Annotated in this window: 50 protein-coding genes and 4 tRNA genes (1 of these 54 only partly in view); 20 read left to right on the top strand and 34 right to left on the bottom strand. The window is 55.8% G+C overall.

Going from position 1 to position 57,099, the window contains the following annotated elements; genetic code table 11:
• On the top strand, nt 1-1,256 hold the 3' portion of the coding sequence (gene dauA, locus ACN0RV_RS10055) for a C4-dicarboxylic acid transporter DauA (protein ID WP_417347475.1). 478 nt of this gene lie to the left of the window's left edge; only the last 1,256 of its 1,734 coding nucleotides appear in the window; the start codon falls outside the window, past its left edge; its stop codon occupies nt 1,254-1,256.
• On the opposite strand, the gene ACN0RV_RS10050 is transcribed toward dauA, so the two are convergent.
• The 8 genes from ACN0RV_RS10050 to ACN0RV_RS10015 all read right to left on the bottom strand — a co-directional run bounded on the left by ACN0RV_RS10050 (nt 1,234) and on the right by ACN0RV_RS10015 (nt 8,998).
• Nucleotides 1,234-2,076 (bottom strand): WYL domain-containing protein, encoded by an 843-nt coding sequence (locus ACN0RV_RS10050; RefSeq protein WP_417347474.1) that lies wholly within the window; start codon nt 2,074-2,076, stop codon nt 1,234-1,236. The genes dauA and ACN0RV_RS10050 overlap by 23 nt on opposite strands.
• Nucleotides 2,077-2,133: 57 nt before the next feature.
• Entirely contained in the window at nt 2,134-2,871 is a 738-nt protein-coding gene (locus ACN0RV_RS10045; protein WP_417347473.1) for a 5-oxoprolinase subunit PxpA, read from the bottom strand.
• Nucleotides 2,855-3,775, bottom strand: a complete 921-nt coding sequence (locus ACN0RV_RS10040; protein WP_417347472.1) for a biotin-dependent carboxyltransferase family protein — start codon at nt 3,773-3,775, stop codon at nt 2,855-2,857. The genes ACN0RV_RS10045 and ACN0RV_RS10040 overlap by 17 nt, the downstream gene beginning before the upstream one ends.
• Nucleotides 3,772-4,416, bottom strand: coding sequence for a 5-oxoprolinase subunit PxpB (gene pxpB, locus ACN0RV_RS10035; protein ID WP_417347471.1), 645 nt, complete (start codon nt 4,414-4,416; stop codon nt 3,772-3,774). The genes ACN0RV_RS10040 and pxpB overlap by 4 nt, the downstream gene beginning before the upstream one ends.
• 49 nt (nt 4,417-4,465) lie before the next feature.
• Nucleotides 4,466-6,544, bottom strand: coding sequence for a UvrD-helicase domain-containing protein (locus ACN0RV_RS10030; RefSeq protein WP_417347470.1), 2,079 nt, complete (start codon nt 6,542-6,544; stop codon nt 4,466-4,468).
• 77 nt (nt 6,545-6,621) lie between these two features.
• Nucleotides 6,622-8,724 carry a 5-histidylcysteine sulfoxide synthase gene (ovoA, locus tag ACN0RV_RS10025; RefSeq protein WP_417347469.1) on the bottom strand — a complete coding sequence of 701 codons (2,103 nt, stop codon included), beginning with the start codon at nt 8,722-8,724 and terminating at the stop codon, nt 6,622-6,624.
• Nucleotides 8,725-8,839: 115 nt separating this feature from the next.
• A tRNA-Val gene (locus ACN0RV_RS10020) sits at nt 8,840-8,916 on the bottom strand.
• A gap of 5 nt (nt 8,917-8,921) precedes the next feature.
• Nucleotides 8,922-8,998, bottom strand: a tRNA-Val gene (locus ACN0RV_RS10015).
• Between the two features lie 180 nt (nt 8,999-9,178).
• On the opposite strand from ACN0RV_RS10015, the gene ACN0RV_RS10010 reads away from it, so the two are divergent.
• Nucleotides 9,179-10,174 carry a 2-hydroxyacid dehydrogenase gene (locus tag ACN0RV_RS10010; protein ID WP_417347468.1) on the top strand — a complete coding sequence of 332 codons (996 nt, stop codon included), beginning with the start codon at nt 9,179-9,181 and terminating at the stop codon, nt 10,172-10,174.
• Between the two features lie 55 nt (nt 10,175-10,229).
• Here the strand turns inward: ACN0RV_RS10010 and ACN0RV_RS10005 are convergent, their stop codons facing one another.
• The 4 genes from ACN0RV_RS10005 to ACN0RV_RS09990 form a co-directional block, all read right to left on the bottom strand.
• Nucleotides 10,230-11,474 carry a multiheme c-type cytochrome gene (locus ACN0RV_RS10005; RefSeq protein ID WP_417347467.1) on the bottom strand — a complete coding sequence of 415 codons (1,245 nt, stop codon included), beginning with the start codon at nt 11,472-11,474 and terminating at the stop codon, nt 10,230-10,232.
• Nucleotides 11,475-11,557: 83 nt separating this feature from the next.
• Nucleotides 11,558-12,103, bottom strand: a complete 546-nt coding sequence (locus tag ACN0RV_RS10000) for a prepilin-type N-terminal cleavage/methylation domain-containing protein (RefSeq protein ID WP_417347466.1) — start codon at nt 12,101-12,103, stop codon at nt 11,558-11,560.
• A 146-nt stretch (nt 12,104-12,249) separates the two neighbouring features.
• Nucleotides 12,250-12,669 carry an Hsp20/alpha crystallin family protein gene (locus tag ACN0RV_RS09995; protein WP_417347465.1) on the bottom strand — a complete coding sequence of 140 codons (420 nt, stop codon included), beginning with the start codon at nt 12,667-12,669 and terminating at the stop codon, nt 12,250-12,252.
• A gap of 126 nt (nt 12,670-12,795) precedes the next feature.
• Nucleotides 12,796-14,232, bottom strand: coding sequence for a PLP-dependent aminotransferase family protein (locus ACN0RV_RS09990; RefSeq protein ID WP_417347464.1), 1,437 nt, complete (start codon nt 14,230-14,232; stop codon nt 12,796-12,798).
• Nucleotides 14,233-14,321: 89 nt separating this feature from the next.
• Between ACN0RV_RS09990 and ccoG the strand changes: the two genes are divergently transcribed.
• Nucleotides 14,322-15,680, top strand: coding sequence for a cytochrome c oxidase accessory protein CcoG (gene ccoG / locus ACN0RV_RS09985; protein WP_417347463.1), 1,359 nt, complete (start codon nt 14,322-14,324; stop codon nt 15,678-15,680).
• Nucleotides 15,681-15,802: 122 nt separating this feature from the next.
• Here the strand turns inward: ccoG and ACN0RV_RS09980 are convergent.
• From ACN0RV_RS09980 to ACN0RV_RS09970, 3 genes are all read right to left on the bottom strand, one after another.
• Nucleotides 15,803-15,879 (bottom strand) — tRNA-Val (locus tag ACN0RV_RS09980).
• A 13-nt stretch (nt 15,880-15,892) separates the two neighbouring features.
• Nucleotides 15,893-15,969 (bottom strand) — tRNA-Val (locus tag ACN0RV_RS09975).
• 113 nt (nt 15,970-16,082) lie between these two features.
• Nucleotides 16,083-17,447, bottom strand: a complete 1,365-nt coding sequence (locus ACN0RV_RS09970; RefSeq protein ID WP_417347462.1) for an MATE family efflux transporter — start codon at nt 17,445-17,447, stop codon at nt 16,083-16,085.
• A gap of 43 nt (nt 17,448-17,490) precedes the next feature.
• Here ACN0RV_RS09970 and ACN0RV_RS09965 point away from each other — a divergent pair, with 43 nt between their 5' ends.
• Nucleotides 17,491-18,108: a riboflavin synthase subunit alpha gene (locus ACN0RV_RS09965; protein ID WP_417347461.1), complete on the top strand. Its 618-nt coding sequence runs from the start codon at nt 17,491-17,493 to the stop codon at nt 18,106-18,108.
• Between the two features lie 241 nt (nt 18,109-18,349).
• On the opposite strand, the gene ACN0RV_RS09960 is transcribed toward ACN0RV_RS09965, so the two are convergent.
• Nucleotides 18,350-18,556: a CPXCG motif-containing cysteine-rich protein gene (locus ACN0RV_RS09960; RefSeq protein ID WP_417347460.1), complete on the bottom strand. Its 207-nt coding sequence runs from the start codon at nt 18,554-18,556 to the stop codon at nt 18,350-18,352.
• 286 nt (nt 18,557-18,842) lie between these two features.
• Here ACN0RV_RS09960 and thrS point away from each other — a divergent pair, with 286 nt between their 5' ends.
• The 4 genes from thrS to rplT all read left to right on the top strand — a co-directional run bounded on the left by thrS (nt 18,843) and on the right by rplT (nt 21,989).
• Nucleotides 18,843-20,777, top strand: coding sequence for a threonine--tRNA ligase (gene thrS, locus ACN0RV_RS09955; protein ID WP_417347459.1), 1,935 nt, complete (start codon nt 18,843-18,845; stop codon nt 20,775-20,777).
• A gap of 3 nt (nt 20,778-20,780) precedes the next feature.
• Entirely contained in the window at nt 20,781-21,323 is a 543-nt protein-coding gene (infC, locus tag ACN0RV_RS09950) for a translation initiation factor IF-3 (RefSeq protein ID WP_084643823.1), read from the top strand.
• Between the two features lie 91 nt (nt 21,324-21,414).
• Nucleotides 21,415-21,612, top strand: coding sequence for a 50S ribosomal protein L35 (gene rpmI, locus ACN0RV_RS09945; RefSeq protein WP_028108505.1), 198 nt, complete (start codon nt 21,415-21,417; stop codon nt 21,610-21,612).
• A gap of 17 nt (nt 21,613-21,629) precedes the next feature.
• Entirely contained in the window at nt 21,630-21,989 is a 360-nt protein-coding gene (gene rplT, locus ACN0RV_RS09940; RefSeq protein WP_028108504.1) for a 50S ribosomal protein L20, read from the top strand.
• A gap of 114 nt (nt 21,990-22,103) precedes the next feature.
• On the opposite strand, the gene ACN0RV_RS09935 is transcribed toward rplT, so the two are convergent.
• Nucleotides 22,104-22,445 carry a hypothetical protein gene (locus ACN0RV_RS09935; RefSeq protein ID WP_417347458.1) on the bottom strand — a complete coding sequence of 114 codons (342 nt, stop codon included), beginning with the start codon at nt 22,443-22,445 and terminating at the stop codon, nt 22,104-22,106.
• 278 nt (nt 22,446-22,723) lie between these two features.
• Here ACN0RV_RS09935 and ACN0RV_RS09930 point away from each other — a divergent pair, with 278 nt between their 5' ends.
• Complete coding sequence (locus ACN0RV_RS09930; protein ID WP_417347457.1) at nt 22,724-23,479, top strand: Nif3-like dinuclear metal center hexameric protein; 756 nt, start codon at nt 22,724-22,726, stop codon at nt 23,477-23,479.
• A gap of 60 nt (nt 23,480-23,539) precedes the next feature.
• Here ACN0RV_RS09930 and ttcA read toward each other — a convergent pair whose 3' ends face one another.
• From ttcA to ccoN, 12 genes are all read right to left on the bottom strand, one after another.
• The gene (gene ttcA / locus ACN0RV_RS09925) at nt 23,540-24,466 is read right to left on the bottom strand and encodes a tRNA 2-thiocytidine(32) synthetase TtcA (RefSeq protein WP_417347456.1); all 927 of its coding nucleotides are present in this window, start codon (nt 24,464-24,466) and stop codon (nt 23,540-23,542) included.
• A 193-nt stretch (nt 24,467-24,659) separates the two neighbouring features.
• A complete protein-coding gene (gene uspE / locus ACN0RV_RS09920; protein ID WP_417347455.1) occupies nt 24,660-25,586 on the bottom strand; it encodes a universal stress protein UspE in 927 nt (308 codons plus the stop codon).
• Nucleotides 25,587-25,761: 175 nt separating this feature from the next.
• Nucleotides 25,762-26,688 (bottom strand): universal stress protein UspE, encoded by a 927-nt coding sequence (gene uspE / locus ACN0RV_RS09915; RefSeq protein WP_417347454.1) that lies wholly within the window; start codon nt 26,686-26,688, stop codon nt 25,762-25,764.
• Nucleotides 26,689-26,791: 103 nt separating this feature from the next.
• A complete protein-coding gene (gene etrA, locus ACN0RV_RS09910; RefSeq protein ID WP_028108498.1) occupies nt 26,792-27,538 on the bottom strand; it encodes an electron transport transcriptional regulator EtrA in 747 nt (248 codons plus the stop codon).
• Between the two features lie 59 nt (nt 27,539-27,597).
• On the bottom strand, nt 27,598-28,287 hold the full coding sequence (locus ACN0RV_RS09905; protein ID WP_417347453.1) for a sulfite exporter TauE/SafE family protein: 690 nt from the start codon (nt 28,285-28,287) through the stop codon (nt 27,598-27,600).
• Nucleotides 28,280-28,438: a cbb3-type cytochrome oxidase assembly protein CcoS gene (ccoS, locus tag ACN0RV_RS09900; protein ID WP_286342834.1), complete on the bottom strand. Its 159-nt coding sequence runs from the start codon at nt 28,436-28,438 to the stop codon at nt 28,280-28,282. The genes ACN0RV_RS09905 and ccoS overlap by 8 nt, the downstream gene beginning before the upstream one ends.
• Entirely contained in the window at nt 28,435-30,801 is a 2,367-nt protein-coding gene (locus tag ACN0RV_RS09895; protein WP_417347452.1) for a heavy metal translocating P-type ATPase, read from the bottom strand. Before ACN0RV_RS09895 ends, ccoS begins: the two co-directional genes overlap by 4 nt.
• Before the next feature lie 12 nt (nt 30,802-30,813).
• Entirely contained in the window at nt 30,814-31,290 is a 477-nt protein-coding gene (locus ACN0RV_RS09890) for a FixH family protein (protein WP_417347451.1), read from the bottom strand.
• Between the two features lie 119 nt (nt 31,291-31,409).
• Nucleotides 31,410-32,369 (bottom strand): cytochrome-c oxidase, cbb3-type subunit III, encoded by a 960-nt coding sequence (gene ccoP / locus ACN0RV_RS09885; protein WP_417347450.1) that lies wholly within the window; start codon nt 32,367-32,369, stop codon nt 31,410-31,412.
• A 6-nt stretch (nt 32,370-32,375) separates the two neighbouring features.
• Nucleotides 32,376-32,537, bottom strand: a complete 162-nt coding sequence (locus ACN0RV_RS09880; protein WP_028108493.1) for a CcoQ/FixQ family Cbb3-type cytochrome c oxidase assembly chaperone — start codon at nt 32,535-32,537, stop codon at nt 32,376-32,378.
• 11 nt (nt 32,538-32,548) lie between these two features.
• Nucleotides 32,549-33,160: a cytochrome-c oxidase, cbb3-type subunit II gene (gene ccoO / locus ACN0RV_RS09875; protein ID WP_417347449.1), complete on the bottom strand. Its 612-nt coding sequence runs from the start codon at nt 33,158-33,160 to the stop codon at nt 32,549-32,551.
• Nucleotides 33,161-33,171: 11 nt separating this feature from the next.
• Entirely contained in the window at nt 33,172-34,629 is a 1,458-nt protein-coding gene (gene ccoN, locus ACN0RV_RS09870) for a cytochrome-c oxidase, cbb3-type subunit I (protein ID WP_417347448.1), read from the bottom strand.
• 246 nt (nt 34,630-34,875) lie between these two features.
• Between ccoN and ACN0RV_RS09865 the strand changes: the two genes are divergently transcribed.
• Nucleotides 34,876-35,289 (top strand): hypothetical protein, encoded by a 414-nt coding sequence (locus tag ACN0RV_RS09865; protein ID WP_417347447.1) that lies wholly within the window; start codon nt 34,876-34,878, stop codon nt 35,287-35,289.
• 71 nt (nt 35,290-35,360) lie between these two features.
• Here ACN0RV_RS09865 and ACN0RV_RS09860 read toward each other — a convergent pair whose 3' ends face one another.
• On the bottom strand, nt 35,361-35,963 hold the full coding sequence (locus tag ACN0RV_RS09860) for a hypothetical protein (RefSeq protein WP_417347446.1): 603 nt from the start codon (nt 35,961-35,963) through the stop codon (nt 35,361-35,363).
• A gap of 1,136 nt (nt 35,964-37,099) precedes the next feature.
• On the opposite strand from ACN0RV_RS09860, the gene ACN0RV_RS09855 reads away from it, so the two are divergent.
• Together ACN0RV_RS09855 and ACN0RV_RS09850 are read left to right on the top strand one after the other, a co-directional pair.
• A complete protein-coding gene (locus tag ACN0RV_RS09855) occupies nt 37,100-38,926 on the top strand; it encodes a methyl-accepting chemotaxis protein (protein ID WP_417347445.1) in 1,827 nt (608 codons plus the stop codon).
• A 441-nt stretch (nt 38,927-39,367) separates the two neighbouring features.
• Nucleotides 39,368-41,239 carry a methyl-accepting chemotaxis protein gene (locus tag ACN0RV_RS09850; RefSeq protein ID WP_417347444.1) on the top strand — a complete coding sequence of 624 codons (1,872 nt, stop codon included), beginning with the start codon at nt 39,368-39,370 and terminating at the stop codon, nt 41,237-41,239.
• Nucleotides 41,240-41,291: 52 nt separating this feature from the next.
• On the opposite strand, the gene ACN0RV_RS09845 is transcribed toward ACN0RV_RS09850, so the two are convergent.
• Together ACN0RV_RS09845 and ACN0RV_RS09840 are read right to left on the bottom strand one after the other, a co-directional pair.
• Nucleotides 41,292-42,233 (bottom strand): phosphotransferase, encoded by a 942-nt coding sequence (locus ACN0RV_RS09845; protein WP_417347443.1) that lies wholly within the window; start codon nt 42,231-42,233, stop codon nt 41,292-41,294.
• 54 nt (nt 42,234-42,287) lie between these two features.
• The gene (locus tag ACN0RV_RS09840; protein WP_028108485.1) at nt 42,288-43,010 is read right to left on the bottom strand and encodes a YebC/PmpR family DNA-binding transcriptional regulator; all 723 of its coding nucleotides are present in this window, start codon (nt 43,008-43,010) and stop codon (nt 42,288-42,290) included.
• A 347-nt stretch (nt 43,011-43,357) separates the two neighbouring features.
• On the opposite strand from ACN0RV_RS09840, the gene trpB reads away from it, so the two are divergent.
• Nucleotides 43,358-44,560, top strand: coding sequence for a tryptophan synthase subunit beta (gene trpB / locus ACN0RV_RS09835; protein WP_417347442.1), 1,203 nt, complete (start codon nt 43,358-43,360; stop codon nt 44,558-44,560).
• Between the two features lie 59 nt (nt 44,561-44,619).
• On the opposite strand, the gene ACN0RV_RS09830 is transcribed toward trpB, so the two are convergent.
• The gene (locus ACN0RV_RS09830; protein WP_417347441.1) at nt 44,620-47,085 is read right to left on the bottom strand and encodes a cation:proton antiporter; all 2,466 of its coding nucleotides are present in this window, start codon (nt 47,083-47,085) and stop codon (nt 44,620-44,622) included.
• Between the two features lie 164 nt (nt 47,086-47,249).
• Between ACN0RV_RS09830 and ACN0RV_RS09825 the strand changes: the two genes are divergently transcribed.
• Nucleotides 47,250-48,059 carry a hypothetical protein gene (locus tag ACN0RV_RS09825; protein WP_417347440.1) on the top strand — a complete coding sequence of 270 codons (810 nt, stop codon included), beginning with the start codon at nt 47,250-47,252 and terminating at the stop codon, nt 48,057-48,059.
• Nucleotides 48,060-48,083: 24 nt separating this feature from the next.
• Here the strand turns inward: ACN0RV_RS09825 and ACN0RV_RS09820 are convergent, their stop codons facing one another.
• Nucleotides 48,084-48,716 (bottom strand): trimeric intracellular cation channel family protein, encoded by a 633-nt coding sequence (locus ACN0RV_RS09820; RefSeq protein ID WP_417347439.1) that lies wholly within the window; start codon nt 48,714-48,716, stop codon nt 48,084-48,086.
• A 205-nt stretch (nt 48,717-48,921) separates the two neighbouring features.
• Here ACN0RV_RS09820 and ACN0RV_RS09815 point away from each other — a divergent pair, with 205 nt between their 5' ends.
• From ACN0RV_RS09815 to ACN0RV_RS09790, 6 genes are all read left to right on the top strand, one after another.
• Nucleotides 48,922-50,124 carry a cation:proton antiporter gene (locus ACN0RV_RS09815; protein ID WP_417347438.1) on the top strand — a complete coding sequence of 401 codons (1,203 nt, stop codon included), beginning with the start codon at nt 48,922-48,924 and terminating at the stop codon, nt 50,122-50,124.
• 57 nt (nt 50,125-50,181) lie between these two features.
• Nucleotides 50,182-52,230, top strand: coding sequence for an OPT family oligopeptide transporter (locus ACN0RV_RS09810; protein WP_417347437.1), 2,049 nt, complete (start codon nt 50,182-50,184; stop codon nt 52,228-52,230).
• 872 nt (nt 52,231-53,102) lie between these two features.
• Nucleotides 53,103-53,807 (top strand): DNA-methyltransferase, encoded by a 705-nt coding sequence (locus ACN0RV_RS09805; protein ID WP_417347436.1) that lies wholly within the window; start codon nt 53,103-53,105, stop codon nt 53,805-53,807.
• A gap of 368 nt (nt 53,808-54,175) precedes the next feature.
• Nucleotides 54,176-54,991 carry a GIY-YIG nuclease family protein gene (locus ACN0RV_RS09800; RefSeq protein ID WP_417347435.1) on the top strand — a complete coding sequence of 272 codons (816 nt, stop codon included), beginning with the start codon at nt 54,176-54,178 and terminating at the stop codon, nt 54,989-54,991.
• A 103-nt stretch (nt 54,992-55,094) separates the two neighbouring features.
• Nucleotides 55,095-55,766 (top strand): TIGR02391 family protein, encoded by a 672-nt coding sequence (locus ACN0RV_RS09795; RefSeq protein ID WP_417347434.1) that lies wholly within the window; start codon nt 55,095-55,097, stop codon nt 55,764-55,766.
• A 460-nt stretch (nt 55,767-56,226) separates the two neighbouring features.
• Nucleotides 56,227-56,916, top strand: coding sequence for a zinc metallopeptidase (locus ACN0RV_RS09790; protein WP_417347433.1), 690 nt, complete (start codon nt 56,227-56,229; stop codon nt 56,914-56,916).
• The last annotated feature ends 183 nt before the right edge of the window (nt 56,917-57,099 follow it).

Below are 57,099 nucleotides of genomic sequence, written 5' to 3'. Positions count from 1 at the left end.
GTGCGCCAGGGGATCTGCCCGGTGCGTTGTCACAAGGGGCGTGGCTGCTGAGTGCCGTGGCTGAGACCCACTGGCCCACCGCCTTGCTGGGCTTGGGAACGCTGGGGCTGCTGTTGCTGTGGCCCAGGCTCGGCCTGCGCTTTCCGCCGCACCTGCCAGTGCTGGCTTTGGCGGCTGTGGTGGCATGGTGGCTGCAGCAGCAGGGGATAGCGGTTGATACTCTGGGCAGCCGTTTTCAATACACCCTGGCTGAAGGAGGTGTGGGGCAGGGGATCCCTCCCTATCTGCCGAGCCTGATCTGGCCCTGGCAACAGCCTGGAGCGGATGGTAACCCCATAGGCCTCAGCTGGACACTGCTGGGGGATCTGCTGCCTTCGGCTTTTGCCATCGCCATGTTAGGCGCCATTGAGTCTCTGCTGTGTGCCATGGTGGTGGACGGCATGACTGCAACCCGCCACAGCGCTAACAGTGAACTGCTGGGCCAGGGGCTGGGTAATTTGGTGGCACCCCTGTTCGGGGGCATTCCCGCCACCGCCGCCATCGCCCGCTCTGCGGCCAATGTCAAAAGTGGTGCGGTGAGCCCCATATCCGCGGTGGTGCACTCCTTGGTGGTGCTGGCGTCTGTGGTATTGCTGGCCGATCTGCTGGCCTGGATCCCCATGGCGGCCATGGCGGCTCTGCTGCTGACCGTTGCCTGGAACATGAGTGAGGCCCCCAAGGCGCTGCGTCTGCTCAGGCGCGCCCCCCTGGGTGATCAGCTGGTGTTGTTGCTTTGCCTGGTGATGACCGTTGCTTTTGACATGGTTATCGCCATCGCCGCGGGTATGGTCATGGCCAGTCTGCTGTTTATGGGCGAGTTGGCCAGGATGACCAAACTCAAGGATCTGGATGGCCACAGCCGACTGCTGCCCGAAGCGGTACCGGACGGGTGGCGGGTACTCAAGGTGAATGGCCCACTGTTTTTCGCTGCCGCTGACCGTATCTTTGCTGAGATAGCCGTGGAAACCGCCGGTGCTCAGGGGGTGATCCTCTATATGAGCAGCGTACCGGTATTGGATGCGGGCGGCTTGTCTGCCTTAGAGCGTTGGCTGGAGGTGTGCGAACAGCTCGGCACCAAGGTGGTGATCAGTGACCTTCAGTTTCAGCCGCTGAAAACCCTGAGCCGGGCAGGGGTCGAGCCCATACCCGGCAGGCTCACCTTTGTGCCTGAGTTGACCGCCGCACTGGAGCTCGCTAACAGCGGGCAGTGTCGCTGACCACCAACAGCTGACTGGCGGGGTCAAACCCCTGGATTGGGGTGGAGATCTGCAATCGACGCAGGTGGTAATCCATCAAGGCCCTGCGACAGGTCAGGGTGAGCTGGTCACCGTCCATGCCGTAGTCGATGGCGATCACTTCCCTCTGAGCGTCGCTGAACTGGGGATTGGGTATCAGAGTGACCTTGACCCACTGGTTCCAGTGACTGTCCTGTTCCTGGGTGTGATCGCTGGGATAGAGCAGTTTGGGCAGCCCCCGGATTCGGCTCAGCACCAGATCCAGGTAGCGTTCCTGCTGTTCACAGTACCCCCTCAGGTGCCAGCGATAGCCGTCATGAACCAGGGTGTGGGGGACAAACACCCGTTCGCTGATCGCACCAGTGGCGATGGAGGCGTACATCAGCTTAACCCTGGTCGCACTGCGGGCCGCGGTCAGCAGTTGGCGCACGACCCCGGGGTCTACCTGACGTTGAGGGGGGACCACCAGCTCGGTGTCGGCACTGCGGATCTCCAGCAGCTCGAACCCGCTCTGTTCCAGCTGTTTCTGTTGCATCAGCAGCTGCAGATATTCAGCGAAATCTCCCTGGCTGAACCTGGGCTTGAAGTAGGGGCTTGGTTTGTACCCCTTTAGCCTGGTGTCGTACTTCAACGCGGTAGGCGCCAGACTCAGGTAATGATTGATGTCTCTGCTGGCTTGCTGACGGCCTATGCCAAAGGTCTGGCACAGATGGCGGGTGGTCAATCTTCCCTCCCAGAGGGCGACGATCTCGATATGTCGAAATCTCAGCTGCTGATCCCACTTGATGTTGCTTCTGTCCATTCCAATCTGCCGGGCTAGAGTCGATGATGTGACTATAAAGGCGACAGATGGACGAAATCAATATTGTGGCAGAGAAAAACCTAGTTCTGTCAGGTGATTGTGCACAAACCGGGCTCGTTCCAGGGCGTTTGGGCTGTCGCCGTGAAGGCAGAGGCTGTCCACCTGTATGCTGTGCTCGCTGCCGTCCTGGCCCACGACTCTCTGTTCCAGTGCCAGTCCGGTAAGCTGGTCCCTGACCGCGTCTGTTCCTTCAAGAAGGGCATTAGGATCGCTCCTTGGCACCAGGGCACCTCCGTGAAGGTAGCGTCGGTCGAGAAACCCCTCTCTGATGACGGCCAGCTCAACCTCTGTAGCCAGAGACAGCATGGGAGACCCTGCCAACCCCATCAGGGCAGCATGGGGCACCACGCTCTTGATCGCCTGACAGATCAGTGTCGCCAGGGCGCGGTCATTGACCGCCTGGTTATAGAGCGCCCCGTGGGGCTTGACGTACGCCAGTTCAGCGTCCCGCTGTCGGCAGATGGCATCGAGCCGGGCCAACTGCTCGCAGAGATTGTCCAGCAGCAACTCGGGCTCCATCGCCAGAGCCTTTCGACCGAAGTTGTCAGGGTCCGGATAGCCGGGGTGGGCGCCGATGCGCACGCCACGGGCCAGGCAGGCCTCAACTGTCCGCTCCATGATGGCCTTGCTGCCCGCGTGTCCGCCACAGGCGATACTGGCTGAACTGACCCATTGCAGAAGCTGCTGGTCAAAGGGAAACCCCTCTCCGATGTCGACGTTAAGATCCAGTTCCATAGAGGCCTCGCTTGATCTGGTAGCGGTAACCCTGGTAGCGCCGCTGAGCCAGCTGTGCTTGATCCAGGGTGCAGGGGCACAGAGTGATTTCGCTGCCTGGTGGCGCCTGGGCCAGGTCATCCAGGTCTGGTTGCAGCAGATAGCCAAGGACAGGGTAGCCCCCTGTGGTTTGACAGCCGCGGGTCAGCACTATGGGCTGGCCGTCCGGCGGCAGTTGAATGGCGCCGGGAAACACCGGTTTGGTGATGGCTTCCTGGGCACAGTGGTATGGCTGGTTGCCGTTCAGTCTTATTCCCATACGACTGACGGAGCGAGACACCACCAGGTGCATTGAGGGTGCCTGGTCTTCCCGGGCTGGCAGATACCTGAGCCGGGTATTGTGGGGATGCTGGGCTATCCCCTCAACCCTTGGAAGGGGGGCAGCCTGGTCCCCTAGTGGCAAGCGCTCCCCCCGTTGCAGCGGCCTGGTGGGCAGTTTGGTGCGATCCAGGTCCGGATCGGTGCTGCAGCTGTTCATCAGGGGGGGCAGGTCGACCCCTCCGCGCAGCGCCAGGTAGCCATAGACGCCCTCGCCAGTGGGCGACAGCACCAGGGTGTCTCCATTCTCGAAGGGGTAGCGCCACCCCGCAAACAATCGGTACTCCTCCCCCTTGCGGAGCAGCCGTCCGCGGTGAGCCATACCGCAATAGGCAAAATAGCCCGCCCGTTCGAAGCTCAGGGTCAGACTGCCCGGACCGATTTCCAGCGCTGCCAGGGGGGATGGATTACCACAGAGCCAGTTGGCGGACTCATAAGCCAACTGATCCATGGCGCCTTGCCAGCTGACACCCAGGTGGCGGTGCCCTAAACGACCCAGGTCCTGCAGAGTCACCGGACCGGCCAGGGCGTCTATCACTATGCTCATGATTCTCCTACGGGGTGGAAGCGCACCAGATCGCCAGGTTGAAGCAAGCTGGGCGAGCTTGAGTAGGGATCAAACAGGGTAAGGTCACAGCGACCGATGAGGTGCCATCCCCCCGGGGATTCACTCGGGTAGAGTGCGCTTTGACCGCCGGCGATCGCCAGGCTGCCTGCCGGCACCCGCACTCTCGGCGTGTCTCTTCTGGGCAGATGCAGGGCTTGCGGCAGGCCTTCAAGGTAGGCAAAGCCAGGGAGGAATCCAAGCCAGGCAACTGTATAGCGAGCGCTGCTGTGTAGGGCGACCACCTGATCGCAGCTGAGCCCGCAGCTGTCGGCGACCTGCTGCAGATCGTCCCCATCATAGTGAACGGGGAGGGTGTGCAGGCGGGGTTTAGGCCTGGAGTGGGTGGATTGTTGCCAATGGGATTGCAGTTTGGTTCGCAACTGGGCGAGATCGACGTCCAGGGCCAGCCACAGGCTGACAGTGTTGCCTGCGTAGAGGGCATCGAGGACACCGGGCCACAGTCGGGCGGCATTGGCCAGAGAGGCCAGCTGGGCCCCTTTAACCGGAGATGTCGGTGTGCACTCGATAAGCTGCTCACCGGCCTGCAACAGATGCAACTGGGGTAGGGAGTCTGGGGCCATCACCGCTCCAACTGAGGAAACTCTCTTACCTTTAAACTAACAGTGCGCGTCAGGTGTGTCCATGAGGTTGCTTGTTGGTCACGGCGCTTAGAAGGTGCTGAATCTCTTTGGCAAAAGGGCTGGGGTTAGCTCTATTGACGCTCAGGTAAACCTGCTCGCTGGCCCGCGTCATCGCCCGGTACAGCAGTCTTCTCTCCTCGGCAAAGGGGAACTGGTCCCTTGTTGGCAGCATGGCATCCAGGGCGGGATGGGGTTTGCTGTCCCGGGGAAAGGTATCTTTGGCTAAACCCAGTATCACCACACACTGGCAACTCAGGTGTTTGCAACAGGCCAGGGTGGACCTGAGTAAGGGCGTATCCGGCACCAACTCCTGCAAGGCGGTCAACTCCTCTTGGCTGGGCAACTGATCATTATCGGGAGCCACCAGGGCCAGAGACCAGCCAGGCTTGGCGCGTCTGGCCACACTTCGAACCACCGCGGAGAGAGGCAACCTGTCATCCACCATGGAGACACTGGAGTAGGGCTGAATGATTAAGCTGGTGACCCGTTTGCTGAGCTGAGCCGGATTTCGGCTGATGAACGCGGTGCCCAACAGGTTCAGATTACTGTTGAGGGTGAAACTCATATCCAGAACCGTTCTGCTGTGGGGGCCGAAATGGGTCCCAAACTCCAGCAGCTGGTTCAGTTCCGCGCCCTGACGTCGTCCGCAGCTCTGCCAGTCGTCCCCAAGAGCAAACAGGGAGTCCGATTTGGGCCTCATCGCCTGCAGCAGCTGAGCGTGGGCTAGGGAGATCTGTTGCAGATCATCCACCATCAGGTGTTTCCAGTGAAGCTGGGTGTTCGGACGTTTTAGCAGCCTGACCGCATCGACCAGCAACTGGTCGCGGTCGCTCTCGCCCCCGAGGCGCAGGGTTCGGTGATACGCCTCCATCAGGGTCGTCAGCAGAGGCTGCCAGTGCACCAGGTCAGGGTGTTGCAGACTCCAGAGTCTGACTTTATGACGCCGGTAGGCGGGCAACAGCTCACACAGCAGATTAAGCAGTCGGGTAAAGGCGCCCAGGCTTTGCCAGTACAGAAGCCGTTTCTCCGGCTCCAAACCGGCCAGCACCAGCTGTCGATACCTTTGTACTGCGGGTTTGCCGCCACTGAGGGCCGCATCTTTCATCAGCAGGCTGATGATCAGCTCCCGGCCCTCTGGACGGGATAACAGTTCGGTGACCTGCTGTTTCAGCCAGCTCCTGAGTTGATCCGGCTCTGAGGATAGGGGGCTGAGCTTGGGGACGGTTTGAGTTCGGCGATGGACAAGGCGCAGGGCCAGAGCCTGGAAGTGAAGGACGGTAATGCGCTCGGCGCCTTTTCCCAGGTGCTTGGTCAACAGGCGTTTCAGGCGCTCAACATCCGCAGCATCGTGCGCCAGCACCAGCATCTCTTCCGGGGCGGCCAGGCCACTGGCTGCCAGGTAGGCGATGCGTCCTGCCAACACGGTACTCTTACCCGTGCCAGCCGCGCCCAGAACCAGGTTCACGTCATCGTGGGTGACGCAGGCCAGTCTCTGGGCGTTGGTCAGAGGGGCCGCGGCCAGGGTGTCAAATAATTGCCTGTGGCGTTTAAGTTGCTGTTGCAGCTGATGTTGCCGCAACCTGGCCAGGGTTTGTGGCGAGTCTTCAGACAGGCTGCGAATCAGTTTAAGACTTTTGCGATGCTCTGGAGGCAGGTCCGAGGGGGCCAGATTTCCCAAGCCTGCTTGGATTCCTCTCCTGGAGAGGGTCACCAATCGTTGCCAGCGACCATGGGACAAGTATTTTTGTCGCAACTCTTCCGAGGCAACCCGGGCAATGGCACTGAGTTGGCCTCGTTGCCAGCCTAACCAGTGAGCTCTGGCCTGCTCCGCCCATGGGGGCGCCCCCTCTTTGGGTAACCATCTCAGGGTGTGCGGAGGCTCTGAAGGCAGCGTCAGCTTGGTGAACAGCCAACCGGGCTCTTCAAAGGGCGGGGCGCCCAGGTCGGACCAGAGAAGCAGGAAACTGCGGCGTCCCTCCTTAACCTCAACGCCTTTGGGAGTCAGATTAAGGCTCAAGTGTTGGGTGGCCAGGAGCCTCCCTGTGTGGGAGCGTTGCAGCAGCGTCATCAAGGTACAGCAAAAATCTTGGAGGGCGGGGATTACACACTAAAAGTGGTTGTGGGTGCAATCCCCAATTGGACCTTTTACTCCTTTTTACGCCACAGGGTCATTTCGGAGATCGTATGTTGGTGTTTTCTCAAGGTTTCCCGAATGACGAAAGGCACCTGATGAGTCTCTATCAGGGCGAAAGTGCTGCCGAGGCGCTCCTTCAGGGCGTCCAGGGTGGAGTAACTCTCTCCATCTTTTTTAAAGCCGCCAAACCAGTTTTCCCTGGGGGTAAACTCCTCCAGCCAGGTATAGGGAGACACCAGCACCAGCAGTCCACCCGGGTTAAGTCGATCGCCGATCAGATCCAGGAAACGCGAGGGCTCAGTCAGCCGATCCAACAGATTGGACGCCAACACCAGATCGTAGCCGCTGAACTGGGGCTTGAGGTTACAGGCATCGCCCTGAACGAAATTGAGGCTGAGGCTTTGTCCTTCGAGGTCGAGGCCCGCCAGTGTCACCGTCCTGTATTCCACCAGCTCCCCCTCTACCGGCACCGCAAAACGCTTTTCGCCTTGCTGGAGCAGTTCGTAGGCGTGCTGAATGAAACGGGCGGAGAAATCGATGCCATCGACGTGGTCAAAATGTCGTGCCAGCTCAAAGGCGGCACGTCCCACCGAACAACCGATGTCCAATGCCTTTTGGGTGTGATCTAGGTGGGGGCGAAGCAGGCTGACCAGTTGCTTGGGGAAGTTCTTTACGCCGAAATACTCGGCACCATAGTGAAACTCCAGATACTGGCTGACCAGGGCGTCTGTTTCATAGGTATTGGTGTATCGGGTGTCCGCCAGTTTCTGGTGTGACACCAGGTATCGAAAGCCGGCATGCTGGTAGAAGTGGCGCCGGAATGCGTATCTGGAGTCTGCCAGGGCTTCGTTGCCGGTGGAGATCCACGAGCCGCCTTTCATCAGGTTGTGCTTGCCATCGAAGGTCGGGGTGGAGAAGTCGTCATACAGGGGGTGAACACTGAAGCCGGAGAAACCGTTGATTGGGGTTTCCGTCCACTGCCATACGTTACCCACCACATCGTTTACCCCCTGATGATCGAATTGGTCCACCGGGCAGGAGGAGGCCCAGTGCGCCAACATCAGATTGCCGGGCACTTCGTGCCAATGGGGGTTGTTATCCTCAACCCGACGGCGAAGCAACTGCCATTCGGATTCCGTTGGCAGTCTTACCGGACTCTGGGTGGCGGCGGCTTTCCAATTGCAGAAGGCCTTTGCTTCCAACTGGTTTACCTCCACCGGCCAGTTCAGCGGCAGCGGGATCTCTTCGGTGAGGTTACGCTGGTACCAGCGATCCCCATCTCGGCGCCAGAATCTGGGGTGCATGGCCCTGGTGTAAGCCAGCCAGGCCTGGCCCTCATCGCTCCAGAATTTCGCGCGACTGTATCCGTCAGCATCAACAAACTCCTTAAACTCCTGGTTGGACACCAGGTATTGGGAGACCTGAAAGTGGTCGACCTGGTGCTGGAAAACGCCGAACTCATTGTCCCAGCCATAGGTATCCCGGCTGTCATCGCGCCCCAGCGTCACCAGGTCGCCATCAATCTCCACCAACTGGTTGGCAGGAGCCGGGCCGCTGTGGGGGCATCCGGGCCAGTCCGGGTGGTTTCTGACCTCCTCCAGGGGTAACTGGCGGATGATCACCGAAGAGGTTTCCAAATGGATGCGTTCATGCTCTATCCCCATCAAAATCACCCAGGCGGGCTGGTCCTGGGTAATGGGCAGGGACAGCGGCATGGTATCGATCACCTGGTTGACCCGGGCAAACACCGAATCCCGGTAGTCCCGAACCTGGTCCACTGAGGGCCAGTGGTAGTTGGCTTCGTCCAGATCGTCCCAGGACATCTCATCCACGCCCACGGCAAACATGGACTCAAACTCCGGGTTGATGCGCGAGTCAATGATCCCGGCCAGCTTGAGCTTGTTGATGAAAAAGGTGGCGGTATGGCCAAAGTAGAAGATCAGCGGATGACGCAGGGGCTCGGCTTTCAGGTAGTAGGCCTGGTCGTCAGCTATCACTTCGAACAGCTTTTCGTAGAGGCGCCAGGTGTTGGCAAAATACTCTTTTAACTGCTGTCTTTTGAGCTTGCTGTCGTTGCCTGAAAGGGAGAGAGTCTGCGCATTCCTTTGAATCATTTGGCCATCCTTTGAATAAACGGAGTTGAGCACAGTGTAGACAACAGAGGATGACACCCCTGTGTCACCAGGGGATATACGCAAAAGCCCGCCAAAGAGGCGGGCTTTTTTTATGTGGTGCGTCTGAGTGGACTCGAACCACCGACTTCCACCATGTCAAGGTGACACTCTAACCAACTGAGTTACAGACGCAGGATTGGTACACCTGAGTGGACTCGAACCACCGACCCCCACCATGTCAAGGTGGTGCTCTAACCAACTGAGCTACAGGTGTATAAGTCAAATACTGACCAGGCAGCACTGAACGGGTCGTAATACTAAAGAGAGCAGGGTAGCATGGCAAGCAAAATTCCCGCTGAAAGGGCTGACCGGCTATTCCCTGCCCAAAAAGGAGTGGCGTGTCCGGTTCATAACCCAACTAAGCTGTATTTATGTTTCTGCGAGGAGAATCACCATGACCAAAGCACGGATCGCCGTGTTCAGCAGCAAGTCCTACGATCGCCATTCCATGGACGCTGCGAATGAGAAGTATGGCTTTGAGCTGGATTACTACAAGACTCAGCTGACCGCTTCTACTGCCAAGCTGGTGGAGGGTTACGATGCCATCTCCTGTTTCGTCAACGACATCGTGGATACCTCCGTACTGGAGCAGTTGGACAAATCCGGCATCAAGATGATCGCCCTGCGTTGCGCCGGATTCAACAACGTTGATCTGGAAGAAGCCAAGCGCCGGGGTTTCGTGGTGAGCCGGGTACCCGGCTACTCTCCTGAGTCCGTGGCCGAACATGCGGTGGCCATGATGCTGTGCCTGAACCGCAAGTTGCATAAGGCATACTCCCGTATTCGTGAACACAACTTTAACCTGGAAGGGTTGCTGGGCTTCAACCTGGGCAGCAAGACCGTTGGTGTCATCGGTACCGGTAAGATTGGCCTGGCCACCATGAAAGCCCTGAGTGGGTTCGGTTGTAAGCTGTTGTGCCACGACCCCTATGTGAACCCGGAAGCGGAAAAGCTGGGCACCTATGTGGATCTGGACACCCTCTACGCCCAAAGCGACATCATCACGCTGCACTGTCCTCTGACCGAGGACAGCCACCACCTGATCAACCGCGATGCCTTCAACAAGATGAAGGAGGGCGTCATGCTGATCAACACCTCCCGGGGCGCCCTGGTGAACGCGTCTGATGCCATCGAATCCCTGAAAAGCGGTCGTCTCGGTTACCTGGGGCTGGACGTATATGAACTGGAAGGGGACCTCTTCTTCCGGGATCTGTCCGGACAGGTTATCCACGATGATGTCTTCGGTTTGCTGCTGAGCTACCCCAATGTGCTGGTGACTGGCCACCAGGGGTACTTCACCGACCTGGCCCTGAGCCAGATTGCCGACACCACCCTGGGCAACATCAAGGCCTACCAGAAGGGTGAAAAGACCGGTAACGAGATCTACTGATCTTCGTTTGAGACCCGATTAGAAAAGGCGCCTTGCGGCGCCTTTTTCATCTTGGTCAGCGTTTAGCCTGTGCCGTATGGGCGCGGCGCATCTCTTCCGCCTTCTCTTTGATCTCCTGCAGATCTCGAACCATCTCGCTCCAGCCATACCACAGGGCGTAATCGGGATTGGCGTGGAACGCCCCCTGGAAGGCACGCATCCTGTGTTTCAGGTGCATCTCAAACAGGGTCTGCTCGATGCTGCTCGGCGCATCATGGAAGGTCAGCAGATCCGGGAAGGGGTAGGCGTAACTCTCTGGCTTTTTCAGCACGCCATCCTTGTAGAGTGCGGCAATCTCCCTTATCGCTTCTGCCATCAGGTGGTCCAGATCCCGGATGAGGTTGTCCGCTTTCTCCAGTTCGGCCTTGGCAAAGTTCTCCGAGTGGCAGTCACTGCAGACCTGGATCATCTTGTTGCGTTCGGCATCAAAGGACGCCTTGTCCAGTCGAGCCACATCGGCCGCCTTGATCACCTCCAGCCTGGCGGTGGGGTTGCCCTCCATATCCAGTACGCCCAGTGCCTGAAGCAGGGTTACCTGATCCGCCTTCCACTGTGGGTCTTCGGAGAGCGGCAAGCGCACGGCCAAAAAGCCCCAGGCGGTTCTCACTTCGTGGTTGCCGTCCACCATATGGCAGGTTTGACAGGTGGGCGCCTTGGCGGTCTTGGGCAAGGTGCCGTTCTGTGCAAGCAGATACCGGACACCGTGCTTGGAGGAGGACCACATCTCCCACTGGGGGTGATCGAACCCCATGTGACAGGTCTGGCAGGCCTGGGGCTCCCTGGCCTCTTTCACTGAGAAGCTGTGCCTGGTGTGGCAGGCGTCACAGGAGGCGTGGCCAAACTTACTGCCTGCCTGCTTCAGGGCCTCAATCTCTTCGTCACTCTTGAGTCCCAATTTGTGACAGCCGGTGCAGCCCTTCATCCCCTCATTCAGGGCCATGGGCAGGGCGTGGGTGGTGGGCATTGCCTGCACCGCGGCCCAGGAGAGGGCGTGTTTGCCCTTGGAGAACTCTTCCAGACGTTCGCTGTGGCAGGCGCCACAGGTCTCTGCGGTAATGGTCACCAGATTGTCTACATCGTCGGCACTCTTATGATCGCCGTCGTGACAGGTATCGCAACCGATGTCATTGGCGTGATGCTTACTGGACTTCCAGTCCTCGACGATGGCGGGAGAGATCTTGGTGTGACAGGACTCACAGGTCTCCTCGGAGAAGGCGAGGGGAGCGGCAAGCAAGAGTGGAACCAAAAACAGGGCGCGCATGGCAGTCTCCTTGAGCCGGGCAAACTCCATAGAGCTTAGCCCAGCCCCTGAAAACTGTGGGGTTATTTAAAGGGATATATCTCTTAGCCGTTGGAGTAGCGACTCATGCGAAAACTGGTTTCACCTGTGCTCAGGGTGTAGGTCAGGGTGGGCAGGTCGACACCGGCTTCATTCTTCTCCCCCACATAGATGTAATAACACAGGCCTGGACCGTACCAGTACTTGATAGGCTTGGAGGTGTCACCGTCAAAAGAGCCGTTCAATGCTGGACGGCTGCTGAGGTCGCTATCCAGAAGCGATTCCCAAAGTTCTCCGCAGTTCGCGCCACTCAACGTCCCATTAAAGTTGGTACCCGCCGGGTAGCCCTGCTCATTACTGTCCACCTTGCCGTCACCAAAGGTGCTCAGGTCAGTGACTGCCCCCTGTTGTCCGTGGGAAAGCCAGGCGCTGTGATACAGCTTGATGCCGGAACGAAAGGCACCGAACGCGCCTTGATAGACACCGCTGTGGGCCTCTGAGGAGAGCGACAGGAAACGGGGCAGTGCCACGACGGCAAGGGTAGCCAACAGCACCAGTACGACCACGAGCTCAATCAGGGTGAATCCCCTGTAACGATTAGCAATCATCATAGAATTTCCGTATTAGAATCATTGCTCTAACAATATCGCAGGCGAGTATATCAGCAGTTTGAGAGGAGACAAAATAGAGAGGGCCGCAAAAGCGACCCTTTTTGGGTACAGGTCTTCACGACCTGTTATGACAGCGTCGAATCGGCTCAATGGATCTCAACCCGGTCCTGCACAGGCGCCTTGGGCTCGACCTTAGGCAGCGTCAGCTTAAGGACACCGTTGTCGAAATGGGCATGGATCTGTTCGGCATTGAGGCTGTCGCCAACTTCAATGTTGCGTACAAATACCCCTTCATGGCGCTCTTTACGGATAAAGTGCTTCTCTTTGGTTTCGCTCGCTTCGCTTCTACGAGCCTCGATGCGCAGCACACCGTTGGCCAGGGTAATAGAGAGATCCTCCTTGTTTACACCAGGAAGGTCGGCACTCAGCAGGTACTTGTCCTCCTCTTCGACGATGTCAATTCTGGGCAGTCCCATGGAAACAGCGGAATGCTCCTCATCCTGGGAGCGTCTGCGGTCCATCAGAGGCCAGAAATCGAACAATGAATCACGGGGAAACAGGTTCACAATGTCCTCCTTTCACTCCTTGGGACACCAGAGCGTATCGTCACCGGTGCCCCTGCTATTCCTCATTTAAATTTTACTCCCCGGGGGCGATCTGGTGCACGGAATGTGCGCTTTAAGTGATCTGGATCAACCGCGGCGCCCTCCGGCCACCAGGGTTTTGGCCAGGGTTGAAATCGCCTGGCGGCGAAACCCGGTCACCGGCTGGGAGAAGCTCAGTCGCAGGCAGTGATCAAACCTATTTGTGGTGGAAAACAACGAACCGGGGGTGATGACAATCTTTTGCTGCAGCAGAGGGCGGTAAGCGGTCTTGGTGTCTATGCCCGGAGGAAGCTGTAACCACAATGCCAGGCCGCCTTCGGGTTTGGTGGTGGTGTAATCTCCCTGCCAACTGAGCTGCAAGCTTTCCAGCAACTGATCACGATTGCGGGCCAGTTTTTGCCTCATGGCCATCAGGTGACGTTTGTAATGGCCTTCTGCCAGGTAGCTGGTTAACCCTTCCTGGACCGCCTGGCTGCCAGATAGCTGGTTGATCAACTTTAGTTGGACTATGCGGCTGTGAAGCTGTCCACCGCTGATCCACCCCAACCTCAGATCCCGTGACAGCGATTTGGAGAAGGAACCACACAGAATCACCTTACCCTGGGTGTCGAATCGCTTTAACGGCTCGGCCTGAAGATGAAATCCCAGATCGCCATAGATGTCATCTTCGATGATGGTCAGAGGGTACCTTTGGGTCAGGGCCACCAGCCGCTTCTGTTCCTCTGAGGGCAGGGCTGCCCCGGTCGGGGTGGCATAACTGGGCGTGACCACACACACCTTGACCTGCCAGCGTTTGATGGCTGCCTCCAGATCCTCTGCCTGGATACCAATTTCGGGGCTGGCCGGCAACTCCACCACCCGCAGCCCCAGTTGCTGCAAAAGCTGTAACACCCCGTAAAAAGCCGGGCTCTCGACCGCCACGGTATCCCCGGGCTGACAGCAGGCCATTAACGCGAGAAACAGGCTGTTCTGACACCCGGAGGTCAGGGCGATCTGTTCCACCCCCAGTGCGCAGTTTCTGCTTCGGTAGCGGGCCGCCAGTTGCTCCCTCAAGGCCGGCAGCCCTTCGGGATCGCCATAGTAGGCTGCCTTACGGGAGGGTTGTTGACGTAGGGCCCGGCTCAGATGTCGATTTAGCAGCAACAGATGCTGGTCCGGCGCCTCAACCGGCGCCCAGGGGCAAAGATCGAATGCGGCGCTGCGGGCCATGATCTCCTGGAACAGCAGGGGCACATTCACTTCACTGGGTGCGGCTTCAGCCGGTTTGGCCGCCGGCTTGGGGCCGGGCTTTCTCAGCGCCACAAAATAGCCGGAGCGTGATCGCGCTTCGATAAGACCGGCCGCCTCCAGGGTATGGAGCGCCTTCTGTACGGAGATCTTTGCCAGACCATGTTGCTGGCTCAGACTGCGGATGGAGGGAAGGCGCTCTCCGGGTTGCCACAGCCCCTGTTGGATCTGCTGGTTGAGGAAAGACGCCAGTTGTTGGTAGCGAAATTGGGCCATGGAGACGACTCGAAAAAACATCTGTACCTATTTTAAAATATATTTTTGTATCTACCAATGACAGATGCGCTCTTTAAACTGAGTCCGCGTTTCGCCATTGGAGAGAGACAGTGTCTTCAGCCAGCCAGGACCCCAACCTGATATTCACAACAGCCACATCGGGGAAAATCTACATACGAGAGCAGTTTGGCCGATTTCAAAGGGTCAGACGTCGCCTGAACCTGATGCTGGTCGGTGTGTTCTTGCTGTTGCCTTTGTTGCCTTACCAGGGGCGTCAGGCCATTTTGATCGACCTGAACAGGCAACGTTTCGATCTGTTTGGTGTATCGCTGTTTCCTCAAGACCTGCTGATCGTCGCCTTTCTGTTTATCCTGGCGGCCTTCCTGCTGTTTCTGGTGACCAAACTCTATGGCCGGGTGTGGTGTGGTTACGCCTGTCCTCAAACCGTCTGGACATTGATGTTCAACTGGATAGAGAGGCGCATCGAGGGCAGCCACAACCACAGCCGTTCTCTGGACAAAAGCAGCTGGGGCCTGGTCAAGGCAGTCAAAAAGTCTGCCAAGCACCTCGCCTGGCTATTGCTGTCGCTGATGACCGCCCTGGGCTTTATGGGTTACTTCGTGCCAGTCAATCAACTCTATGTTGGCTTCTTCACCTGGGAGAACTCCGCCCTGGTTCAGGCCTGGGTGCTGTTTTTCACTTTCTGTACTTACATCAATGCAGGCTGGCTCCGGGAACAGGTCTGCCAGCATATCTGTCCCTATGCCAGGTTTCAGTCGGTGATGTTTGACGACACCACCACTCTGGTCAGCTATGACGCAGCGCGTGGTGAGGGCAGGGGGCCACGAAAGCGGGGCAGCAAGCCCTCCGGGATGGGCGATTGTGTGGACTGCAGCCTCTGTATTCAGGTGTGCCCTGTCGGCATCGACATCCGTCAGGGGCTTCAATACGAATGCATCAACTGTGGTCTGTGTGTGGATGCTTGCGACCAGACCATGGACAGGTTTGGCTACGCGCGTGGGCTCATCGATTATGTATCGAAGAAACGCAGGACGTTGGGGGTGGCCGGTTACCTGGGGTATTCCGTCGCCACCCTGGTTACCCTGATGGTGATCCTGGCCTGGGGCAACAACCGCACCAGCTTCGAGGTCAATGTGCTCAGAGATCGTCAAGCGCTTTACCGAATTAACGACGAGGGCTGGGTGGAAAACACCTACAGATTCAAGATGCTCAACAAGTCTCAGGAGTCGCGCACCTACGCGGTGATCGTCCAGGGTTTCTATGGACTGAGCATAGCCGGGGACGCGCACTTTACTCTGGCGCCTGGTGAGCATCAGACCCAGGTGCTCACCGTGGCGCTGACCCAGGAAGCGGATCAGTGGGAGACCCCGATACGCTTTGTGGTGGTGGACGTAGAGACAGGAGAGCACCTGTTCCGACCCTCAACCTTTTATGCTGAGCGAGGGTAGGGCCGGCCAGTTCCTATCCTTGGTAAAATTTTCAGCAGGGCCACTCATTGTGAGTGGTCTTTTTTATTGGCAGATTCAAGACACAAAAAAGCCCGCTCTGAATGAGCGGGCTTTTTGCGATATGGTGCGTCCGAGTAGACTCGAACTACCGACCCCCACCATGTCAAGGTGGTGCTCTAACCAACTGAGCTACGGACGCATAATCTAAAATGTGGTGCGTCTGAGTGGACTCGAACCACCGACTTCCACCATGTCAAGGTGACACTCTAACCAACTGAGTTACAGACGCATATCGCTGTGCGATGCGCTAAATACTAGGGCTTGCGAGAAGCGATGACAAGGCCCGGTTGCAGTTAACGCGTTTGTTTGGCTAAAGATTGCCCTTGCCGGGGCGCTTTTTGATCAGCCTGCTGACTCTTGAGCCAGTGCCAGCCGTCTCTGAACCCCTTTGAGTCGAATCTTTAACATCAGGGCCGCGGCGGACAGACCGGCGATAAATCCGATCCAGAAGCCGGCGGCGCCCATGGCCGGCACCAGCCAGTCGGTCAGCCCCAACACGATTCCGGTGGTGAGGCCGATACCCCAGTAGGACACCAGGGAGATCCACAGTAGCGCCGTGGTGTCCTTATAGCCCCTCAGGGTCGCGGCAGTTACTACCTGTACCGTATCGGACAACTGATAGATGGCACAGAGCAGCATCAACTGCCCGGCCAGGATCAGTACCTCAGAGTCCGTGGTGTAGAGCAATGCAATCTGTTCCCGGAACAGCACCGTGGCCAGGGCGGTGATCACCGCGATGCCCAACCCCATCATCAGACCAATGCGTGCCACCATGGCCGCGATGTCAAACTCCTTTCGACCCAGGTAGTAGCCCACCCGGATGGTCAGAGCCATGCCTAAGGCAAGGGGCAGCATGAAGATAAGCCCGGAGAAGTTGGCCGCGACCTGGTGTCCGGCAACGATTACCGGTCCCAGGGGCGCGATGGCTACGGCCACCACAGCAAACAGGGTCACCTCGAAAAACAGCGCCAGGGCGATGGGCAGGCCTAGTTTAACCACGGCACCCTGCAGAGACAGGTTAACCCTCTTCCAGCCCTGAAACAGTTGGTACTCACTAAAACGTTTGGTGACCAGCAGATAGAGAGCCATGGCCAGGAACATGCCCCAGAACACCAGGGCAGTGGCGACGCCACAGCCGGCACCACCCATGGCGGGCATACCAAAGTGGCCATAGATAAAGATGTAGTTGGCTGGAATGTTGATGGCCAGCCCCACAAATCCGATGACCATTGAGGGCAGGGTCCAGGACAGTCCCTCGGTGAAATTCCTTAGCACCTGGAACAGCAAAAACGGCGGTGCCCCCCACAAAACGACGGTCAGGTAGCCCCGACTGAGTTCAAACAGCTGCGGATCCAGGTCCATTTGTGCCAAAATCCACTCCGCCTGGGTAAAAATGGCCATGGCCAGTAGGCCACAAACCACCGCCAGGTAGATCCCCTGATGAATCAGCGGCCGTATTTTACGTTCTTGCCGGGCACCATGATGATGGGACACCATAGGGGTCAGGGCCATCAGGATGCCAGCGAAGAACAGGATGGTCGGTAACCAGATGCTGGTACCGACGGCAACGGCGGCCATGTCTGTGGCGCTGACCCGGCCGGCCATCACCGTATCGATGAATCCCATCATGGTCTGGGCGACCTGGGCGGCGAGAACCGGCAGGGCCAGGCGAATTAGGCTTTTGGCCTGATAGAGGCGACTGTGCATATAGGGCGTAAGGTCCGATACTACGAAAAATTGTTGGAGTTGTATGTTTACTGGAATTGTTCAAACCACGGCGAAGGTAGCGTCCATTACTGAAAGGGACAAACTGCGAACTTTTGAGGTGGCGATTCCGCCCCAGTACCGGGAGAATCTGCAGGTTGGTGCCAGCGTGGCCCATAACGGGGTGTGCCTGACCGTGACAGAACTGGCTGATGATAGAGTCTTTTTCGATGTAATGGAAGAGACCCTTAAGGTCACCAATCTCGGGGATCTTCAAGCCGGCGATATGGTTAACCTGGAGCGCTCCCTGGTGTTCGGTAAAGAGGTGGGAGGGCACGTTGTCTCCGGCCATGTTCACACCCAGGCAAGCATCACCAGAATCGAGCGCACAGACACCAACTGCGTCATGAGCCTGGCAGTGGAGCCGTGCTGGATGAAGTACATCCTGCACAAGGGGTTTGTGGCCATCGATGGCTGCAGCCTGACCGTAGGCGCCACTCGGGAAGACGGCTTTGATATTCATCTGATTCCGGAAACCCTGAACATCACCACCCTGGGAGAGCGCAAAGAGGGCGATCGCCTTAATATCGAGATCGATAGCCAGACCCAGGCGATTGTCGACACCGTTGAGCGCGTCCTGGCGCAAAAGGGGCTTACTGAATAGGGACTGTTGGGCTTTTGTGGAGAGAGTTTGGCCGTGAATAACGGCATCCAATCAAGAAGTTCGAGCGATGGCATAGTGGTTCTACGTCAAGATCGTACGACGCCGAGTGGTTGCCGTTAGGCCGGCCCCGAAGGGCATCCCTTAACACCTGGATAAAATGCGATTAGGATCATCCTTTAGACGCACAATTGATCTTTAGGGCAACTTTTCCGCAAAACTATCCACCAAGGGTCAACAGTCTCTAATAGAACTGCTCGTCATCGCTGTCCACATAGAGCTTTAACTGCTGCTTCTGCTCATCAATGGCGAGATGCAGGTGGATGGCGTTGCAGCAGGCCTGACAATCCTCGTAATAGTCCTGCTCTCCGCCGCTGGCATCCACTGCCACGGCGGTATCGTTGCCACAATGGGGGCAGCGAATACTCTGATAGAAGGCATCGGTTCTCATAACGACGCTCCTCATTTAATGGCCTGTTTTAAGTGTAAGTTAGCATCCTCTCTTTTACCTTGAACGCCAGCTGATCAAATAGCAGGTTATTGAACTCTATTTCATTTGTAATGGGGGCTGCGCCTTTCTATACTACTGCCTTCGCCGGTTGGACCGAGCGCCGTTCCAAGCACTGTTTGCCCTGTAAGGCGAATACCTTGCTGAATGGTACTGGTCTGAAAACCGACCCCTTATCAATTCTATGCATGTGATCTTTTGTGTGGATCACCACTGTGGAGAGTCTTAAATGCCAGTTATTACCCTGCCAGACGGTAGCAAACGCGAATTCGACAACCCCGTATCCGTAATGGACGTAGCCAGTGACATTGGTCCTGGCCTGGCCAAGGCGTGCATCGCCGGCCGCATTAACGGGGAACGTGTCGATGCCTGCGAGATCATGGACCAGGACAGCGAACTGTCCATCATCACCGTGAGGGATGAAGATGGTCTGGAGATCATTCGCCACTCCTGTGCCCACTTGCTGGGTCACGCCCTGAAGCAATTGTGGCCCGACGCCAAAATGGCCATCGGTCCCACCATTGACAACGGCTTCTACTATGACATCGACCTGGAGCACAAGCTGACCCAGGAGGATATCGATGCCTTGGAGAAGCGCATGCTTCAGTTGGCTAAAACCAATTACGATGTGGTGAAAAAGCGCGTCAGCTGGCAGGAAGCCCGGGATACTTTTGACGCCCGAGGTGAAACCTACAAGGTTGAGATCCTGGACGAAAACGTCAGCCGTGACGACCAGCCCGGTCTCTACCACCACGAAGAGTACGTGGACATGTGCCGCGGCCCTCACGTGCCAAACATGAAGTTCTGCCACCACTTCAAACTGATGAACGTGGCTGGCGCCTACTGGCGTGGTGACTCCGACAACAAGATGCTGCAGCGCATCTACGGTACTGCCTGGGGCGACAAGAAGCAGCTTAAGGCTCACCTGGTTCGTCTGGAAGAGGCTGCCAAGCGCGATCACCGTAAGATCGGTAAAGCCCTGGACCTGTTCCACTGGCAGGAAGAAGCACCTGGTATGGTGTTCTGGCACAACGACGGCTGGACCATCTACAAGGAGCTGGAAGGCTTTATGCGCACCCAGCTGGACAAGTACGGCTACGAAGAGGTGCGTACTCCTCTGGTGATGGATAAGGTGATGTGGGAGCGTTCCGGTCACTGGGACAAGTACTCCGAGATGATCTTCGCCACCGAGTCCGAAAAGCGCACCTACGCGGTGAAGCCGATGAACTGTCCTGGCCACCTGCAGATCTTCAAGCAGGGCCTGAAATCCTACCGTGATCTGCCATACCGTATGGCGGAGTTTGGTCTGGTGCACCGCAATGAGCCGTCCGGTTCTCTGCACGGGCTGATGCGTGTGCGCTCCTTCACCCAGGATGACGCTCACGTATTCTGTACCGATGAGCAGATCCTCGATGAGGTGACCGCCTGCATCCAGATGGTGTACGATACCTACAAGACGTTCGGCTTCGAAGAGATCGACGTAAAGCTCTCCACCCGTCCTGAGCAGCGCATCGGCTCAGATGATCTGTGGGACAAGGCAGAGAAATCTTTGGCCGAGGCTCTGGAAGCCAATGGTCTAAGCTATGAACTGCAGCCGGGTGAGGGCGCTTTCTACGGGCCGAAGATTGAATTCACCCTGCATGATTGTCTGGACCGTGCTTGGCAGTGCGGCACCATTCAGCTGGACTTCTCCATGCCTCAGCCCGAGCGCCTGGACGTCAGCTACGTGAGTGAAGACAACAGCCGTAAAGTACCGGTGATGATTCACCGGGCCATTTTGGGCTCCCTGGAGCGCTTTATTGGCATCTTGATTGAAGAATACGCCGGCAAACTGCCGACCTGGCTGGCGCCAGTACAGGCGGTGGTGATGAATATCACCGATAAACAAGCCGATTACGTGGAAAAAACTGTCCAAGCGCTCAAAAACTCAGGAATTCGTGCAAAGGCGGACTTGAGAAACGAGAAGATTGGCTTTAAAATCCGCGAACATACTTTAAAGCGCACCCCGTATCTGCTTGTCGTTGGTGACAAAGAGGTCGAAAACGGCGAGGTGGCGGTGCGTACGCGCGATGGCGTTGATTTGGGTAGCATCAAAGTCGAAAAGATGATTGAGCAGATCCAGAACGAAATCAACGACCGTAGTCTGAAATTGCTGGAGGAATAAGCTATAAAAGGCGGAAAAAAGCAAGGTCCGGCCAAGGACCAAACTCGCATCAACGGTGAGATTCGTGCTCGCGAAGTTCGACTGATTGATGCTGACGGTGAGCAAGCGGGTATCGTTTCCGGCCGTGAAGCGGCAGAGCGTGCCCAGGAAGCTGGAATGGATCTGGTTGAGATCAGTCCAAACGCTGAGCCACCGGTTTGCCGGATCATGGACTACGGTAAGTTCCTTTACGAACAGGCTAAGAACCAGAAGGAACAGCGTAAGAAGACCAAGCGGATTCAGGTTAAGGAAGTTAAATTCCGTCCTGGAACCGATGAAGGCGACTATCAGGTAAAACTACGCAACCTGACTCGCTTCTTGGAAGACGGAGACAAAGCGAAAATTACGCTGCGTTTCCGAGGTCGCGAAATGGCCCACCAGGATCTGGGACTGAAACTGCTGAATCGTATTAAGGACGATCTGGCGGAGCTGGCCCAGGTGGAGGCTTTCCCTAAAGTGGAAGGTCGCCAGGCGGTGATGGTCCTCGCGCCTAAGAAGAAACAGTAAGGCTTCCAAGTAACAACTCAGCCCAGTCGCTGACTGGGCTGTTTTTGTTCGCCTTGCAGTTCTATTTTTTATTTACAATGCGGAGTTTAGAATGCCTAAGCTGAAAACCAATAAAGGTGCTGCTAAGCGTTTCAAGAAAACTGCCTCCGGCGGTTTCAAGCGCAAGCAGTCTCACCTGCGTCACATCCTGACCAAGAAGTCCACCAAGCGCAAGCGTCACCTGCGCTCCAAGCAAATGGTTGCTAAGTCTGACGTGGCTCAGATCCGCACCATGCTGCCGTACGCCTAATTGGGAGGGATTAAAACATGGCTCGTGTAAAACGCGGTGTGACCGCTCGTGCTCGTCACAAGAAAGTACTCAAGCAGGCTAAAGGCTACTACGGTGCCCGTAGCCGTGTCTATCGTGTAGCAGTTCAAGCTGTTACCAAGGCTGGTCAATACGCTTATCGTGACCGTCGCCAGAAAAAGCGTCAGTTCCGTCAGCTGTGGATCGCCCGTATCAACGCTGCTGCTCGTCAGAACGGCATGTCTTACAGCCGTTTCATCAACGGTCTGAAGAAAGCTTCTGTTGAGATCGATCGTAAGATCCTGGCCGACATCGCTGTATTCGACAAGGTAGTATTTACTGCCCTGGTAGAAAAAGCGAAAGAGGCTCTGGCCAAGTAAGTTTTTCTTACCTGGACAGGAAAAGGGACCCTAGGGTCCCTTTTTTAATGCCTGTAATACCTAAATTACAGGCAATAAAAAAGCCGGCTAATGCCGGCTTTTTTATATTCTTTATCAGCGGTGACCGCGGGGCAGGGTGCTGCCCTGAGCCAGCTTTTGAGCCCACAATTGCTTGGGGGTCATGCCGCCGTTTCCGCTTACTTTGGCCGCCTTCTTTGGAGCGGCTTTTTTAGCAGGCGCGCTCTTCTTAGGCTCGGCTTTAGGGGCTGCGTCTACGGACTCAGCGCCGCCAGTCAGCTCTTTAACCATATCGGCCAGATCACCCAGACGCAGAGACTTGCCGCCATCTACCTTGAACCAGCTGCCTTTCTGCTCGATCTCAGGGGTCTTACCGTGTTTCGCCAGGTACGCATCATTAAGCTGCTGCAGTACCTCTTCCTTATTCAGTTTGGACATATTGTTTTAAAACCTTTGTCTTTTCGCCGACTCGGGCTGATATTTCAGCCTGTCTTTATACCGATTCCGGGGCAATTTGTCTAATAATTGCCACAAAAAATCGATGGATTTGCGATTTGCCCCATTAAAACCCCGCTTTTGACCGACGAGGACCTTTGTTGGCAATTGGCGATTTAGATAGGACTAGTTTGGGGTTTGAGAAGTGAGTTAAATATTGGAAAACGAAGTAGAGAAGCAAGTACACTTATCTAATTCCTCAGCCTATGAATTGAAGAAAGATGAAACGAGTTGAGTTTATTGAAGTGCTGGATCAACTGCTGACCCCTTGGAAGTTCAAGGACTATGCCCCCAACGGGCTGCAGGTTGAGGGGCGCGAAGAGGTGTCCCATATCGTCACCGCGGTTACCGCTGGTCAGGCCGCCATCGATGCCGCCATCGAACTGGGCGCGGATACCCTGTTGGTCCACCACGGTTATTTCTGGAAGGGAGAGAGCCAGGTGATCACCGGCATGAAGCGCAACCGGATCAAGGCGCTTCTGGATAATGACATCAACCTGGTTGGCTATCACCTTCCCCTGGATGCCCACCCGACGCTCGGTAATAACGCACAGTTGGCAAAGGCCTTGGGCCTGGAGCTCGCTGGCCCCATGGAGTTGAGTAATGAACTTTCCATCCCTGTCTGGGGCAAGTTTGAGCCGCCGGTGTCTGAAGCGGAGCTGTGCGAAAGAATTGCGAAGGCGCTGGGCCGTGTTCCTCTGTGCATCAGTGGCCATGACAGGTCCATTTCGACCCTTGGAATCTGCACTGGCGGGGCGCCGGATTACATCGACCTGGCGGCCAGTCTGAACCTCGACGGCTATCTCTCCGGTGAAGTGGCGGAGCGCACTTACTACAGTGCCAAGGAGCAGGGTGTCAGCTACTTTGCCGCCGGTCACCACGCCACCGAGCGGGGCGGGGTTCAGGCGCTGGGACAGCACTTGGCCGATAATCATGGCCTCAAAGTGACCTTTGTCGACTGCGACAATCCGGTCTGAGTCAGCAAAGAGAAAGGGCGCCAATTGGCGCCCTTTTTTACACCTGCTTTGCCTGGCCTGTTACGGCTGGTGCACCTGAACCACGTCGATGCGGCTGGCCTGATCCAGGTCGATGTGGCCGCTGTTGTCCGCATCAAAGAAATCGAAGGCGGGCAGATCCGACTCGGCCACTTCGCCGCTAGGGGCCGCATTGGGATCGGCCTTGAGCTCGGTAAAGTTGAACAGCTCCCGATCCACCAACTGGGAGGGCGCCACATTCTGCATCGCGGTAAAGATGGTCTCGATGCGGCCGGGGAACTGCTTGTCCCAGACGTTGAGCATCTCTTTCACCTGCTTTCGCTTCAGGTTTTCCTGAGAGCCGCACAGATTGCAGGGGATGATAGGGAAGGATTTCAGTTCGGCGTACTCACTGATGTCTTTCTCCCGGGCATAGGCCAGGGGACGAATAACCACGTTGGCGCCGTCGTCAGACAGCAGCTTCGGTGGCATTGACTTGAGCTTTCCGCCAAAAAACATATTGAGGAACAGGGTCTCAATCATGTCATCCCTGTGGTGACCCAGGGCGATCTTGGTGGCGCCGATTCGCTGGGCAAAGCCATACAGGGTGCCCCGGCGCAGCCTGGAACAGAGTGAACAGGTAGTCTTGCCTTCAGGGATCTTGTCCTTGACGATGGAGTAGGTGTCTTTCTCCAGGATGTGATAGGCCACACCCAGACTGTCCAGATAGGCGGGCAGCACATCTTCCGGGAAGCCAGGCTGCTTCTGATCCAGGTTGACCGCCACCAGTTTGAAATCGACGGGGGCGCGGTGTTGCAGGTTCAGCAGAATGTCCAGCATGGTATAGCTGTCCTTACCACCGGAGAGACACACCATCACCACATCGCCATCTTCGATCATACGGTAATCTTCAATGGCACTGCCCACCTCACGACGAAGGCGCTTCTGCAGTTTGTTCAGACGGGTTTTCTGCTTCTGGGTAAGTTCCACTCCATACCTCAATATGCTGTCAATTTGGGGCTGGCATTATCCCCGTTAGGGGAGGGCGGGTAAAGGCTCTGCCATAAAAAAACGCGGCTTAAGCCGCGTCTTTTCTAGCCTCGGGACAGGTATACCTCCGAAGGCAGCATCTTTGTTGCTCTATCGGTGTCCCTTTATCCTGCTCGGATGCATATACCCCGGTTTAATCCGCCAGCGGGCAGACAAAACTCTTGGGTTTAAAGGCCACCAGGTCACAGTTGAGGCTGTCGATAACATGCTCCGCCGTGTTGCCTATCAAGGCCGCAGACAGGCCGCTGCGGCCAACGGTGCCCAGCATCACCAACTCGGCGTCCAGCTCCTTGGCCAACTCGGGAATCACATCTTCGGGCAGCCCTTCCAATACGTGGCAACGCTTATGATCGATGCCGTGACGATCAGCCAGCGCCTCTATCCGCTGGGAATGGTGCTGCTTGATGGATTGGTTGTAGGCGTGAGCATCGAAGTCCGGCAGTTCGATGGCGATGTTGACCGGAGTGCCAGGGTAACCGTTGACCAGGTGTACCCTTGCGTCGATCACAGTGGCCAGTTTCACCGCGTTGGAGACGATGCGATCGTTGAGCTCCTGATGCTCCTCATCGTCTGCTGCCACATTGACCGCGGCCAGGATGTTGCCGTCTGCCGGCCAGTCATGCTCTTTGACCAACAGAACCGGAACCGGAGCCTTACGCAACAAGTGCCAATCGGTGGGGGTAAAGATCACCGACTTAAGCTTGTCATGGGCGTGGGTGCTCTTGATGATGTAGGCGATATCATTGTTGAGCACATGGTTGATGATGCTTTCGAAAGGACGGTTGTGCCACACCACATCAAAATTTACATCCAGCCCGTCGGCAACCAGAGGCTCGGCTAACTGCTCCAGCCATTTTCGACGCTGTGTCACCACACCATTTCTCATGGCATCCCTCTCCTCCTGAGACAACATGGAAGTCATCTCATAGGAGAAATCGAAGATGCTGAGGAAGAGGGTTAATCGGGCTCCGGCACAGCGGGCGAGGTGGGCGGCCCTTTCCAGCGCAGGTTGGTCATCCCTGCTGGGGTCGATGACAACTAGAAATCGTTCGCTGCTCATAAAGCTCTCCTAACTTTGTGTCCCTCACCTACATCGTTGCATGGAAGGGTGGGTCATTCCTTTGTTTCAGATCAACGGAGCCCTTTGTGGCTCTCTCCTGAATCTAGAGTATCACTTCCAAATGATTTTCAAAGGTTTATTCCGATAGAAAAAGGGGGCACTCGCCCCCTCAGTGTCAGGCAAGAGGGGAATTAAAGGACCCGGGCTTCAGGGCGAGCAGGTCACAGCCGATGTTGTAGATAACATGTTCTGCGGTACTGCCCAGAAGGGTAGCGGTGATCCCCTGTTCTCCTATGGTACCCAGCACCACCAGTTCGGCATCGATATCCTGGGACACGGCGACAATTACGTCCTCAGGATCGCCCTGGCGTGCATGGCACTGATCCGCGGGGATGCCGTATTTGCTTCCCAGCTCTTCCAGGTGTTCCTGATGCTGTTTGCTTACCGAGATGTTGAACCCCAGGTTGTTGAACTCAGGCTGCTCAATGAACAGGTTGTCCGGCAAGCCGGGGTAGCCATTGACCAGATGCACCTTGGCATCAATGAGCTCGGCCAGGTTGTTGCAGTTCTGGATGATGCGGTCATTGAGCTCTTGATGAACCTTGTCTTCGGCATCGATGTCGATGGCAGCCAGAATATTGCCATTTTTTGGCCAGTCATGGTCTTTCACCATCAACACAGGCACCGGGGCTTTACGGATCAGGTGCCAGTCAGTGGGTGTAAAGAAGGTGGCGGTCAGCCTGCCACTGCCTTCCTGGGTGCTCTTGATGATGTAGGAGATGTCATTATCGAGGACATAGCGGATGATCGCTTCAAAGGGGCGGTCGTGCCATTCCACTTTGGCTTCGACATTGATGCCTTGCTGCTGAAGCGGTGCCACCAACTCTTCAACCTGGCGATGGTGCTTTTCGATGAGTCCCTCTCGAAGTGCTTCACGCTCGGTTTTGGAGAGTAGGGCGGTTTTCTCATAGGAGAGATTAAAAATAACGGAAAATAAAGTGATGGGGGCGCCAGTTGCGCGGGCCATGTGGAGAGCCCGATCCAGCGCAGGTTGCTCAACCCTATCAGGATCGATAACCACTAGGAGTCGTTTGCTACTCATAACTGCCTCGTCAGATTTCGGACACTGCACTGTTTGTTCTAGAACAAAATGCGCCAGTTCGCGAATCTTGGAAACAGATAGGGCACCCTGAGGTGCCCCTTTTTTATCGTGCGATGCGGGCGTTGCCCGCCAGGTCCGATAGTCTCTCTAAATCGAGAATGGTGATGTACTTGCCTTTTACTTCAATCAGGCCGGACTTTTGGAAACGACCGAGCAACCGACTGATGGTCTCAACGGTCAGCCCCAGGTAGTTACCGATGTCTCCCCGGGTCATGGTCAGGCGGAACTCGCGGCTGGAGAAGCCCCGGTTGCCGAACCGTTTGGCCAGATTGCTGATGAAGGCGGCAAGGCGCTCTTCGGCATTTTTCTTGGACAGCAGCAGGATCATCTCCTGGTCGCCCATGATCTCGTTGCTCATCAGCCGCATGATCTGTTGGCGCAGTCTCGGCATAGCGCCGCTCAGCTGATCCAGAGTCTCGTAGGGAATTTCACACACCATGGCCGTTTCCAGGGCCTGGGCAAAACTCTGGTGCTGTTCGGAGTGGATGCCGTCGAAGCCGATAACGTCGCCGGCAAGGTGGAATCCGGTGATCTGCTCGTCGCCGTTCTCGGTGATGGTGTAGGATTTGATGGTGCCCGATCGGATGGCAAACAGACTCTTGAGGGGCTCGCCCGACTGAATCAGGATCTCACCCTTCTGAATGGGTTTCTTTCGTTCAATAATGGCGTCTAGCTTGTCCAGCTCATTGGCATTGAGCGTGAACGGGATGCAGAGTTCCGACATGCTGCAATCGTGGCAGTGAATAGCACAGCCACCGAACGCCGTCCTTTTAGCGCGATTGTTATCCAAGGCTCTTTCCCGATTGGGTCAACTCATTACACATGGTAAACCAAAACAATCTCTCGACGCTAGAAAAATTGACCTAGCGCAATGACCAGGGTGTGCACACCGTAACCGATCAACAGTAGGGCACTCACAATTTTGAACCCCTTGTTAACCAAAACCTTTTTAAAAGCATCCGCGGCAGCGCCAACCAGAAACATGCTGGGAAGAGTTCCCAGGCCGAAGAGGGTCATCGCCAATACCGTGTCTGTCAGGCTGCCCAGCGACAGGGCCCAGATGAGCGTGGAATAGACCAGGCCACAGGGAAGCCAGCCCCAGAGCATGCCAGCTGCCAGTGCTTTGGCCGGCGAGGTGACCGGCAACTGCTTGCGTGCCATGGGGGCCAGACGGCTCCACAACGGCTTGCCCAGGCGTTCAACCACCACCAGGGCGGATGAGAAGTTGGCCAGGTAGAGACCCATCAAAATCAACATGATGCCGGCAATGAACCTCAAGCCCGTCAACCAGTGATCCACCCCGAACAGCACGCCAATGCCGCCGGCCAATGACGCCAGCAGCGCTCCGGCCGCGGCGTAGCTGACCACCCTGCCCAGGTTGTAGGCACCGAGCAGGCCCATGCGTTTGCCCAGATTCATCTGGTCTCTGGAGGGGAGGCCATGGCTAAGTGCGGCCATGATGCCGCCGCACATGCCGACGCAGTGCGCCGAGCCAAGCAGCCCGATAGATAGGGCTGCCCACAGGCTAAGGTCACTCATTGCGGTCTTTCTGTTCGTCGTCAAACAGGATACTGGAACCCTGCCGGTCCAGATCCTCAAACTGATCGGATTTAACTGCCCAGAAGAACACCATCACCGCGATAATGACAAACAGGATGGCAACGGGGATCAGGGTAAAGATAATGCTCATAGTTTTAGTAATCTCACGCTGTTACCGACCACGATCAGGGAACTGGCCGACATGCCGATGGCGGCGATGTAGGGGGGCACCAGGCCGCACACCGCCAGTGGCAGGATGGCCAGATTATACCCCAGAGCCCAAAGCAGGTTCTGACGAATCACCCGAACCGTCTTTTTGGCGATGGCGATGCCGTCTACCACAGGGGCCAACTTATCACCCAGTAACACCAGGTCGGCGCTGCTCTTGGCCAGTTCGGTACCGGCGCCCATGGCGATGGACAGATCGGCACCGGCCAGCACCGGGGCGTCATTGACGCCATCGCCAAACATGGCCACCTTATGCCCCCTGTCCTGAAGCCCTTTGAGGTAGTCGTGCTTCTGTGACGGCGTGACGCCATGATGACAGTCATCCATCTCGAGGGAGTTGGCCAGCGCCTGTGCCGCAGGACTGGGGTCACCGCTCAGCATTTCACAGCGCAGCCCCTGGGCCTGGAGTTGTGCCAGGGTCTCGGCGGCGTCCTCACGCAAGGAATCCTGCAGCTGGAACCAGGCCAGTGGCCCCTGGTCATTACCAAGCCAAAGACGATCGTCCCTCGCCTCCAGACCCACAAAGCGGCTGTGGCCCACCCGGTAACGAACGCCGTTGACCTCACCCTGAATGCCGCCACCGGGGATGTGCTCAAGCTTATCAACTCTCAGGCCGGGGGTGTCATAGGGGCGAAACGCCTGGGCGAGGGGGTGGCTGCTGGCGCGCTCCAGAGCGGCCACTAATGCCAGGTGCTGCTCTATCGGTTGTTGGTCCAGGCTCTGTTTGTCGGTCAGCGACCAGTTGCCCTGGGTCAGGGTGCCGGTCTTATCGAACAACAAGGTGTCCACCTTGGGCAAGGCTTCCAGTACCCGGGAGCTGCGGGAGAGCAACCCATGGTTGCGAAGGGCATTGCTGCCACAGGTCAGGGCCGCAGGGGTCGCCAGAGACAGGGCGCAGGGGCAGGTGGCGACCAGCACCGACAAGGTGACCCAGAACGCCTGACTGGGATCGATAAAGTGCCAGATCAGGTAGGTAAGGGCGGAGAGGGTAAGCACGCCGGGGACGAAATAGCGGGCCACCTTGTCTGCCAGCCGGGCAATCTCCGGCTTCTCCTGGGCGGCCTGCTCCTGCATGCGCACTATGGTGTGAATCAGCTGCTCTGTGCCCACCTGACTGACGCGTATTTCGATACTTTGGTCAAAGTTAACGCTGCCACCATAAAGGGGGTCGCCAGCGCGTTTGGTGACGGGCTCCTGCTCACCGGTAAGCATGGATTCATCCACGGCGGCCAGGTCGGAGACCAGCTCGGCGTCGGCGGGGATCGCTTCACCAGGGCGGACCAGACAACGGTCGCCCACCTTAAGGGTCTTGGCAGCTACCTGGTCCTGGCCCTGTTCGGTGATCAGCTCCGCTGTCAGGGGCACCAGCCGATGAAGGTTGGAGGCGGACTCCGCGGCTTTTCGCCTGGCCCTTTGCTCCAGGAAACGTCCCAGCAGCAGGAAGAAGGTGAACATGGACACGGATTCGAAGTAGACCTCCCCCGTACCTTTGAAGGTCGCAACACAACTGGCGCTGAAGGCGCCAAGTATGGCGATGGAGACAGGGACATCCATGTTAACCCGCATCGACATCAGGGCGCGCAGGGCGCTGAAGTAAAAGGGCTGGGCGGAATAGAGGGCCACCGGGGTGGCGAACAGCAGCGACACCCAGCGAAAATAGTCGCGGTAGATGGGGTCGAGCTCAGTGAAGTAGCCCATATACAGGGCAACGGCCAGCATCATTACCTGCATGGTGGCCATGCCGGCCAGGCCCAGGCGGAACAGGAACTGCCTGGCGCTGTGGGCGTAGGTCTGCTCCTTGGCGTCAGGCTGGAACGGGGTAGAGGGGTAACCTATGCTGGCCAGTTGGTTGAGGATCTCGGACAGCTTGATCTTGTCCGGATACCAGCTGACTGTGGCGCGCATGGTGGTGGTGTTGACATTGATGCGGTGGATGCCGTCCAACTTACGGAAATGGCGTTCAATCAGCCAGGCACAGGCCGCACAACTGATCCCCTGTACGGAGAGAACCACAGAGTGGGTGTCCCCCTCGAGGGCAACAAACTCCTGTTGCACCGCCTCCAGATCATAGGCGTCTAGCTGGGCCATGAGGGCATCCAGGTTCTGCTTGCTGCCGGATTCGGTTCGGTAGTTGTAGTAGTCACCGAGGCCGGCGTCGCAGATGGTTTGTGCCACGGCGGCACAGCCGGGGCAACACATCTGGCGGAGTTGAGAATCTATGGTGACGGAGAAATCAGCGGACAACGGTACGGGTTGTCCGCAGTGGAAACAGGCGTTACTGCTCAAATTCGCCCCCTGTTACTGGAACCAGACGGAGTTGCTCAGGGGCAGCTGCAGCCGCTTCTGCAGACGCCAGCTCTGGTCATGGGCGTCGATCATCACCTGCCATTTGCCCTCGACCAGCTGTTCTGCGGGCAGCAGGTAACGGCCCAGGGCGTCCTGGGTTACCATTTGAGTCAGGTCATGCTGGGGCAGGGTGGTGTGGTGGAACTCAATCTCCAGGGCTGCGCCTGATGCGGGGCCGCCGTGCTGTATCAGAACCAGCTGTTCGCCATCCTGTTTCAGCTCAAACACCATTCCCAGGTTGCGTGCCTGAGTGATGCGGGAGAGGTCCTGATTGATCGCCTTGCCTTTCTTGTAATAATCCTCGGCCACCAGGGCAACGGGATTGTCGGTGGCGATTTTAATGGTAATCAGAGCCGCGATGACAACGGATCCCGGAAGAAGGATCAGAAACCACGGCCAGAACTGCTTATACCAGGGGGTGTTATTCATCTATCGTACCTTCCAATGGACTGGGTCCATGATACTGGTTTCCCTGTCGGGAGACCATTCCCGGTGAATCGGGGAGTAAAAAAAAGCCCCGCCGAACGACGGGGCTTTCAGGTAGGAACTTACTTCTTGTTCAGGCTGTAGACGTAAGCGGTGATCAGGTGGACTTTGTCTTCACCCAATACATCTTTCCAGGCAGGCATTACGCCGGCACGACCACCACGAATACTCTCCTCGATCACCTTACGGCTGCCGCCGTAGACCCAGGAGTTATCGGTCAGGTTGGGGGCACCCATCAGCTTGTTGCCGCTGCCGTCCATGCCGTGACAGGCGAAGCAGCCCTTCATGAAGCCCGCTTGTCCCTTGGCTGCCAGTTCCGCGTCGTGCTTACGGCCATTGAGGCCATAGATGTACTCGGCGATGGCAGGAATCTCCTCATCGGTAATGGGAAGACCGCCTTTAGGTGGCATCATGCCGCGACGACCGTTAAGCAGAGTGGTCTTGATGGTGGCGGGATCGCCGCCGTAGAGCCAGGCATCGTCGGTCAGGTTAGGGAAGCCTGGTCCCCCCTTGGCGTCAGAGCCGTGACACTGAGCGCAGTTCTGCAGGAACAGGCGTTGGCCAATCTTCAGAGCTTCGGCGTCGGCCACCAGTGCCTCGATGGGCTTCTCGGCAAAGCTCTTAAAGATAGGGCCGTAATGGGCGTCGGCCAGAACCACTTCCTGATCATACTGAACCCAGCCGGACTCACCGGAGCGAGCCTCGGCGGCAGCAGCCTTGGACTCGTCCATGTTCAGTACGCTCTGGTTGGATGAGGTCCAGCCCAGGAAGCCTTTCCAGTTACCCAGACCGGGGTAGGCAGCCAGGTAGCCCAGGCCGAACACGATGGTGAACACAAACATGTAGGACCACCACTTGGGCAGGGGGTTGTTGACCTCCTCGATGCCGTCAAAAGTGTGGCCCATGCCTTCACCCTCTTCGACGCCCATTTTGTCTTTCATGCACCAGATAAGCAGTGCAAGACAACCGAAGATCACCCCCAGGGTAATCACGGTGATAAAAATACTCCAAAAGCTGGTCATCTGAGATTACTCCTTAGATCCCTGGTGCTTCTGCTCGTCATCAAAGACGAGGTTGGCCGCTTCCTCGAAGGCGGGCTTTCGACGGGCGCTGTACGCCCAGCCCACGATGGCCAGAAAAATCAGCAATAAAACAAGGGTTACAATGCCTTGAAACGTTCCATAGTCCATCAAAGGCCTCCTTATTTCAGAGCGGTTCCCAGAGACTGCAGATAAGCGACCAGCGCATCCATCTCGGTCTTACCCTTGATGGACTCTACGTCCTTCTTCAGCTCTTCGTCGCTACCATAGGGTACGCCGAACTGGTCACGGAAGATCTGAAGTTTCTTCAGGGTGCTCTTGCCGTCCAGTTTATTGTCCTCCAGCCAGGGGAACCCGGGCATGTTGGACTCGGGGACCACGATGCGGGGATCACGCAGGTGAACGATGTGCCAGTCGTCGGAGTAACGGCCGCCGACACGGGCCAAATCCGGACCGGTGCGCTTGGATCCCCACAGGAAGGGGTGCTCCCAGACATGTTCGCCGGCAACAGAGTAATGGCCATAACGCTCGGTTTCGGAGCGGAAAGGACGAATCATCTGACTGTGACAGGAGTTACACCCCTCACGGATGTAGACGTCACGGCCTTCCATCTGCAGCGCAGTGTAAGGCTTGAGGCCGGTTACCGGAGTGGTGGTTTCGTTTTGGAACAGCAGGGGGGTGATCTGAACCAGACCGCCGAAACTGATGGCAATGATGGTGAAGATCGCCAGCAGACCTACGTTCTTTTCAATAATCTCGTGCTTGAATTTCATTGCGCTTCTCCTTAAGCAGCCTGAGGCTGAAGTTCCGCCTCGGCGTTCAGGGAGCCTTTAGGCGCAGTGATAGTCCGGTATACGTTGTACGCCATCAGGAACATGCCGGTGACGAAGAACACACCACCCAGGAAGCGAACGAAGTAGAACGGATAGGACGCCTCAAGCGACTCTACGAAGGAGTAGGTCAGGGTGCCGTCGGCATTAACCGCGCGCCACATCAGGCCCTGCATGACACCGGAGATCCACATGGACACGATGTACAGCACGGTGCCGATGGTGGCCAGCCAGAAGTGCACATTCACCAGCTTGTTGGAGTACATGCGACCCTGCTCGAACAGGTTGGGGATCAGGTGATACAGAGAACCGATGGAGACCATGGCTACCCAACCCAGTGCGCCGGAGTGCACGTGACCCACAGTCCAGTCGGTGTAGTGGGACAGGGCGTTAACGGTCTTGATGGACATCATCGGACCTTCGAAGGTCGACATACCGTAGAAGGAGAGGGAGACCACCAGGAAGCGCAGGATGGGATCGGTACGCAACTTATGCCAGGCGCCAGACAGGGTCATGATGCCGTTGATCATGCCGCCCCAGGAAGGTGCGAACAGAATCAGGGACATCACCATACCCAGGGACTGAGTCCAGTCGGGCAGGGCGGTGTAGTGCAGGTGGTGAGGACCGGCCCAGATGTACAGGGCAATCAGGGCCCAGAAGTGTACGATGGACAGGCGGTAGGAGTAGACCGGACGGCCTGCCTGCTTAGGCACAAAGTAGTACATCATGCCCAGGAAGCCTGCGGTCAGCAGGAAGCCTACGGCGTTGTGTCCGTACCACCATTGCACCATGGCATCCACCGCACCGGCGTAGATGGAGTAGGACTTCATGGTCCACAGACCGGAAGCGGTATCCACCACAGGCACAGCCAGGGAGTTAACGATGTGCAGCACAGCAACGGTGATGATGAAGGCCCCGAAGAACCAGTTGGCCACATAGATGTGGGCAACCTTACGCTTCATAAGAGTACCGAAGAACACCAGGGCGTAGCTGACCCAGACAACGGCGATGGCGATGTCGATGGGCCACTCCAGCTCCGCGTATTCCTTGGCGGTGCTGTAGCCCAGCGGCAGAGTTACTGCTGCAGCCACAATGATTGCCTGCCATCCCCAGAAGGTGAAGGCGGCGAGCTTGGGCGCAAACAGACGGGTTTGACAGGTACGCTGAACCACATAGTAAGAGGTGGCGAACAGGGCACTGGTGCCAAAGGCGAAAATTACCGCGTTGGTGTGCAACGGGCGAAGGCGGCTGTAGGTCAGCCAGGGGATGTCAAAGTTAAGGGCGGGCCAGATCAGCTGAGCGGCGATAAACACCCCCACCAGCATTCCAACAATCCCCCAAATGACGGTCACTACAGCGAACTGACGCACAACCGTGTAGTTGTAGTCGTTGCTGGTATTGGTCAGGTTCATATTTTTAGCTTCCACTGCAATTGCATGTTAACTTCCACGACAGATGTCGCTAACCAAAAACCGATGCAAATTAACGCGAACGGTCGATGTTTCAGCGCCTCTAACGTGATATGCATCAAGGCACGACCATGATACTTGAGGTCGGTCAAAAAACCTAGCACAAACCCCTAGATTGAGTTTGATCACGATCAAGTTTTGTTGGGGAATTGTTGCAGATAAAATCCTGCAAATTCAAGGTGGTATTGAATGAAGTTTAAAAGGATGACGGGCTTCACACTTTTTGCTCTCCTATTGGCCGGTTGTGGAGAAGAAGTCAGGGAAGCGGAACCTGGCTTATGCCAGTTTGAACAGGGGGCCTGCGTCCAGTTACAGGCCGGAGAGAGCCTGTCGTTGTCCATGACTCCGGTCAATGCCCCAAGCGAGCAGCCTTTAACCCTCAAACTGGCGAAGCCGGCGAACTGGCAGGTAACCTCAGCCATGGTCGAGGGCCGGGATATGTTTATGGGGCGCCTGCCCGTCAGCTTTGATGAACAAGGGCAGGGCACTCTGATGTATGGCAGCTGTGCGTCAGGCTATATGGTGTGGCGACTGAATCTGGTGATGACCGACGAAGCCGGGGTGGAGCACCATGCCAGCTTTGATTGGCTGGCCGACCATTAACAGTCAAAGCCACCCGCCAATGCTCAGTTTATATTGCAGAGGCAGCCAGAGAGTTGGCCGCCTTTGTGTTTTCATAACCTCTTATAAAAGAGGGTCACCTGAGCTCCAGCCTGCCTGTCGCCGGTCATGGGGTCCACCTTGTGCAGGATCTGGATATTGGGTTTGGTCATCTGGGCTTTCAGTAACTCTGCCGACTCTTTCACCTCGACACCCGCCCCTTTAATAAAGGAGATGGTGCCATCACCATGGCGATACTCGAGAAACTCTCCCACCTGAACCCGGTAATATTCCGCCACCTGGTTGATGCCGAGGTCGGTATCAAACACCGCCGAGGCCAGAGTCAGGGTCATATTGCCCATCTGACCGCCAAAGTCCTCAGGGAAGACATGATTGACTAACTTGGCGTTTGGGGGCAGTGGCAGGGTGATCCCCTCAGTCCCGCGAGACTGGGCCAGGTGTCCGAAGAAGCTGTCCATGTCGGCAAAGGCCTGTTGACGGCTGCGCTTACTCAGGGTGATGCAAGCCTGCTGGGTTGAACGGGGCATGCCTGCCGCAGACAGGCAGGAACGATAGGACTCAAGGCGCTCCCGTACCTGGACCTGATTGAGGTCGGCGCCATCGTCCACCTGATCGAAGCACTGGTCCAACAGGTCATAGAACGCATCCTCACTCATCAGGGTGCACTCTGAATCATATTCCAGATAGCTTAAATCACTGTTTAAATAGGCTTGGTCAAAATACTGCGCATAAGAGGTATTAATAGAAAATATAAGAAACAGAATCAGAAAAGTCCGTAGCATGTAATTATCCTTGACGTTGCGTCTGATTATTACCAATGCTATCTGTATTGCACACCGGAATCCAAGAAGTTTCCATTACATATTCTTTTGGTTTCAGAGGGACATATATTTGTCCTAAAGGAACGAATAGAGTGAGCCCTTCATGGAATTATGACAATGTTATTAAAGCCAAGACGAAAATTGGGTTTAATTTTATTGAGTGTTGTCTGTTGCCAGCAGGCCATGGCCATAGTAATTGAATAGACCCCTTTATGAAGATGTAGAAGCCAATCAGCAGCGCGTCCAGAGTCATCCATTGGCTGGAGCAGCGGATCATCCTGGAAGGGACGTTTCTTCAGCAACTGGCAACTTTGCCTGAGGCGCCCCCCCAAATGCCAGGGCGCGATCACTGCCTATGAGGCGAACCGGCTGCACCCCAGTATTGATGTTGCCCGTCACCTGAAACTGTATCGCAGAGACCATAAGATCTTTCGTTTTCTGGTGCTTTGGGTGTTCCAAATTGACTATGGCAATCGGATCCTGATCCGGAGTGAACTTCCCTTTATCGCATCAGTCTGCGCCGATCCCAATGGCTGGCTGCCTGTGGCAGATTTGCAGTTACCTCTGTCGGAAGCAGTTTATGTCGGCAAGCCCATCGAGGAATCGCTCATGTTCTGATATGCGGATGTGGGGCGTCAGAATTATTTTTGGCGCCTGATATTTGACACCGGGTAAGAGGGTGTAAAATAACTTCTCTTCTAAAAGGCTAAATGTCGATCTTAGGCTTGTATTACGCCAATTGAAATTTGCCAGTGTCGTTTCTCAAAATTTGCCTGGATCACAATATCGCCACTGGTTCTATATCCTGTGACAATTATCACTGTCGTTTGCATTTATGAATGCGAACCTTTGTCACTGCAGACATTGTTGATGTCTGAACACTCAGATAATCCCTAAGAATAAATAAACCACACAGGAAAATTCACGTGAAATTTAAGACTAAGATAGTCTTTGCTTCATGCACTATCTTGATGCTTGCGTTATCGGCGCTCTCCTTTAACCAGTACCTCACAGTCAAACAGAGTATCGCTTCCCTGACCGGGACCAGCGTGGAGGAGATCACCAACAACCTGGCAGCCAGCATCGAGCAGGAGATGGCGTTAAAGGGCCAGACCGCCCGCTATATGATGAGCCTGATTGAGGATGAGGTCAGCGAGGAAAACATTCGCCGCATCTTCTCCAAACCGGCCATCAAAGAGGGGTTTCTGTTGGCCGGGGTCGGCTTTGAGAGCGATGGCAGCTTATTAGACAATGATCCGGACTGGAAAACCCCTCCAGGCTATGACGCCCGCAAACGGCCCTGGTACCGGGAAACCAAAGCCGCCAACCGGCTTACCTTCACCCAGCCCTATCAGGACACCATGACCGGGGAGACCCTGGTTTCCATCACCGTTCCAATGCAGCACCAGAATCGGCTTGGTGGGGTCATGTTCCTGGACATGAGTCTGGATAACCTCAGCGACAGCATCAATGCCATCAACCTGCTGGATGCTGGCTACCTGTTTCTGCTGAATCGCGATGAGTTGTTCATTACCCATCCGGATACTCGGTATCACGGAAAGCCCGCATCAGACCTCTTTGGTCAGTCTCTGCGACTTAGCCAGGGGCTGCAGCAGGTTGAAATTGAGGGCAAACCCCACGAACTGCGTTTTGTGCCGTTGCCCACTCTGGGCTGGACCCTGGGTGTGGATCTGAACGCCAATAAACTGCATCAGGCGGAAACCCAGTTGAAACGGGATGCCGTCATCTATTCTCTGCTGGCGTTGCTTCTGGCTCTGGTGGCATTGACCCTGCTGATGTCGATGCTGATGAAACCCCTGGCGGTGCTCAACATGGCCATGGCGGAAGTGGCCACCGGCGAGGGCGATCTGACCCAGCGTCTTGAGACCAATACTGACGAGGAGTTTGCCTCTCTGGCCAACCATTTCAATGGCTTCAGTACCAAGCTCACCCGGCTGATTGCCCAGGTTAAGGAGTTGGCTGCCAACATCAGTGATAATGCCGCCACCACCTCAGCAGTCGCAGCTCAAAGCCAGGTTGCCCTGGGCACTCAGTTGAGGGAACTTGAACAGCTGGCTACCGCCATGAATGAGATGGCCTCTACCGCCATGGAGGTGGCCAACCATGCCCAGCAGGCGTCCTCTGCAGTACAGGAAGCAGACCACGCTGTATCTCAGGGCGCCGTAACCGTCAGTGCCACCACCGGTGCCATCGAAGAGTTGTCCGGCAAAATAGAACAGGCGGTTGAGGTCGTGGAGCAGGTCTCTCAGGCCAGCCGGGATATCGAATCCATCCTGGCAGTGATCAACGAGATCGCCGATCAGACCAACCTGCTTGCCCTCAATGCCGCCATCGAAGCCGCCCGGGCAGGTGAGCAGGGCAGGGGTTTTGCGGTGGTGGCCGATGAAGTGCGCACCCTGGCCAGTCGTACCCAGCAGTCCACGTCAGAGATCCGCACCATGATAGACCAGCTTCAGCAAGGGGCATCGGCTGCCGTTACCGTCATGGAACAGAGCCGGGAGGTGGCCGGCGCAACGGTAGAGACTGCCAACAGTTCCAATGCCGCCCTGGCCAGCATCCGCGATGCCATCAAGCGAATCACTGATATGAACCTGCAGATCGCTTCCGCCGCGGAGGAGCAGAGCCTGGTGGCCGAGGATATCAATAAGAGCACGCTCAACATTAAGGAGCTGTCCCAGCAGATCTCAGAAGCGTCCGATGGTGCCGCCCAGGCTACGGAGCTGCAGCTGGCACAAGTCCGGCAGCAGGAAGAAATACTGAGTCAATTCAAAATCTAACTAGAAGAGGGGCGGGTAACCGCCCCTCTTTTTTCCTTAGATTAATATGGCGCTAAAGGGATAAAAACAGACAACTATGTTCGTCAAAGTCCATCTAAATTTCGTTTCGCTTCAATCAAATAAAAGCGGCTCTAAAAACAACTGTTCTTTCTGGCTTTTCATATTTTAAATCAACCCATTAGTCCCCATCTGCATTAGAGCTGCGTCCAGCCCTGGTTAAGAGTTGAGCGACAATGCCGATAACTTAAACAGTCGTTGTTGATCCAGCTTTAACGAGTGTGTGAGTATCCAAGGGTGCGGCAAATTAAATAACTAAGAATCAAAGGAAAGTTCATTTAGCTGTCACGCTTTCTTAATGATCAGTACGCCGCACCAAAAGGAACACTGCTGTTTAATCTGAATCCTCAGAAGATTCAGAAAAGAAAAAGGGTGCTAACTGTCATGAAATTCAAGACAAAGATCGTCTTCGCTTCCTGCATAATATTGCTGGTTGCCCTGTCTGCTCTCTCCGTAAATCAATACCTTACCACTAAACGCAGCATCGTCACCTTGACGGAAAGCAGCGTCACTGAAATTGCCAACGGCATTGCTCAATCTGTACAGAACAACATGGCATTTAAAATGGATGTCGGCCGTTACATGATGAGCCTCATCGAAGAGGACCTATCAACGGACAACATCAACAGTGTCTTCACCAAGCCGGTGGTTAAAAGCCAGTTTGTCCTGGCCGGCGTCGGCTTTGAAAGCGACGGTCACCTGGTCGATAACGACGCGAACTGGCACCCCTCCGCTGATTACGACAGTCGTCAGCGCCCCTGGTACATCGATGCCAAGCGTCAGAACAGGGTAATTTTGACTGAGCCCTATCCGGATTCCGTCACCGGCGAGATCCTGGTCTCTCTTGGGGTGCCGATGCGTGAGAATGGCATTTGGAAGGGCGCCATGTTCCTGGACGTCAGCCTCAAGGAGTTGGATCAGGCGGTCAACAGCGTGAACCTGTTTGATGCCGGTTATGCCTTCCTGCTGACCGATGACCACAAGTTCATTACCCATCCCGACGTGGCTTTGCACGGTAAAGCGGTCAGTGAACTGTTCGGCAACGGTCTGAACTTCGGCAGCGAGGCTCAAGAGGTCTCTGTCCAGGGGGCAGACCAGTACATTCGCTTTTTCCCTCTGCCTGAAACCGGTTGGTTGCTGGGGGTAGCGCTCGATTCAGAAAAGATGCACGCCACAGAGACAGCACTGCGTAACGACGCGGTACTCTACTCTTTGCTGGCTTTGGCACTGGCCATTGGCGCCCTGACCCTGCTGCTGAGCAAATTGATGGCCCCTCTGGGCACCCTCAACGACGCCATGGAGGACATCGCTTCCGGAGAAGGCGATCTGACCCGCACCATGGACACCAACACCGACGCCGAGTTTGCCTCTCTGGCTGGAAGCTTCAATGGCTTCTCCTCCAAGCTCAGGGAGATGATCTCCCAGGTGAAGCTCATCGCCGAAAGCATCTCCGAGGGGACCCGGCTCACCGCGGATGGCGCGCGCCATAGCGGTGAAGCGATGAACAAACAGCTTGAGGAGCTCGAGGCCCTTGCCACAGCCATGAATGAGATGGCGTCCACCTCTATGGAGGTGGCCCGTAATGCCCAGGGTGCAGCGGCGGCGGTGCAGGAAGCGGATAATTCCGTTGAGGCCGGGGTACAGACCGTGGCCAACACTGCCGATGCCATTGAGCACCTGTCTGCCCAGATCGATCAGGCTGTAGCCGTGGTGGAGGAGGTGTCGGAGTCTACCCGGAACATCGAGTCGATTCTGGCGGTGATCAACGACATTGCTGACCAGACCAACCTGCTGGCACTGAACGCCGCCATCGAGGCTGCCCGCGCGGGTGAGCAAGGCAGAGGCTTTGCGGTCGTGGCCGATGAGGTGCGTACTCTGGCCAGTCGTACCCAGCAGTCCACCTCTGAGATTCGCGCCATGATTGATCAATTGGCAGCAGGCTCGCGCAATGCGGTGGCCGTAATGGGCGAAAGTAAAGCAGTGGCTGGTCAGACGGTGGAAACCTCTGCCAGCTCCAGTGCTGCGCTGACCCAGATCCGTGCTGCCATCAAACAGATCACCGACATGAATATGCAGATCGCCTCTGCGGCGGAGGAGCAGAGCCTGGTGGCTGAGGACATCAACAAGAGCACGCTGAACATCAAGGAGCTTTCTCAGCAGGTGGCGGACACCGCCGTTGACGCCAGCCAGGCGATGGGAGAGCAGCTCCAGTTGGTGGATAAACAGGATGGGCTGCTGAACCAGTTCAAGGTATGACCCAAGCCGATCAAGAAAAGGGGCCAATAGGCCCCTTTTTGCTGTCAGCTGTTCAAAGCAGCGCCAGGGCCCGTCGGGTCATTGCCTGGGAGAAGCGGCCGAGCTTCCAATGGCCAGGCTTCCATCCCTGGAGAAAGCGTTCAAAGTCTGCCCAGGCAAAGGGGAACAGGGCGGATTGTTCCGCCAGCACTGCGTCAAGCTGCGCGACGTCCCAGCCCTTTGCTCGCAACTGCTCAATCAGAGCCTGACAATAGCGGTCCAGCAATTCGAAGGCGTGGGCCTCCAGGGCGTCATCGCTCAGTACGCTGCCCAGCAGATAAACCAGATCTCGGATGCCGGCCCCGCCACCGACGTATTGAAAATCCACCGCTGCCACCTGACCGAAATCGTTGCCCAGGAAGTTGGCCACCTTGGCGTCACCATGCACCAGGCTCTGGTAGCGGGCGCCTTGTAGCTGGGTGTCGATGGCCACCGCCGCGTCCTTGAGCGGTCCCGGTTCCATGGCTGCCCATTCGTCTGGGCGGGTAGCCAGGTGCCAGTAGCAGCCCTGCTCCCACAAACCATCTGGCGCAGAGCCCATAAACCGGGCATGAAAGCCTGCCAGCCAGCGGATCATCGCCTCCAGGTGGGAGTGTCCCTGATCCTGACTTAAAGGAGAGAAACCGGCAGTGGCCAGATCTTCGAGCACCATCAAGGTGCCATTATCCAGGAGGTGTTCACCCAGGTAAGCCGGAACTCTGGACACCTCGCCGCAGTACTCTGCATGGTGGCGATACCAGTCAAGCTCCACCTGGTAGGAACGCAGTTTGCGCTGATGACCCAATCCACCCTGATCAGCCGGGGGCACTACCCATTTGGCAATGACGCTGCGACCATCATCAATATGTGCCCGGTACAGCCCTCCATACTGGTTCCAAAGGGGCTGAATCAGCTGCAGCTCAACAAGGCTCTTCGCCTGGGTAGTGGCAAGCAGTGGCTGAACGGGAAAGCTCATGAAAACTCCATTAAAAAACCCGGCTCTGGGCCGGGTTTAGTGCAAGCAGAACCTTTAGTCCTGGCTCTCTACGTTGTGGTAGACCTGCTGAACATCGTCGCAGTCTTCCAGCATCGCCAGGAATTTTTCAAGGCGCGCTACGTCATCACCCTCCACCGTGGTGTAGGTCTGGGGGATGAAGGTGATCTCTTCAACGGAGAACTTGATGTCGCCAAAGGCCTCAACCAGAGCGGTTTTGGTCTTGAAGAACTCGGTGTGCGGGGCGAACACGGTGACAGTGCCATCTTCAACTTCAACGTCGGTGACATCAACATCGGCCATCATCAGGGCTTCCAGTACTGCGTCTTCGTCATCGCCTTCAAACGCCAGCACCGCCTGGTGATCGAACATGTGGGCAACGGCACCAGGGGCACCAATTTTGGAATCGGTTTTTACAAAACACTGACGCACTTCGGTGAAGGTACGGTTGCCGTTGTCAGTCAGGCAGTCAACGATCACCATGCAGTTGCCCGGGCCAAAGCCTTCGTAGCGGGCGGGAGCATAGTCTTCGCCGGCGCCACCAGTGGCCTTGTCGATGGCCTTATCGATGACGTGAGCAGGAACCTGGTCCTTCTTGGCCTTATCGATCAATCGGCGCAGGGAGAGGTTAGCATCGGGATCGGGGCCGCCGTTCTTGGCGCTCACGTAGATCTCTTTTCCGTACTTGGAGTACACCTTGGTCTTTGCCGCTGCGGTCTTTGCCATGGACAGCTTGCGGACTTCGAAACTTCTTCCCATAAGGATCGGCTCTGTCTAGTCAGTCAAACAAAATTGGTGACCGCCGATAATACCAGCTTGAGGCCAAGCCTCAAACGCCACGGGGGCTTTTTGTGGCCTGGGGGTGGCTCCCGGGACTCAAGAGGCCAGTTTTTCGCCGCCACGGCCATTGAATCGCCCTCATTGCTCAGCGCTGCTGAAATTTCAAGCGTACCCATATCGTTACACTTGGGTCGACTGATAATACTTAAGTATTATCAAGCTCATGTATTGCTGTAATTACACTTGGAATGAAAAGCTTACACTGTTATGGTTCGGCAATACGTTTGGGGTTAGCCCAGAGAACAGATGTAGTGCAGGAGCAGTAAATGAGTCGCTTTGAATTTGCCCCCATGCCCGATGAGCAGGGCTTCTTTGGTCCCTTCGGCGGACAGATCATTCCACCCGAGCTGAAACAGGTGATGGATGAGATCAACCTCGCTTACGAGGAGATCCGCCAGACCGAGGCATTTCAGCAGGAGCTGATGCAACTGTTTCAGGACTACGTGGGCCGTCCCAGTCCCATCTACCATGCTCAGCGCCTTAGCGATCAGCTGGGCGGTGCCCAGATCTATCTGAAACGGGAAGACCTCAACCACACCGGCGCCCACAAGATAAACCACTGCCTGGGTGAGGCCTTGCTGGCCAAGTACATGGGCAAGAAGAAGGTGATCGCCGAAACCGGCGCCGGTCAGCATGGTGTTGCCCTGGCGACCGCCTGCGCCCTGGTGGGGATCCCCTGCGAGATCCATATGGGTCAGGTGGACATTGAAAAGGAGCACCCCAACGTCACCAAGATGAAGATCCTCGGCTGTGACCTGATTCCAGTGACTCAGGGGACCGCCACCCTGAAAGACGCCGTAGACAGCGCCTTTGTGGCCTACATGGAAAACCCCAGAGACTACATCTATGCCATCGGCTCAGTGGTGGGGCCCCATCCGTTTCCGAAGATGGTGCGTGACTTCCAGAGCATCATCGGCCGGGAGGCCCGTCAGCAGTTTCAGGAGCGTCATCAACGACTGCCCGACGTGATCTCCGCTTGTGTCGGCGGCGGCTCCAACGCCATTGGCCTGTTTACCGCCTTCCTGGCAGATGACGACGTTCGCATTGTCGGGGTTGAGCCCGCCGGCAAAGGTCTGGATACGCCGGATCACTCCGCGACCTTGACCCTGGGTACCCCTGGTGAGCTTCACGGATTCAAGTGTTACGTCCTGCAGGATGAGGCCGGTGAGCCTCTGCCGGTGCACTCCATCGCCTCCGGCCTGGATTATCCGGGGGTCGGCCCTCAGCACTGTTACCTGAAGGAGCTGGAGCGGGTCGAGTACGACACAGTGACCGATAAGGAGTGCTTGGACGCCTTTATGACCCTCTCCCGTGTCGAGGGGATCATTCCCGCCCTGGAGAGTGCCCATGCGGTGGCCTGGGCGATGCGTGAAGCCAAGCGCCTGCCCAAGGAGCAGAAGATCCTGGTGAATCTTTCAGGTCGGGGCGATAAAGACGCCGATTACGTGGCGGATAAGCTCGGCCTGTAATCGGAAGCCAAAACAAAAGCGGGGCGGCCCGGTTTCCGGCCGCCTCTACTTCCGCGGATTCAGGGGCGACGCACCTCCTGCCCCAGCTGCTCTGACAGTTGACTCATCAGGGTTTCATCCTGGGTCATCAGTTTTTTAACCAGATCCAACTCCAGCCAGCCGATTCGGCACAGACTCTTGCCCCGATACTGGGCCTGAGCCTTACCGCTGACCAGGGCAGAAAGCGCTAACATCTCGCCTGGGATCAATATCTTTATCCTTGTTGACTCGGGGGAGGTCCAGCAGGCCTCAACACTGCCCTCAACCAAAACGCCTATTTGGCTAAGTTCACTGTCTGCCTCAATGATCACCTCTTCCTCACTGTAGGTGGTGATCACCAGTTGGTCGATCAGCGACTTGCGGGTGGACTCGGAGCAATCTCCTGCCCAAGGGAACAGCTTGCAAGGTTGGCTCTCGCTGTCTGGTTGCTCCACCATCGAGGTTCTCTGCAGCTTGTGCATGCGCCCCTCGACCCCCTCGAGCAGCTTTTGCGCCTCTGGCTGGGCCAGCACCGCCATCCCCATCTGCCGACGTATCACGGTTCTCTCTCGATTAAGCAGCAGCCGACTGGCTGCCTGGGTTTCCAATGCCTGGACCAACTCGGGGTGGCAGTCACGTATCTGACGGATATGGTGCTCTGCCATGGAGAGGTTCTGTTCAACCTCTAGGTCCAGGCTCTGCGCTAACCTGTTATCCGGCGCCAGTTCCTGGATGTGAGACTTGAGCTCCACTTGCGCCTCCATAAATCCCCGCGCCAGGTCGTACCCCAGGGCCAGGTGACTGTAGAACACGCTGTTGGCAGCTGTTTGAAGAATTGGAAATCGACGGCACCAACCTAACCAGAAGGGCGTCGCCCACAGAGGCTGGAGTGACACCCTGGGGCCAATCTCCGCAGCCCCGTCCAGGGCGCGCTCGACCAGTTGCACCAATAGCTGAGTCGAGTGGCGACCCAGAGTGCCGCTTTCAAATTGGGACCAGTAACTTTGTCGCTCGGTTTCCAGCAGCCGCCTGCGACAAGCCAGCCCCTGGTCGGAGGAGGGCTCTTCGGCTTCTCCTTTGTCCAGGGTGCGTTCCTGCAGCAGGATGTTGCGCTTAACCTGGCTCCAGTCTGCCCGACTCAGGAAAGGGTGAGTCATCATCTTGGGCAGCATCTGACTGAGTTCATCGGTGACGATCCCCTTTACCCTGTCCACGGTAGCCTGTTTGGCCGCTGGCAGGCGGTTCAATCCCAGCAACCTGAGCAATCGGCCCATGGTGCTGCCGTTGATCACTATGGTCAGCACTACGGTTCCGGCACACAGGAACAGGATCTGGTCCGCCACCTCGCGAGGAAGCAGTTGATCCACGGCGATGGTCAGAGCCAGGGCCAGGGAAACGGCGCCGCGCAGGCCACCCCAGAGCAGCACCAGCGCCTTCTCCCGGGTCAGCCCAATGCCCATTCGCTTAAGCAGTGGCAACAGTGCCCCTATGGTGGCGCCGCGAATCACCAGAAGCGCCGGGTAAAGCAGCGCCAGAGACCACCAGAGGTCGGGCTGGTCCAGTGGTACCCTGGCGGCGATAAGTATCCCCACCAGCAGGAAGATCACCGTATTGGCCACATGGGCCATCATCTCCCAGAAGTGGTGAAGGAAGCCCGCCACTTCCGGAGAGATCCGGGTTCTGCCGGTACCGGCAAAGACAAAGGCCAGAGTCACCAGGGCGACCACCCCTGACAGGTGCAGCCGTTCGGCGATAAAGAACACCAGGTAAGCCGCCACTACGGACAGGGTGATCTCGATGATGGGGTCATTGAACACCCGTCCCACCCAAGCGATGGCGATGATGCCGGTTAGCGCCCCCACCAGCAGCCCTCCGACCACCACCCAGATAAATTCCAACACCACATTCAGGGGTGAGACACTGGCTACGCCGCTGACCGCCATGGTGTAGAAAAGCCCGAACAGAACGATGGCGGTGCCGTCGTTCAGCAAGGATTCGCCCTCAATCAGGGTCTCCAGTCGTTTCCGGGAGCTGACCTCTTTCAGCAGGGCCACCACGGCCACAGGGTCGGTAGCGCTGATCAAGGCTCCGAACAGCAGACACAGGGCCCAGCTCCACTCCCAGGGAAACCACTGCCAGGCCAACAGCGCGGTGAGCAGGGTGGCCAGGATCAGGCCGGGGATGGCCAGCAGGGCGATCTGCGGTGCCATCCGCCTGAACAGGTGAACTTCCAATGAGAAGGCGCTTTCGAAAATCAGGGTTGGCAGGAACAGATAGAGGATAACCTGGGGGGTGATGTCGCTGACCAGCGCCAGGGTTTGGGTGAGCATGGGCGTGGAGTCGGTAAACACTCCTGCCCGTTGTACCAGTCCCAGCAGCAGGCCGATGAGCAGCAACACCACGGTGTAGGGCACAGGCAAGCCCTTGAGGCCATGGCGGACCAGGGCCCCCACCAGCAAGGACAGAATCAGGAAAAGCAGGGCCAGTAAGGCCAACTCGAACTGCATCGACAGCGACCGACGGCAAGTATTCCCTAACTATAGGAGGTTTTCTATTTGGGCTCAGTGGCCGGCTTTAGTGGCAGCTCTCCTTGAGCTGAATGATCTCTTAGAGGCTCAAAAGGGGGATATGGTATAAAGGGTCATTGTTCAGTGAGTTATCGGCCCAGACCATGTTTGATGCAATGTGGAAAGATGGCGAACAGCAGCACCTGTACTCCATCATCAGCTTTGAAGCGCTCAGTCTTGAGGAGCGAGAAAACAAGCGGCAGAAACTGTTTTGCCCCGAGTGCCAGCAACCTGCATTTTATCGCAAGGCCAGCAGCCATGGTCGTTCCGCCTGTTTTGGCTCGCGCTATCACACCCAGGAGTGCACCCTTGAGCGGCGCACCGCCCAGCGTGAGAAAGAGGAGAAGGATGCCAAAGAGGTGGACCGACTGCTGGACCAGGCGGTCACCCCGTTCAGCTTTGAGGAGCCGCCTGAGGGCAAACCTGATACCCCGGCGAGCACCGTCAACATCAGGGCCTCGACAGCCCCGGCCAAAGCGGGCAGGCCTAAGCCATTAACCCTGACCAAGGCATTGCACAGCTTGCTGAGAGACAGCGACCTTGGGGCCAGTGACGCCCTGATTGAGCTGGATAAGGGGTATCAGTTCAAAGCTAAAAACTTGTTTGTTCCTTTTGCTGAAGCGGAGGCGGCCGACAATGCCAAGGAGGCCAGACCCAAGATGTTCTGGGGCACTCTGTCTCACTCGGACAAGGAGATGCAGTGGTTGAACCCCGCCGGTTGTACCGACGTGGGCATTCCGATCCGGCGCTATCGGGAGCACCTGCTCAAACGCTTTGGCATTGAACAGCGGGAGCAACTCGAGGGGGCTGGCATCATCCTGTTTGGCAAGTGCTACTGGAATCAGGCGAAAACCAGAAAGATCATCGAACTGTGGAACAAGGAACGCATCCACCTCTCTTTGGTGGTGGATTAAAGCAAAAAGGCGCCAATTGGCGCCCTAGTGAGCAGTCTGCTCCTGGTAATCGAAGGTGGGCACTGACCAGTGAAAACGGATCGCCAGTAACCTGAAACCAAAACCCAGAGGCAGACAGATGGCCAACTTCACCCACTCAGACAGCTCTGCCAGGGTCAGGCCCATGTAGAGGGCCGCGGTCATCAGGGACACCAGGGCATACAGCTCCTTCTGGAACACCAGTGGCACCCTCTGACAGAAAAGATCCCGCAATATGCCGCCGAAGATGCCCGTAATAAGGCCAGAGGCTATGGCGATCACCGGAGTGTGCCCAAGTGAGAGCGCCTTCTGGACACCAATGATGGAGAACACCGCCAACCCCAGGGCGTCCAAGGTCAAAAACAGTCGGGTGAGGTAGCGCATGACCGGCGCGCAGGCCACGGTCAACAGCGCCATGACCGCAATGGCCACCAGGTATTGAGGGTGAGCCACCCAGATCAGGGGATAGCCACCGAGCAGGACATCTCGCACAGTGCCTCCTCCAATGGCGGTGACACAGGCCACCATCACCACACCGAAGAGATCCATCCGATTGCGGCCAGCCGCCAGGGCGCCGGTGATCGCTTCGGTCAACACGCCAACCAACCACAGCACCAGAATCAATTGCATTTCAGTCACCCATTACACTCCCGCTGGTTTATGAATCAGGGTAGGGCAGGGGATTGTGTCAAAGGACAAAAGCCCTTGGAAATGAAACAAAAGAGGGATCGGATTAGCTCGATTTATGCCATGTTACCTGGCCGTTGCATGGGTTGCGGCCTTAGGCATTCCGGTTAATTCGTCTAACTTAAGAGAATGCCACACAAGTAAACAAGAGACGCCAATGCTGACCACCTTAGGACAGACGCTGTCCCTGGTTATCCTGGCTCTGGCTGGGCTGGTTATTGCCAAAGCATTCAGATTGGAGTCGACTCTGGCGTGCCTGCTGGTGGGCTTCGTTGCCGGCCAGGGATTAGGCTTCCTGTCACTGGATACCGGAATACGAGCCCACAATCTCAAAGATCTGGTGTTCTTTATCGTGTTGCCGGTACTGATTTTCGAAGCGGCCTGGCACCTGAAACCGGAGCAGTTAAGGCGCTGGCTTGCGCCTGTCCTGACACTGGCCTCCCTGGGTGTGGTCATTAATCTGCTGATTATCGGGGCGCTGACCTACTGGGGGGTGGGCCACCCTCAGGGGTTTCCTTGGCTGGCCGCGCTGCTCACCGGTGCCATTCTGGCTGCCACGGACCCGGTTGCGGTTATCAGCCAGTTGAAGAGTCAGCAAGCGCCTGAGGCGCTGACCACCTTGTTTGAAGGCGAAAGCCTGTTTAATGATGCCAGCGCCGTTGTGCTCTTTAGTTTGTTGCTGGGATTTGCCCTGAGAGATGGAGGCAGTGTCGCCGTTTCGGATCTTGTGAACTTTTTGAAGATTTTTTTCGGGGGTTTGGTGGTAGGAACGCTGCTTGGCTGGCCTACCGCGGTTCTCTGCCGCTTCCTCAATCGCTCCGACGTCACCATGATGGCCATGGTAACCCTGGCCTTTTCCAGCTTCTATCTGGCAGAGCACTGGCTGCACCTGTCCGGCATTCTGGCGGTGATGGCCAGCGCCATAGTGGTCAGGTGGCGGCTTGAGAGAAGAGCAACCGTCAACCTTGAAGCGTTACACCATGGCTGGAGCTGGTTGGGGCTGACCTTTACCTCCCTGCTGTTTGTCATCATGGGACTGGTGATCACTCTGGAGATGTTCACTGAGCGCTGGCTGGCGATGGTCATTGCCATCGTCGCGGCCCTGGTCGGACGCCTGGTGGCAGTCACCGGCTGCGCCTTGCTGCTGAAACCCGCTGTGTCTCTGAGCCTGGTTTGGCAGGGACTGTTGGTGTGGGGCGGTCTCAGGGGGGCCATCGCCATTGCCTTGGTTCTGTCGTTACCCACCCAATTGCCCTATTGGTGGACCATACAGTCCATGGTGTTTGGCGTGGTGCTGTTCAGCCTGTTGATTCAGGGCACCACCAACGGCCTGTTACTGCGCAAACTCAAGCACCCTTAGTGCGTTTTGACCACAGTCTGCTAGCTTGGAATAAGGGAAGAGCTTGGATGAACACCCATGAATCAACCGCTTCCGCCTCCCGTTGTCGGCCCTAAGCAGCAACTGGAAGAGATCACCGTTAAGGCCCTGGTTCTGGGGATACTGTTGTCTGTGCTTTTGGCTGCGGCCAACGCTTACATCGGCCTGTTGGTGGGCATGACGGTCTCCGCTTCCATTCCGGCCGCTGCGGCTTCCTTGGGCATTCTTCGTCTGTTTCGCCGATCTAACATCCTGGAAAACAACATGGTTCAAACCTCGGCGTCTGCCGGGGAGTCGCTGGTTGCCGGCATTATCTTCACCATTCCAGCGCTGGTGATGATGCAGGCCTGGCACGGTTACCTCTATTGGCCCATGGTCTCCATCGCCATAGTTGGCGGCATTCTAGGTGTTGCCTTCACCATCCCCCTCAGGCGCGCACTCATTATTGAAGCCAGGCTCACCTACCCAGAAGGATTGGCCACAGCCGAGGTACTGAAGACCGGCGGCGTCGAGACTGACAGGGACAAACCCACCCATCAACAGGGTGGGTTGCCCACCCCGGGGATCAAACTCCTGGCCCAGGCCGGCGCCCTGGGCGCCATCTACAAGCTGATGGAGTCCGGGTTGGGCCTCTTTGCCGGAGGCATAGGCGCGGTTCGCAGCTGGTTTGGCGGCAGCTATCTGTTCAGTGGCGGGATAGCCTTGAGCCCGGCTTTGATTGGCGTAGGCTACATCGTTGGCATCAACATCGCCGTGTTGGTGTTCCTCGGAGGTGTCATCGGCACCCTCATCGGAGTGCCCCTGAACTGGCTGTTTAACAAGGAATCGATTCTACTGGCGTCCGGCCTGAGCCCGTCTCTCGCGTTTGACCAGATAAGCGACCAGCAGTGGCGAACCATCGCGGCTGCCGCTTGGCAGAAGTGTCGTTACATTGGGGTAGGGGCGATGATGGTGGGTGGGCTCTGGTCTCTGGTGGCATTGGCCAAGCCGCTCATCAAGGGCATTCGTGCCTCCCTCAAGGCTTATCGCCACAGCCGTTCCAGCATAGATCGGGCGTTTCCCAGAACCGAAGCAGACACACCATTCTCCATAGTGCTGCTGGTGGTGGCTGTCTCCATCATTCCCCTTTACTCCATCTTCTACATCGCCATGACCGACTACGAATACAAACTGTTGGTCGCAGCTCTGATGACCTTGCTGATGCTGGTACTGGGTTTTCTGTTTGCCTCGGTGGCGGGTTACATGGCTGGCCTGGTGGGCAGCTCCAATAATCCCATCTCCGGGGTCACCATCGCCACAGTGATCACCTCAGCCCTGATTCTGGTCAATATCATGGGTAGGGAGGGCCCCGGTGCCATGCTGGGTCCCATTGCGGTGATCTATCTGGCGGCGCTCATCTGCTCAGCCGCCGCCATTGCCGGGGATAACATGCAGGATCTGAAGTGTGGGCATTTGGTCGGTGCCACCCCGTGGCGACAACAGCTGTTTCAGGTGGTTGGCGTAGTCTCAGCGGCTCTGGTGATCCCCTTGATCCTGAGCGTACTGGACGCCGGTTACGGAATCGGCCGTGCCCTGGAGGGGGGCGATCCGGACCGCGTACTGGCCGCCCCTCAGGCTGGGCTGATGATGGCATTGGCACAGGGCATCTTCGGTCAGGGGATAGAGTGGAACTTTATCTATATGGGATTTGCGCTGGCGGCGGTACTCATTGCCCTCGACACCTACCAGGAGAGGCGCAACGCCTCGTTTCGTTTTCCCGTTTTAGCAGTCGCCGTGGGTATCTACCTGCCATTGGGATTGTCGGTGCCCATTTTTGTTGGCGGCGTGTTGGCTGCCACAGTGGCGAGACAAAAAGCGCGTCGGCAGCCGGACAACGCCAAGGCGACCAACAACCGCGGGGTGCTGCTGGCTTCGGGGCTGATTACCGGAGAGGCGTTAATGGGGGTGGGCATCGCGCTGTACATCGCATTTATCGGTTCGCCATTGCCCACTTGGCGCCTGGGCGGTGTGCTGGGGTTTGCCGCAATCGTCCTGGTGTGTCTCTATCTGCTCAAGCAAACCACCAACACCCGTGACCAACAGGCCTAACCAGGGAGCCAATACAGAATCAGGATTCCCAGACAGCCGATGGCCAGCAGACTGCGATAGCCAAGGTTTCGTCGCGTCATCAAACGATCGATGAGGGAAAGTGGGTGACAGTGAATACAACGGCCATGGTGGGAGGGGATCGCCCTCTGACATTTTGAGCATTGCCTCATAATCAATCCTTGAGATCCAAGCGCACTCCTGTGCGCAACACTCTCAACGTAGCACCAGATCACTTGTCACAAAACGATATGGATCAAAGGAATAAGTGTTCTCTTAGTTTCCTGTAATTGAATCTACTCCCAAGGTCCTAAACAAGCACACGTTACAGGCAATGCTATTGACTGCTTTGGCGCCAGTAGCGGTCATTGGGCCTATACGTTAACTCAGGAGACACGAATTCTCAGTTTCACTCCAAGAACAGTGCAAACGCCGACTTAAGTCATTGATTGAGCAAGATTCGATTGCTAAAGTGCCCCCACTTTCGCCACTGTTAGGTTGCTGATTTGATGATCTTTGGCAACGATGGTCGGCCATACAAGACTTACGATGGTATTCACCTACAAGGAAGAGATAGGAGCACCATATGACCTGTAGTTGTTGCAACGGACGCTTAAATGTAGGCGTGATAGAGAAAAGAGACCCAAACACCGGGCAGAGATTTAAGTCCTGTCCTCACTGTTCAGACGCTAATGGCAGTGAGCATGTATTCCACCCATACCCTGCTGCATTTGGGAAGACACCTGCTCGTGTAACAGCACGAAACCCAGATGGTTATCAAAGTTATTGCCGGGATTGCCGTAACTTGGATAAGGGAGTTTCCTCCCAAGTTTTTCAAAGTGGTAGACTATGCAGTAGCTTGGCCTAGATAATAGATGAGTATTATTCAAGGCGATGCCGTAGCTTGGCTGACAACGCTCGCAGATGCGAGCGTTGATTTAATTATTACTGATCCCCCATATGAATCGTTAGAGAAACACAGGAAGATTGGCACAACCACAAGGCTAAAAGTCAGCAAGTCTTCTAGCAATCAATGGTTCAAAGTATTCCCAAATTCTAGATTTGAAGATTTACTGCGTCAGGTGTACAGGGTTTTAAAGAAAAATTCCCACTTTTACCTATTTTGTGACCAAGAAACTATGTTTGTCATTAAACCTATTGCAGAAAAAATTGGCTTTAAATTTTGGAAGCCAATAATTTGGGATAAAGTAAGTATTGGGATGGGGTATCACTATAGGTCTAGATATGAATGTATTCTTTTCTTCGAGAAGGGGAAGAGAAAACTTAACAATTTAGGAATCCCAGATATCTTGGAGTTCAAAAGAGTATATCGAGGATATCCTGCCGAAAAACCGGTAGAGTTGATGCAGACTTTGATTGAGCAAAGTACCTGTGAAGGTGAGTTGGTTATCGACCCATTTTTTGGCTCAGGATCGGTATTGGTTGCAGCTCACAATATAGGTAGGGCTTTCTCTGGTAGTGATATTTCAAAAAACGCTCACGAGCATTTCTTAAGCCGTATTGCTCAAACGCGACTTAACGAAACAATACAGCCGATCGCTGACATTTCGGCTGATTAATGCGTGACTTCAAGGCCTCCTGAATGGCCTATAAAGTGGCGTGCGCTGCCTGTCAACCAGGCAGCGACTTGAGTCCAAGGCCATGACTCTGTGTTAGCTCGCTTCGGCGCCCAAAGAGTCATTCGTATCTACGAAGCGTGACATTACCGTTTTTTCGCAGAGCCGATCCGCCCTTCGTGCTGACAAGTAAGCAATCGATGGCGTTGAACCAGTCATAATATACTGATATATTGGGTAAATATCGCAGCGGTTCACTGCTACGGCGTGCAGATATACGGCAAGGGTGACCCTAGTGACAGGCGGCGACTTACCGCATAAAAACGACTATTAAATGTCTTAGCAATTTCAATATCACTATGGAATGTTCGATGAAGCTGTTTGAATTATTATCATTAAAGAAACCTGAGATTACGGAAGCAAACTCTAAAGTACATCTAGCCGTATGGAATGGAGAAGAAAACCCTATTGATGTGTACTTAGCCGGTGATTTTGAAGAATGGCAGCGATGGCAATCTAGAAGGAACTTCGAAAGGGAGTATATCGTTTCTTTAATCCAACTTCCAGGTACAAATCGTTGGTTATTTGCTGGCTGTTATAACTCGTTGGGGTGCTCATACCTTGAAAAACACGAATACAATTACTACTCCACTGAAGAAGTCCAACAGGTAAATTGCTTGTCTGGCAGACTCATCATTGATTTTAAACGTTCCGGTAGGCAATCATATCTTCTAGCTGAAAACTGGTCTGATGCTATGCTCGTTTCAGAGTTGCTACCTAAGAAAATGGTAGTCGAAGAGTTCTCTGGTTATCACAACTCTCTCATTAGTAAAGAAAAGCTAGATATTATTGTCAACCAACAGGTTGAGTCATGGAAATCAGCACTATCATCTGTATCAGGTGTATACCTAATAACAGACAGAGCAAGTGGAAAGTTGTATGTCGGTAGCGCCACTGGAGAGTGTGGATTATGGCAGCGTTGGGCTGACTACTCAGAGACTGGTCATGGCGGAAATCTAGAATTGAAAAATTTACTCAAAGTAAATGGAAAAGATTATTCGTCCAACTTTCAGTATTCAGTCCTAGAAATTGCCGATACCTACACTGACAGAGATTCTATCCTAGAGCGTGAAAAATATTGGAAAGACGTCCTGTGTAGCAAGTCGTTCGGTTACAACGCCAACTGAATATACTTAACAAGATAATATATCAGCATACAAAACTCCTCGTCACGCTCGAAACGCTTTTCGTTTTCGCTGATGCCAGAAATTATACATTACAAGGAAAACAATGAGTATTCTCGAAGAACTACAGCAGCTCAGAAAGGAAAGAGCAGAGAAAGCTCCTTTTTCTTCCTTTTTAGAGTTTGAAGAATGGGCCGATGCTGTGTTGCCACTGATTTCATTTCATGAGCCTACAGAGCAGGAGTTTTCTGAGATACTTACAAGGGCTGGAGTAACTCATCGCATGGGGAGTCATGAAGATGCAAACACCAATATGAATATGGCTGTTGGGGTCCTAAACCAAGCGATAAAAAGAGCAGAAATTCAAGAAAGGGCTAATACCCTACCACAAATAGGATTTGAGAACTTGCTTCACCCGGTGATAGTAGGTAGTTCGCTTGAATTATACGCAAATGGGCATCTCAGAGAGTCTGTTCTTAATGCAATAATAGCTGTATTTGATCTAATTCGCGAAAGAACTGGCGTCGAGGATGATGGTGACCGCTTAATAGGGCAAGTCATGTCTATTAACAATCCCTTGCTTGTGCTTTCAGAGCTTGAGTCAGAGTCTGGTCAAAATGATCAAAAAGGTTTTATGCAAATCTTCAAGGGAGCATATCAGGGTATACGCAACCCGAAGGCTCATACTTTAAACCATGACTTAAATGAAATGAAAGCCGCTCAATATCTTGTATTTGCTAGCATGCTAGCTCGAAGAGTAGACGAAGCAAATGCATAGCATGCCAATCAACTACGCGCTGAAGTTAGCTCGGTTTACTGGACGTAAATGACCGCTTTGTGGCGTTAACAGACATTCCCAAAAGTAGTGGTTGCTAAGATATAGCGCCCAAGGATCACCTTAGGCGGCTTGTATAGACATCACTAAAGACCGTGCCTTAGCCATATCTCCGGATGATGCAGGGTGAAGTTAAATGGACACCCACCCTAAGAGCTTTGGTTCTCGTTGCTTGTGACGTCCCCGCAAAGCTGAGACGAATGGCAAGCAGTTGGACAGTGCTGGTGGCTTCTCGAGATGGATACCCCGCGGATGCAAAGGTGGGTGTCCAGTTAGGCTCTGCTAAAGTCGCTTCCGATTGCGCCAACTTCTGAAGCAGACAATCGTCGGCAAGCATCTGCTGCTCATTTCTATGCGTATAATGATCGGTAGCCGCACAAATACTCATTACATGGCGATTTAAATGGTCTGGATCATCATCTTACTCATCATCACATTATGCGTCTTCTTGCCGGGTATGTGGGTCAAACATGTGATGGAAAAGTACGCACAGCCGGCAGATCGTTACCGCAAACAGGGAAGTGGTGGCGAACTCGCGCGCCACCTGCTCGACAGCTACGGCCTGGGCGACGTCCAGGTAGAGGAGACCTCTGACGGTGATCATTATGATCCGGCCGCTAAGGCTGTGCGTCTGACGCCGCAAAACTACTCAGGATACTCCTTGACCGCAGTGACTGTTGCCGCCCATGAGGTGGGGCATGCTATTCAGGATTCACGGGGCGAATCGTTGTTCCTGGCGCGGCAGAACCTCGTTAAGGCTGCAATGGTCGGCGAGCGCCTTGCTGGCATTATGCTAGTGGCGGCTCCGCTTATCCTACTATTAACCCGCGTTCCGCAAGCGGGAGCATTAACGATAGTGATTGGCGTTGTTTCCATGGCACTAAGTACCTTGGTGCACCTGATTACCCTTCCCGTTGAGTTCGATGCCAGTTATGGCAAGGCGCTGCCGCTCCTAGAGAAAGGCGAGTACCTGCACGACGGTGACCTGAAGCATGCGGAGAAAATTCTCAAGGCGGCGGCACTGACCTATGTCGCTGCCTCGCTGACCAGCTTGCTAAACTTGGGACGATGGATTGCGGTGCTTCGTCGGTAAGGTTTAAGAATTCAGAGTAATTGAAGGCTTCAATGACCTGTATGTGGCGATACCAGTGCCCCTTTTTACGTTATGAGTGGGACGGTTTGGTGGTCATCTGATGCTACTGTAGTGGTCAACTAAATCCGGACACCTGTTTAGCCCGATTCTCGGCTTCCGCAGGCGGCACCCCATCATTGTGTT

Source organism: Ferrimonas sp. (assembly GCF_048263965.1).
Lineage (GTDB): Bacteria > Pseudomonadota > Gammaproteobacteria > Enterobacterales > Shewanellaceae > Ferrimonas.
This window is presented reverse-complemented; position numbering and strand designations above follow the sequence as displayed.

What these genes read in the sequence shown, in the direction of transcription:
- ACN0RV_RS10050 (WP_417347474.1), bottom strand. Translation starts at nt 2,076, where the DNA reads ATGGACAGAAGCAACATCAAGTGGGATCAGCAGCTGAGATTTCGACAT.
- ACN0RV_RS10045 (WP_417347473.1), bottom strand. Translation starts at nt 2,871, where the DNA reads ATGGAACTGGATCTTAACGTCGACATCGGAGAGGGGTTTCCCTTTGAC.
- ACN0RV_RS10040 (WP_417347472.1), bottom strand. Translation starts at nt 3,775, where the DNA reads ATGAGCATAGTGATAGACGCCCTGGCCGGTCCGGTGACTCTGCAGGAC.
- pxpB (WP_417347471.1), bottom strand. Translation starts at nt 4,416, where the DNA reads ATGGCCCCAGACTCCCTACCCCAGTTGCATCTGTTGCAGGCCGGTGAG.
- ACN0RV_RS10030 (WP_417347470.1), bottom strand. Translation starts at nt 6,544, where the DNA reads ATGACGCTGCTGCAACGCTCCCACACAGGGAGGCTCCTGGCCACCCAA.
- ovoA (WP_417347469.1), bottom strand. Translation starts at nt 8,724, where the DNA reads ATGATTCAAAGGAATGCGCAGACTCTCTCCCTTTCAGGCAACGACAGC.
- ACN0RV_RS10010 (WP_417347468.1), top strand. Translation starts at nt 9,179, where the DNA reads ATGACCAAAGCACGGATCGCCGTGTTCAGCAGCAAGTCCTACGATCGC.
- ACN0RV_RS10005 (WP_417347467.1), bottom strand. Translation starts at nt 11,474, where the DNA reads ATGCGCGCCCTGTTTTTGGTTCCACTCTTGCTTGCCGCTCCCCTCGCC.
- ACN0RV_RS10000 (WP_417347466.1), bottom strand. Translation starts at nt 12,103, where the DNA reads ATGATGATTGCTAATCGTTACAGGGGATTCACCCTGATTGAGCTCGTG.
- ACN0RV_RS09990 (WP_417347464.1), bottom strand. Translation starts at nt 14,232, where the DNA reads ATGTTTTTTCGAGTCGTCTCCATGGCCCAATTTCGCTACCAACAACTG.
- ACN0RV_RS09970 (WP_417347462.1), bottom strand. Translation starts at nt 17,447, where the DNA reads ATGCACAGTCGCCTCTATCAGGCCAAAAGCCTAATTCGCCTGGCCCTG.
- ACN0RV_RS09965 (WP_417347461.1), top strand. Translation starts at nt 17,491, where the DNA reads ATGTTTACTGGAATTGTTCAAACCACGGCGAAGGTAGCGTCCATTACT.
- ACN0RV_RS09960 (WP_417347460.1), bottom strand. Translation starts at nt 18,556, where the DNA reads ATGAGAACCGATGCCTTCTATCAGAGTATTCGCTGCCCCCATTGTGGC.
- thrS (WP_417347459.1), top strand. Translation starts at nt 18,843, where the DNA reads ATGCCAGTTATTACCCTGCCAGACGGTAGCAAACGCGAATTCGACAAC.
- rpmI (WP_028108505.1), top strand. Translation starts at nt 21,415, where the DNA reads ATGCCTAAGCTGAAAACCAATAAAGGTGCTGCTAAGCGTTTCAAGAAA.
- rplT (WP_028108504.1), top strand. Translation starts at nt 21,630, where the DNA reads ATGGCTCGTGTAAAACGCGGTGTGACCGCTCGTGCTCGTCACAAGAAA.
- ACN0RV_RS09935 (WP_417347458.1), bottom strand. Translation starts at nt 22,445, where the DNA reads ATGTCCAAACTGAATAAGGAAGAGGTACTGCAGCAGCTTAATGATGCG.
- ACN0RV_RS09930 (WP_417347457.1), top strand. Translation starts at nt 22,724, where the DNA reads ATGAAACGAGTTGAGTTTATTGAAGTGCTGGATCAACTGCTGACCCCT.
- uspE (WP_417347455.1), bottom strand. Translation starts at nt 25,586, where the DNA reads ATGAGCAGCGAACGATTTCTAGTTGTCATCGACCCCAGCAGGGATGAC.
- uspE (WP_417347454.1), bottom strand. Translation starts at nt 26,688, where the DNA reads ATGAGTAGCAAACGACTCCTAGTGGTTATCGATCCTGATAGGGTTGAG.
- ACN0RV_RS09905 (WP_417347453.1), bottom strand. Translation starts at nt 28,287, where the DNA reads ATGAGTGACCTTAGCCTGTGGGCAGCCCTATCTATCGGGCTGCTTGGC.
- ccoS (WP_286342834.1), bottom strand. Translation starts at nt 28,438, where the DNA reads ATGAGCATTATCTTTACCCTGATCCCCGTTGCCATCCTGTTTGTCATT.
- ACN0RV_RS09890 (WP_417347451.1), bottom strand. Translation starts at nt 31,290, where the DNA reads ATGAATAACACCCCCTGGTATAAGCAGTTCTGGCCGTGGTTTCTGATC.
- ccoP (WP_417347450.1), bottom strand. Translation starts at nt 32,369, where the DNA reads ATGACCAGCTTTTGGAGTATTTTTATCACCGTGATTACCCTGGGGGTG.
- ACN0RV_RS09880 (WP_028108493.1), bottom strand. Translation starts at nt 32,537, where the DNA reads ATGGACTATGGAACGTTTCAAGGCATTGTAACCCTTGTTTTATTGCTG.
- ccoO (WP_417347449.1), bottom strand. Translation starts at nt 33,160, where the DNA reads ATGAAATTCAAGCACGAGATTATTGAAAAGAACGTAGGTCTGCTGGCG.
- ccoN (WP_417347448.1), bottom strand. Translation starts at nt 34,629, where the DNA reads ATGAACCTGACCAATACCAGCAACGACTACAACTACACGGTTGTGCGT.
- ACN0RV_RS09865 (WP_417347447.1), top strand. Translation starts at nt 34,876, where the DNA reads ATGAAGTTTAAAAGGATGACGGGCTTCACACTTTTTGCTCTCCTATTG.
- ACN0RV_RS09860 (WP_417347446.1), bottom strand. Translation starts at nt 35,963, where the DNA reads ATGAGTGAGGATGCGTTCTATGACCTGTTGGACCAGTGCTTCGATCAG.
- ACN0RV_RS09855 (WP_417347445.1), top strand. Translation starts at nt 37,100, where the DNA reads ATGCTTGCGTTATCGGCGCTCTCCTTTAACCAGTACCTCACAGTCAAA.
- ACN0RV_RS09850 (WP_417347444.1), top strand. Translation starts at nt 39,368, where the DNA reads ATGAAATTCAAGACAAAGATCGTCTTCGCTTCCTGCATAATATTGCTG.
- ACN0RV_RS09845 (WP_417347443.1), bottom strand. Translation starts at nt 42,233, where the DNA reads ATGAGCTTTCCCGTTCAGCCACTGCTTGCCACTACCCAGGCGAAGAGC.
- ACN0RV_RS09840 (WP_028108485.1), bottom strand. Translation starts at nt 43,010, where the DNA reads ATGGGAAGAAGTTTCGAAGTCCGCAAGCTGTCCATGGCAAAGACCGCA.
- trpB (WP_417347442.1), top strand. Translation starts at nt 43,358, where the DNA reads ATGAGTCGCTTTGAATTTGCCCCCATGCCCGATGAGCAGGGCTTCTTT.
- ACN0RV_RS09830 (WP_417347441.1), bottom strand. Translation starts at nt 47,085, where the DNA reads ATGCAGTTCGAGTTGGCCTTACTGGCCCTGCTTTTCCTGATTCTGTCC.
- ACN0RV_RS09825 (WP_417347440.1), top strand. Translation starts at nt 47,250, where the DNA reads ATGTTTGATGCAATGTGGAAAGATGGCGAACAGCAGCACCTGTACTCC.
- ACN0RV_RS09815 (WP_417347438.1), top strand. Translation starts at nt 48,922, where the DNA reads ATGCTGACCACCTTAGGACAGACGCTGTCCCTGGTTATCCTGGCTCTG.
- ACN0RV_RS09810 (WP_417347437.1), top strand. Translation starts at nt 50,182, where the DNA reads ATGAATCAACCGCTTCCGCCTCCCGTTGTCGGCCCTAAGCAGCAACTG.
- ACN0RV_RS09805 (WP_417347436.1), top strand. Translation starts at nt 53,103, where the DNA reads ATGAGTATTATTCAAGGCGATGCCGTAGCTTGGCTGACAACGCTCGCA.
- ACN0RV_RS09800 (WP_417347435.1), top strand. Translation starts at nt 54,176, where the DNA reads ATGAAGCTGTTTGAATTATTATCATTAAAGAAACCTGAGATTACGGAA.
- ACN0RV_RS09795 (WP_417347434.1), top strand. Translation starts at nt 55,095, where the DNA reads ATGAGTATTCTCGAAGAACTACAGCAGCTCAGAAAGGAAAGAGCAGAG.
- ACN0RV_RS09790 (WP_417347433.1), top strand. Translation starts at nt 56,227, where the DNA reads ATGGTCTGGATCATCATCTTACTCATCATCACATTATGCGTCTTCTTG.